52 protein-coding genes, 1 tRNA gene and 1 pseudogene (1 of these 54 running past the window's edge) are annotated in these 57671 nt (G+C 60.5%); 31 read left to right on the top strand and 23 right to left on the bottom strand.

Annotated elements, in window-relative coordinates; all coding sequences use genetic code 11:
* The 5 genes and pseudogenes from hemJ to HBN63_RS18130 all read left to right on the top strand — a co-directional run.
* Positions 1–221: the 3' portion of a protoporphyrinogen oxidase HemJ gene (gene hemJ, locus HBN63_RS18150; RefSeq protein WP_090256103.1), read on the top strand. 208 nt of this gene lie to the left of the window's left edge; only the last 221 of its 429 coding nucleotides appear in the window; its start codon lies beyond the left edge, outside the window; the stop codon is at positions 219–221.
* A 21-nt stretch (positions 222–242) separates the two neighbouring features.
* Positions 243–1205, top strand: coding sequence for a nitronate monooxygenase family protein (locus HBN63_RS18145; RefSeq protein ID WP_170050381.1), 963 nt, complete (start codon positions 243–245; stop codon positions 1203–1205).
* Positions 1202–2464: an alanine racemase gene (locus HBN63_RS18140; protein ID WP_170050380.1), complete on the top strand. Its 1263-nt coding sequence runs from the start codon at positions 1202–1204 to the stop codon at positions 2462–2464. Before HBN63_RS18145 ends, HBN63_RS18140 begins: the two co-directional genes overlap by 4 nt.
* A gap of 107 nt (positions 2465–2571) precedes the next feature.
* Positions 2572–3534, top strand: coding sequence for a DUF805 domain-containing protein (locus HBN63_RS18135; protein ID WP_170050379.1), 963 nt, complete (start codon positions 2572–2574; stop codon positions 3532–3534).
* Positions 3535–3731: 197 nt separating this feature from the next.
* A pseudogene (locus HBN63_RS18130) lies at positions 3732–4525 on the top strand (SDR family oxidoreductase).
* Here the strand turns inward: HBN63_RS18130 and HBN63_RS18125 are convergent.
* A complete protein-coding gene (locus HBN63_RS18125; protein WP_170050378.1) occupies positions 4526–6007 on the bottom strand; it encodes an AAA family ATPase in 1482 nt (493 codons plus the stop codon).
* A gap of 57 nt (positions 6008–6064) precedes the next feature.
* Between HBN63_RS18125 and HBN63_RS18120 the strand changes: the two genes are divergently transcribed.
* The 3 genes from HBN63_RS18120 (at position 6065) to coq7 (ending at position 7962) form a co-directional block, all read left to right on the top strand.
* On the top strand, positions 6065–6403 hold the full coding sequence (locus HBN63_RS18120; RefSeq protein ID WP_170050377.1) for a histidine triad nucleotide-binding protein: 339 nt from the start codon (positions 6065–6067) through the stop codon (positions 6401–6403).
* Entirely contained in the window at positions 6400–7218 is an 819-nt protein-coding gene (locus tag HBN63_RS18115) for a formylglycine-generating enzyme family protein (RefSeq protein WP_262499013.1), read from the top strand. Before HBN63_RS18120 ends, HBN63_RS18115 begins: the two co-directional genes overlap by 4 nt.
* A 96-nt stretch (positions 7219–7314) precedes the next feature.
* Positions 7315–7962, top strand: a complete 648-nt coding sequence (coq7, locus tag HBN63_RS18110; RefSeq protein WP_170050375.1) for a 2-polyprenyl-3-methyl-6-methoxy-1,4-benzoquinone monooxygenase — start codon at positions 7315–7317, stop codon at positions 7960–7962.
* A gap of 68 nt (positions 7963–8030) precedes the next feature.
* Here coq7 and HBN63_RS18105 read toward each other — a convergent pair whose 3' ends face one another.
* The gene (locus HBN63_RS18105) at positions 8031–8456 is read right to left on the bottom strand and encodes an OsmC family protein (protein ID WP_160089400.1); all 426 of its coding nucleotides are present in this window, start codon (positions 8454–8456) and stop codon (positions 8031–8033) included.
* A gap of 230 nt (positions 8457–8686) precedes the next feature.
* On the opposite strand from HBN63_RS18105, the gene crp reads away from it, so the two are divergent.
* Positions 8687–9331 carry a cAMP-activated global transcriptional regulator CRP gene (gene crp / locus HBN63_RS18100; protein ID WP_090256093.1) on the top strand — a complete coding sequence of 215 codons (645 nt, stop codon included), beginning with the start codon at positions 8687–8689 and terminating at the stop codon, positions 9329–9331.
* A 63-nt stretch (positions 9332–9394) separates the two neighbouring features.
* On the opposite strand, the gene trpC is transcribed toward crp, so the two are convergent.
* From trpC to HBN63_RS18030, 14 genes are all read right to left on the bottom strand, one after another.
* Entirely contained in the window at positions 9395–10231 is an 837-nt protein-coding gene (gene trpC / locus HBN63_RS18095) for an indole-3-glycerol phosphate synthase TrpC (RefSeq protein ID WP_170050374.1), read from the bottom strand.
* Complete coding sequence (gene trpD, locus HBN63_RS18090) at positions 10228–11277, bottom strand: anthranilate phosphoribosyltransferase (RefSeq protein WP_170050373.1); 1050 nt, start codon at positions 11275–11277, stop codon at positions 10228–10230. Before trpD ends, trpC begins: the two co-directional genes overlap by 4 nt.
* Positions 11277–11870 (bottom strand): aminodeoxychorismate/anthranilate synthase component II, encoded by a 594-nt coding sequence (locus HBN63_RS18085; protein WP_170050372.1) that lies wholly within the window; start codon positions 11868–11870, stop codon positions 11277–11279. Before HBN63_RS18085 ends, trpD begins: the two co-directional genes overlap by 1 nt.
* 11 nt (positions 11871–11881) lie before the next feature.
* The gene (gene trpE, locus HBN63_RS18080) at positions 11882–13375 is read right to left on the bottom strand and encodes an anthranilate synthase component I (protein ID WP_170050371.1); all 1494 of its coding nucleotides are present in this window, start codon (positions 13373–13375) and stop codon (positions 11882–11884) included.
* Between the two features lie 213 nt (positions 13376–13588).
* Complete coding sequence (locus tag HBN63_RS18075) at positions 13589–14308, bottom strand: phosphoglycolate phosphatase (protein WP_170050370.1); 720 nt, start codon at positions 14306–14308, stop codon at positions 13589–13591.
* Positions 14305–14979: a ribulose-phosphate 3-epimerase gene (rpe, locus tag HBN63_RS18070; protein ID WP_170050369.1), complete on the bottom strand. Its 675-nt coding sequence runs from the start codon at positions 14977–14979 to the stop codon at positions 14305–14307. The genes HBN63_RS18075 and rpe overlap by 4 nt, the downstream gene beginning before the upstream one ends.
* 179 nt (positions 14980–15158) lie before the next feature.
* On the bottom strand, positions 15159–16439 hold the full coding sequence (gene gabT / locus HBN63_RS18065) for a 4-aminobutyrate--2-oxoglutarate transaminase (RefSeq protein WP_170050368.1): 1281 nt from the start codon (positions 16437–16439) through the stop codon (positions 15159–15161).
* A 79-nt stretch (positions 16440–16518) separates the two neighbouring features.
* Positions 16519–17970, bottom strand: a complete 1452-nt coding sequence (gene gabD / locus HBN63_RS18060; protein WP_262499018.1) for an NADP-dependent succinate-semialdehyde dehydrogenase — start codon at positions 17968–17970, stop codon at positions 16519–16521.
* Between the two features lie 29 nt (positions 17971–17999).
* Complete coding sequence (locus HBN63_RS18055) at positions 18000–18827, bottom strand: ABC transporter permease (protein WP_170050366.1); 828 nt, start codon at positions 18825–18827, stop codon at positions 18000–18002.
* A gap of 107 nt (positions 18828–18934) precedes the next feature.
* Positions 18935–20182: an ABC transporter permease gene (locus HBN63_RS18050; protein ID WP_090256084.1), complete on the bottom strand. Its 1248-nt coding sequence runs from the start codon at positions 20180–20182 to the stop codon at positions 18935–18937.
* 116 nt (positions 20183–20298) lie between these two features.
* A complete protein-coding gene (locus HBN63_RS18045) occupies positions 20299–21339 on the bottom strand; it encodes an ABC transporter substrate-binding protein (RefSeq protein ID WP_170050365.1) in 1041 nt (346 codons plus the stop codon).
* Between the two features lie 55 nt (positions 21340–21394).
* Entirely contained in the window at positions 21395–22504 is a 1110-nt protein-coding gene (locus HBN63_RS18040) for an ABC transporter ATP-binding protein (RefSeq protein WP_170050364.1), read from the bottom strand.
* 233 nt (positions 22505–22737) lie between these two features.
* The gene (locus HBN63_RS18035) at positions 22738–23367 is read right to left on the bottom strand and encodes a response regulator transcription factor (protein ID WP_170050363.1); all 630 of its coding nucleotides are present in this window, start codon (positions 23365–23367) and stop codon (positions 22738–22740) included.
* On the bottom strand, positions 23364–25700 hold the full coding sequence (locus HBN63_RS18030; protein ID WP_345940497.1) for a PAS domain S-box protein: 2337 nt from the start codon (positions 25698–25700) through the stop codon (positions 23364–23366). The genes HBN63_RS18035 and HBN63_RS18030 overlap by 4 nt, the downstream gene beginning before the upstream one ends.
* A gap of 213 nt (positions 25701–25913) precedes the next feature.
* On the opposite strand from HBN63_RS18030, the gene HBN63_RS18025 reads away from it, so the two are divergent.
* On the top strand, positions 25914–26939 hold the full coding sequence (locus HBN63_RS18025; protein ID WP_170050361.1) for an alpha/beta hydrolase family protein: 1026 nt from the start codon (positions 25914–25916) through the stop codon (positions 26937–26939).
* 2 nt (positions 26940–26941) lie between these two features.
* Here HBN63_RS18025 and HBN63_RS18020 read toward each other — a convergent pair whose 3' ends face one another.
* From HBN63_RS18020 to HBN63_RS18010, 3 genes are read right to left on the bottom strand one after another with little or no spacing between them, the layout of a single operon-like run.
* Positions 26942–27703 (bottom strand): DnaJ domain-containing protein, encoded by a 762-nt coding sequence (locus tag HBN63_RS18020; protein ID WP_170050360.1) that lies wholly within the window; start codon positions 27701–27703, stop codon positions 26942–26944.
* Position 27704: 1 nt separating this feature from the next.
* Positions 27705–28376 (bottom strand): N-acetylmuramate alpha-1-phosphate uridylyltransferase MurU, encoded by a 672-nt coding sequence (gene murU, locus HBN63_RS18015; RefSeq protein WP_170050359.1) that lies wholly within the window; start codon positions 28374–28376, stop codon positions 27705–27707.
* Positions 28373–29389 (bottom strand): phosphotransferase, encoded by a 1017-nt coding sequence (locus HBN63_RS18010; RefSeq protein WP_170050358.1) that lies wholly within the window; start codon positions 29387–29389, stop codon positions 28373–28375. The genes murU and HBN63_RS18010 overlap by 4 nt, the downstream gene beginning before the upstream one ends.
* A gap of 125 nt (positions 29390–29514) precedes the next feature.
* Between HBN63_RS18010 and HBN63_RS18005 the strand changes: the two genes are divergently transcribed.
* From HBN63_RS18005 to HBN63_RS17950, 12 genes are all read left to right on the top strand, one after another.
* A complete protein-coding gene (locus HBN63_RS18005; RefSeq protein WP_170050357.1) occupies positions 29515–32307 on the top strand; it encodes an LPS-assembly protein LptD in 2793 nt (930 codons plus the stop codon).
* On the top strand, positions 32288–33580 hold the full coding sequence (locus HBN63_RS18000; protein ID WP_167354484.1) for a peptidylprolyl isomerase: 1293 nt from the start codon (positions 32288–32290) through the stop codon (positions 33578–33580). Before HBN63_RS18005 ends, HBN63_RS18000 begins: the two co-directional genes overlap by 20 nt.
* Positions 33581–33754: 174 nt before the next feature.
* A complete protein-coding gene (pdxA, locus tag HBN63_RS17995) occupies positions 33755–34756 on the top strand; it encodes a 4-hydroxythreonine-4-phosphate dehydrogenase PdxA (protein WP_170050356.1) in 1002 nt (333 codons plus the stop codon).
* A gap of 108 nt (positions 34757–34864) precedes the next feature.
* Positions 34865–35668: a 16S rRNA (adenine(1518)-N(6)/adenine(1519)-N(6))-dimethyltransferase RsmA gene (gene rsmA / locus HBN63_RS17990; protein WP_170050355.1), complete on the top strand. Its 804-nt coding sequence runs from the start codon at positions 34865–34867 to the stop codon at positions 35666–35668.
* A 41-nt stretch (positions 35669–35709) separates the two neighbouring features.
* Positions 35710–36090 carry a Co2+/Mg2+ efflux protein ApaG gene (apaG, locus tag HBN63_RS17985; RefSeq protein ID WP_090256071.1) on the top strand — a complete coding sequence of 127 codons (381 nt, stop codon included), beginning with the start codon at positions 35710–35712 and terminating at the stop codon, positions 36088–36090.
* Positions 36090–36911: a symmetrical bis(5'-nucleosyl)-tetraphosphatase gene (locus tag HBN63_RS17980; RefSeq protein ID WP_170050354.1), complete on the top strand. Its 822-nt coding sequence runs from the start codon at positions 36090–36092 to the stop codon at positions 36909–36911. Before apaG ends, HBN63_RS17980 begins: the two co-directional genes overlap by 1 nt.
* Entirely contained in the window at positions 36908–37237 is a 330-nt protein-coding gene (gene glpE / locus HBN63_RS17975) for a thiosulfate sulfurtransferase GlpE (protein ID WP_170050353.1), read from the top strand. Before HBN63_RS17980 ends, glpE begins: the two co-directional genes overlap by 4 nt.
* 275 nt (positions 37238–37512) lie before the next feature.
* Positions 37513–39435 carry a PrkA family serine protein kinase gene (locus HBN63_RS17970; RefSeq protein WP_160089444.1) on the top strand — a complete coding sequence of 641 codons (1923 nt, stop codon included), beginning with the start codon at positions 37513–37515 and terminating at the stop codon, positions 39433–39435.
* A 91-nt stretch (positions 39436–39526) separates the two neighbouring features.
* Positions 39527–40798 carry a YeaH/YhbH family protein gene (locus HBN63_RS17965; protein ID WP_170050352.1) on the top strand — a complete coding sequence of 424 codons (1272 nt, stop codon included), beginning with the start codon at positions 39527–39529 and terminating at the stop codon, positions 40796–40798.
* Positions 40795–42363, top strand: coding sequence for a SpoVR family protein (locus tag HBN63_RS17960; RefSeq protein WP_170050351.1), 1569 nt, complete (start codon positions 40795–40797; stop codon positions 42361–42363). Before HBN63_RS17965 ends, HBN63_RS17960 begins: the two co-directional genes overlap by 4 nt.
* Before the next feature lie 62 nt (positions 42364–42425).
* Positions 42426–42938 carry a DUF4136 domain-containing protein gene (locus HBN63_RS17955; RefSeq protein WP_170050350.1) on the top strand — a complete coding sequence of 171 codons (513 nt, stop codon included), beginning with the start codon at positions 42426–42428 and terminating at the stop codon, positions 42936–42938.
* 103 nt (positions 42939–43041) lie between these two features.
* The gene (locus tag HBN63_RS17950) at positions 43042–44286 is read left to right on the top strand and encodes a multifunctional CCA addition/repair protein (protein ID WP_170050386.1); all 1245 of its coding nucleotides are present in this window, start codon (positions 43042–43044) and stop codon (positions 44284–44286) included.
* Here HBN63_RS17950 and folK read toward each other — a convergent pair.
* Positions 44283–44819: a 2-amino-4-hydroxy-6-hydroxymethyldihydropteridine diphosphokinase gene (gene folK, locus HBN63_RS17945; RefSeq protein WP_170050349.1), complete on the bottom strand. Its 537-nt coding sequence runs from the start codon at positions 44817–44819 to the stop codon at positions 44283–44285. The two genes, HBN63_RS17950 and folK, sit on opposite strands and share 4 nt — an antisense overlap.
* The gene (folB, locus tag HBN63_RS17940) at positions 44810–45166 is read right to left on the bottom strand and encodes a dihydroneopterin aldolase (RefSeq protein WP_090256062.1); all 357 of its coding nucleotides are present in this window, start codon (positions 45164–45166) and stop codon (positions 44810–44812) included. Before folB ends, folK begins: the two co-directional genes overlap by 10 nt.
* 74 nt (positions 45167–45240) lie before the next feature.
* Between folB and plsY the strand changes: the two genes are divergently transcribed.
* On the top strand, positions 45241–45810 hold the full coding sequence (gene plsY, locus HBN63_RS17935; protein ID WP_170050348.1) for a glycerol-3-phosphate 1-O-acyltransferase PlsY: 570 nt from the start codon (positions 45241–45243) through the stop codon (positions 45808–45810).
* A gap of 24 nt (positions 45811–45834) precedes the next feature.
* On the opposite strand, the gene tsaD is transcribed toward plsY, so the two are convergent.
* The gene (gene tsaD, locus HBN63_RS17930) at positions 45835–46860 is read right to left on the bottom strand and encodes a tRNA (adenosine(37)-N6)-threonylcarbamoyltransferase complex transferase subunit TsaD (protein WP_170050347.1); all 1026 of its coding nucleotides are present in this window, start codon (positions 46858–46860) and stop codon (positions 45835–45837) included.
* Between the two features lie 204 nt (positions 46861–47064).
* Between tsaD and rpsU the strand changes: the two genes are divergently transcribed.
* The 6 genes from rpsU (at position 47065) to HBN63_RS17900 (ending at position 56124) form a co-directional block, all read left to right on the top strand.
* Positions 47065–47280, top strand: coding sequence for a 30S ribosomal protein S21 (gene rpsU / locus HBN63_RS17925; RefSeq protein WP_003296736.1), 216 nt, complete (start codon positions 47065–47067; stop codon positions 47278–47280).
* Positions 47281–47419: 139 nt separating this feature from the next.
* Complete coding sequence (gene dnaG / locus HBN63_RS17920) at positions 47420–49396, top strand: DNA primase (protein ID WP_170050346.1); 1977 nt, start codon at positions 47420–47422, stop codon at positions 49394–49396.
* 67 nt (positions 49397–49463) lie between these two features.
* Positions 49464–51308 (top strand): RNA polymerase sigma factor RpoD, encoded by a 1845-nt coding sequence (rpoD, locus tag HBN63_RS17915; RefSeq protein ID WP_170050345.1) that lies wholly within the window; start codon positions 49464–49466, stop codon positions 51306–51308.
* 105 nt (positions 51309–51413) lie between these two features.
* On the top strand, positions 51414–55148 hold the full coding sequence (locus HBN63_RS17910; protein WP_170050344.1) for a bifunctional diguanylate cyclase/phosphodiesterase: 3735 nt from the start codon (positions 51414–51416) through the stop codon (positions 55146–55148).
* Between the two features lie 15 nt (positions 55149–55163).
* Positions 55164–55240: transfer RNA gene (locus HBN63_RS17905), tRNA-Ile, on the top strand.
* 539 nt (positions 55241–55779) lie between these two features.
* Complete coding sequence (locus HBN63_RS17900; RefSeq protein WP_178093456.1) at positions 55780–56124, top strand: hypothetical protein; 345 nt, start codon at positions 55780–55782, stop codon at positions 56122–56124.
* Positions 56125–56146: 22 nt separating this feature from the next.
* Here HBN63_RS17900 and HBN63_RS17895 read toward each other — a convergent pair whose 3' ends face one another.
* Positions 56147–56410, bottom strand: a complete 264-nt coding sequence (locus HBN63_RS17895) for a helix-turn-helix transcriptional regulator (protein WP_170050343.1) — start codon at positions 56408–56410, stop codon at positions 56147–56149.
* A 111-nt stretch (positions 56411–56521) separates the two neighbouring features.
* Between HBN63_RS17895 and HBN63_RS17890 the strand changes: the two genes are divergently transcribed.
* Complete coding sequence (locus HBN63_RS17890; protein ID WP_170050342.1) at positions 56522–57004, top strand: hypothetical protein; 483 nt, start codon at positions 56522–56524, stop codon at positions 57002–57004.
* Positions 57005–57008: 4 nt separating this feature from the next.
* Entirely contained in the window at positions 57009–57581 is a 573-nt protein-coding gene (locus HBN63_RS17885; protein WP_262499011.1) for a phage antirepressor N-terminal domain-containing protein, read from the top strand.
* Positions 57582–57671: the final 90 nt, after the last annotated feature.

Genomic DNA, 57671 nt, shown 5'->3' with positions numbered 1-57671 from the left:
TCAGCCTTAACCCGAGCTACTACTTCAGCCAAGGCTGGATGCACGCCAAGCTGAGCCTGGTGGCGCTGCTGGTGGTCTACCAGTTCATGTGCGGCGCCCAGCTCAAAGCCTTTGCCCGTGGCGAGAACCAACGCGGCCATGTGTTCTACCGCTGGTTCAATGAAGCGCCCGTGCTGGCCCTGCTGGGCATTGTCATTCTGGTCGTGGTTCGCCCTTTCTAAATACTCCAAGAGGATTACCGCATGTCGCTTCCGGCCCTGCTCGAACAACGCCTGCGCCTGCCCGTCGTCGCGGCGCCGATGTTTCTGGTGTCCAACCCGCAACTGGTTCTGGCCTGCTGCAACAGCGGCATCGTCGGCAGCTTCCCTGCCCTGAACCAACGCGACAGCAGCGGCTTCAAGAACTGGCTGGAAGAGATCGAAGCCGGCCTGGACAGCGCCGCGGCGCCTTATGCAGTCAACCTGATCGTGCACGGCAGCAACCCGCGCCTGCAGGCGGACCTGGCCATCTGCGTTGAACAGCGCGTGCCCATCGTGATCACCAGCCTCGGCGCGGTGAAGGACGTGGTCGATGCGGTGCACAGCTATGGTGGTCTGGTGTTTCACGACGTGACCACCCGCCGGCATGCTGAGAAAGCCGCCGAAGCCGGCGTCGACGGCCTGATCGCGGTAGCCGCTGGCGCAGGCGGACATGCCGGCACCTGGAGCCCGTTTGCGCTGATCGCCGAGATCCGCCAGTTCTTCGACAAGACCCTGCTGCTGGCTGGTTGTCTCAATCAGGGCCATGAAGTGCTGGCCGCCCAGCTGCTCGGCGCCGACCTCGCCTACCTTGGCACCCGCCTGATCGCCACCCAGGAAAATGCCGCTTCCGCTGCTTACAAGCAGATGATTCTCGACGCCAAAGCCGCCGACATCATCCACACCCCGGCGGTCTCCGGGGTGCCCGCAAGCTTTATGCGCCAGAGCCTGGAGCTGGCCGGCTACGACCTCAAGCAGCTACAGAACAAAGGCGAGGTCAACTACGGCGAGAAGCTCAAGCCGATGGACGAAGAAGCCAAGGCCTGGAAAACCGTATGGTCGGCCGGCCAGGGTGTTGGCACTATCAACGACCTGCCCAGCGTCGAGCAGCTGATCGCCCGCCTTGACAGCGAATACCGGGCCGCCCTCAAGCAAAGCCTGCAGTTGCAACAACGCTGGGCGCGATGAAGCGACGCAGCCTGATCGGCATTGGGGCGTTCGGGCTGCTGGCCGGCTGGGCACTGCGCCCGGATGACCTCGGCCAGCCACACACACCTTACTTTGCGGCACTCAACCAACTGCTGCGACGCGCAGGAGCCGGGCTGCCTTTGCTGGTCGTTGACCTGGACCGGCTCGATCAGAATGCCGATCTGCTGGCAGAGCAACTCGGCAGCCAACTCCCGCTGCGCTTGGTGGCCAAATCGCTGGCCTCCACCGGCTTGCTCGACTACCTGGCGAAGAAACTCGGCACGCAGCGTTTTATGGTGTTTCACCAGCCACAGATCAATCAGCTGGCAGTCAACTTCCCCCAGTCCGACCTGCTGCTCGGCAAACCCTTGCCCAGTGCAGCGGCCCTGAGTTTCTACCAGCAACTGCCACAAGGCAGCGGCTTTGTCCCCGCAGAGCAACTGACCTGGCTGATCGACAGCCAAACCCGCCTGCAGGAATACGCCGCACTGGCCAACGCCCTCAACCAGCCGCTGCAGATTGCCTTTGAAATCGATATCGGCCTGGCCCGCGGCGGCTTTGCCACTCCCGCAGAACTTGGCGCCGCACTCACCTGGCTGCGTAATACGCCCAACCGGCTACGCGTACGCGGCTTAATGGGTTATGACGCGCACCTCGCCCATACGCCGTTCTGGACCGACCAAGCCAGCGCCTTTACCCAGAGCGCCGCACGCTACCGCGCATTTATTACCAGCGCCGCCGCATTCAGCGAGCTGTGGCCGCAACAACCGCTGCTCAATGGCGCTGGCAGCCTGACCTACGCCCTGCATGCCAAGCTCGATACGCCGTTGAATGAAGTCGCGGTCGGCTCCGCACTGCTCAAACCCAGTGATTTTGACAGCCCACTGCTCAGCGCCCAGCAAGCCGCCCTGTGGATCGCCAGCCCGGTGCTCAAAGCGTTGCCTGGGCAGCTACCGTTTCTCGACGGATCACACCAACTTCTGCAGCGCTGGAACCCCAATCGACAACAGGCTTACTACCTGTATGGCGGGCAATGGCCAGCAGCGCCGGTGTCCCCCGCCGGGCTAAGTTATGACTCCCTATATGGCCGCAGTGCCAACCAGGAACGCCTGATCGGCTCAGCCGGCACAGGCTTGCAGGTCGACGACTGGGTATTTCTCCGTCCGCAACGTTCGGAAGGTCTGTTCGAACTGTTCAACCAGCTCTACTTGTTACGCAACGGCCGCCTGGTCGGTAGCTGGTCCGCCAACAGCGCGTGAAGCACCTCAAGAACCCTGCAGATTTGCGCGCAGGCGGCTTGTTTACTGGCCTGCAGGCCGGCTAGTCTGTAGCGCAACTCTACCCTGGCACCGACAAGGACGCCGACATGACCCAAGCCCGCTTCAAGATTGTGTTTAACGGCGAGTTGATGCCTGACGTCAGCCTGGAAACAGCCAAAGAAAACCTCGCGCGCCTGTTCAAGAGCGACCTGACCCGGATCAACTCGCTGTTTAGCGGCGGCAATGTCGATATCAAGCGCGACCTCAGCGAAAACGAGGCAGACCAGTACCTCAAGGCACTGCAGAGCGCCGGGGCCAAAGTGCGCAAGGAACAGGACCTGGCCGCCAGCCTGAGCCTGGTGACAACCGACGACCACCCCACACCACAATCACCTCAAAGCACGACACAGAAAGCCGAAAGCACAAGTGGGATGACCTGCCCCAAGTGTGGTCACCAACAAGCCAAAGCCATCGAGTGCTCAGCCTGCGGCATCGTTATCGAGAAATTTATCGCCCGCCAGGCCATGCTCGCAGAAAATCCGCCAGAAGTGGTCGGCGCAGCGGCAACGCCCTATGCCACACCGAAAGCGGCGGTGGCAGAAACCCTGCCGGAGTTCGGCGAGCTGAAAGCTTTTACCACCGACGGACGAATCGGCCGCTTGCGCTACCTGGCCTGGTCGATGGTACTGATGCTGGCCTGCTTACCGTTGTTCGGCATCGCCGGTGGGTTCTTCGCCGCATCGGAAATTCTTGGCGGCCTGCTGATGGTGGTCGTGGGTATCGCCGTGGCGGTAGTCGGCATCATGTTCGGTGTGCAACGGCTGCATGACATCGGCTGGTCGGGCTGGCTGCTGCTGGTCACCCTGGTGCCGATTGTCGGCGGGGTATTCTCCCTGCTGATGTTTATCATCCCCGGCAGCACAGCCGCTAACCGCTTTGGCCCGCCGCCACCGCCGAATAGCCGCGCGGTGAAAATCCTCGCCCTGCTCTGGGTGGCCATCATCGTCATTGGTATTGTTGCGGCCATCGCCCTGCCTGCCTATATGGGCTATGCCGACGCTGGCCTGTAAGAACCTGTTCAAAGCCTGCTGCGCGTCGGCCCTGCTGTGTTAAAAACAGGCTCGGAATGCTCATGTACAAAAGTACACTCCGCTTCCTCGCCTGTTTTCGCCTTGCAGGACTCTAGCTCGCGAGCCTTTGTACAAGCTCTAAACTACGCAACCTTGCGCGGTACATGGGGTCGAAAGGCCCCATCACGGAGAACCCTATGACCCGTTACGCGCTTATTACCGGAGCCTCCAGCGGTATTGGCCTGGCTCTGGCTGAAGCCCTGGCTCGACGTGGCCGCAATCTGATTCTGGTGGCGCGCCAGCGCGATGCGCTGGAAAGCATTGCCTGCGAACTGACTCAACGCTTTTCCGTGGAAGTGCTGTTTCGCGTCTGCGACCTTAGCCAGCCACTGCAGGTCAGCGGCCTACTGCATGAGCTGGAGCAAGGCGAACGCACCATCGACCTGCTGGTAAACAACGCCGGCATCGGCACCTCTGGTGCCTACGTGGCCCAGGATTGGGCTCGCGAGCAACAGCTGATCGAACTGAATATCCTGGCACTCGCCCGCCTGTGCCACGCCATCGGCACTATCATGGCCGGCCAGGGCAGCGGACAGATTCTCAACGTCGCATCGGTCGCCGGCTTTCAGCCAGGACCAGGCATGAGCAACTACTACGCGAGCAAGGCCTATGTGCTGCACTTCTCCGAAGGCCTGCGCGAAGAGCTTAAAGCGTATGGCGTCAAAGTCTCCGTACTCTGCCCGGGACCAACCCGCAGTGCGTTTTTCCGCACTGCACAGATGGATATACAGGCCCTGCAGGGCAGCAAGCTGATGATGAATGCCGAGGAAGTGGCCCTGATCACCGTCAAGGCGCTGGAGAAGAACCGCGCGATCATCATCCCGGGCTGGCGCAATCGCCTGATTGCGCCAGCCCTAGATTAGGACCGCGCTGGCTGGTACGGCGCATCAGCGCACGGCTCAATCGCCAGTTCGGCAAGCCGGTTAGGTAGCTAGCCGGCGTTGACCGTGCGTCCGTCCGCCCAGGCACGCAGGGCCGCCAGGTCTTCAGCCATCACCACCGACAGCGGCGCGGTGCTTTGAATGCTCTGCAGCAGCAACGCCTGATTGACCGTTTGTTGCTGGGCTTGCGCGGCATACAGGGCACTGACCACCGCCTGCTCGATCTCCGCACCGGAAAAGCCATCACAAGCGGCGGCCAGCTGGCTCAGATCAAACCCCGCCACATCCAGCTCACGCCGCGCCAGGTGAATACGGAAGATGTCGGCCCGCACCTCCGCGTCCGGCAAATCGACAAAGAACAGCTCATCGAAACGGCCCTTGCGCACCAGCTCCGGTGGTAGCCGCGAGATGACGTTAGCGGTCGCCACCATAAACACCGGTGCCTTGCGCTCGGCCATCCAGGTCAACAGGGTGCCGAGTACGCGCTGGCTGACGCCACCATCGTGCTCACCACTGGCCAGGCCTTTCTCGATCTCGTCTATCCAAAGCACACAAGGCGCCATCTGCTCGGCGAGCTTCAAGGCTTCACGCAGGTTGCGCTCGGTCTCGCCGAAGAATTTGTTGTACAGGCAGGCAAAATCCAGACGCAGCAGAGGCAAGCCCCACAGACCCGCGATGGCCTTGGCGGCCAGACTCTTGCCGCCGCCCTGCACACCCACCAACAGCACGCCTTTGGGCAAATCGACGCCTTTACCTTCAAGAAAAATGCTCTGCCGGTCACCCAACCAGCGCTTGAGGTTGCTCAGCCCACCAACCTCGGCGAAACGCGCGGTGTCGTACTCGAAACTCAACACACCATCGAGATCAAGCAGCTTGAACTTGGTCTTGTTCAGTTCTGGCAGGTCTTCCTGAGTGATCGCACCGTCATCACAGATCACATTGCGCGCCAGCGCACGGGCTTCGGCATGGCTGAGACCACGGAGGTTTTTCACCACTTGCTGCAAGGTGCGGTTATCGGTGCGCACCCGGGCATTGCGGTTGCGCGCACTCCAGCCGGTGGCTTCCTCGCGCACGATGGCCAGCAACTCCTCCTCGGAAGGCAGAGACAGGCTGAAGCGTGAGGCGTATCGCTGCACCTCAGGCGGCAACTTGCAGGCATGGGACACCAGCACCAGCGTCGGCTTGCTGGGCTCCTCACTCATGGCTATTTCCTTGAGCAGGCGCACCAGTTTGGGGTTGTCGTCTAGAAACGGATGCAGATCGCACAACACATACAGCGTCGGCTGCGTGTCCGCTTTGATCAGACGCAGCGCAGTTTCCGGCTCCAGGGTGGCACTGTCGACCGGTTCCTGAATGGAATAGCCCACACGCTGCAAGCCTTCGGTCACCGACCACACCTGCAAACCAAGGCTGCGGCGCACGGCCAAGCTGGTCAGGGTTTCCAGCACACGCGGCTCATCCCAGGATTCGATCAGCACCAGTTTGGTCTTGGAGTCCAGTACCAAGCCCAAATCATGAATATCGTTTTTCACCCACGCTCCTTGTCCACTAAACTCGGGCCTCTTTAAATACCGGCCGGGAGACTGTCCATGGACTGTCTATTTTGCAAGATCGTCGCTGGTGAAATACCGGCGCGCAAGCTTTATGAAGATGATCAGGTGATTGCCTTTCACGATATCGGCCCGCAAGCACCGGTGCACTTTCTGGTTATCCCGAAAAAACACATCAGTACCCTCAATGATCTGAGCGAGGCAGACAAGCCGCTGGCTGGGCATATCCTCTTTACCGCGCAGCGCCTGGCCAAGGAGCAAGGCTGCGAGGAAGGCTTTCGCGTGGTGATGAACTGCAATGACCTGGGTGGCCAGACGGTGCACCACATCCATATGCACGTGTTGGGTAAGCGGCAGATGGCATGGCCACCGGGTTGAGTCGTTCCTTACTCGGCGCACTGACCGTGCTCGCCCTGCTGGTCATCAACACTGCGCAGGCACATATGGTTGGCAGCGTATTCAGCGACGCCTTACCCAAGGGCAAGCAAGGGCCACAGTTGGTGGTGGTGCCTGCCGGGCGCTATCTGCTCGGTGATCACAGTGGCCGCGGCAACCATAACGAACGCCCGCTGACCCCGATCGAAATTTCTCAGCCATTTGCCATCGGTCGTTATGAGGTGACGTTCAGCGACTGGCAGCAGTATGCCGAGGCCACCGCGACGCCAATGCCAGATAACGAAGGCTGGGGCCTGTCAGCGCAGCGGCCGGTAATCCATGTGTCCTGGCATCAGGCCGCGGCCTACAGCCAATGGCTCTCAAAGATCACCGGCCAGCGCTACCGGCTGCCCACCGAAGCCGAATGGGAATATGCCGCCCGCGCCGGCAGCACCAGCTATTACTGGTGGGGCGAGCAGCTCGACAGCCCAGAAAATCGGCCGCGTGCGCATTGCCGTGGCTGCGCCACCTCACGGCTGATCCAGAGCAAGACCGAACGTGTCGGCCAGTTCGCCGCCAATGCCTTCGGCCTGCATGACACTGCCGGCAATGTCTGGGAGTGGACCGCTTCGCGCTTCGCCAGCCCGTTCGATGGCAGTGAGCAACGCAGCGCCGGTTTAATGGATCAGAGCCCGCGAGCAGTTCGTGGCGGCGCCTGGAACAGTGGCCCGACCTACCTGCGCAGCAGCCAACGCGACATGAAGCAGCCCCAGCACAAGGACTACGCTCTGGGTTTTCGCGTGTTGCGCGAACTCTAATGGCGCCGACGTGCGTCAAGGCTGCGACGAAACGTCAACAGACCTTCTCCCGCGCGTGGAGTAAACTGAACGCCGTCATCATCGCCGGAGGTCCTTATGGCCAGCGAACGTCACTTCTCACCCGTTGATCGCCTGCTGCTACAAGCCGATGCCGCCCTGCGCACGTTGCTGCCCTTTAGCGGTCAACCGACGCGGCCATCGCCGGCCATCGTGCAACCGGAAAGCGAGCTGGATGAGCAGCAAGCACAACACATCGCGGGTTTGATGCGTATCAACCACACGGGCGAAGTCTGCGCTCAGGCGCTCTATCAGGGCCAGGCGCTGACTGCCAAACTGCCGCAGGTGCGCCAGGCCATGGAGCATGCGGCTGATGAAGAAATCGACCACCTGGCCTGGTGCGAACAGCGCATCCGTCAGCTGGGCAGCCAACCGAGCATCCTCAATCCGCTGTTCTACGGCCTGTCCTTCGGCGTCGGCGCTGCGGCTGGCCTGATCAGCGACCGGGTCAGCCTGGGTTTTGTCGCCGCCACCGAAGATCAGGTGGTCAAGCACCTCGACGACCACCTGCAGCAGCTGCCTGAGGAAGACCAGAAATCCCGCGCGATACTCGAACAGATGCGCGCCGATGAAGAACAACATGCCTGCAACGCTCTGGATGCCGGCGGCCTGCGCTTCCCGGCGCCGGTGAAGTTCGGCATGAGTCTGTTGGCCAAGGTGATGACCAGCACCACTTACCGCGTATAAAGCTGAATCGGCGGCACAAAAAAGGGCACTGACGTGCCCTTTTGCATTAACGGCTTTATCGCAGCGGGCTACTCGCCCAGCTCGATAATTTCGTAGTCATGGGTGATTTCAACCCCGCCGCGGCCCAGCATAATTGAAGCGGAACAGTACTTCTCGGCGGACAGTTCAACCGCACGCTTGACCTGAGCCTCCTTCAAACCGCGGCCCTTGACCACGAAATGCAGGTGAATCTTGGTAAACACCTTGGGTTCTTCGGTGGCGCGTTCAGCTTCCAGAAAGGCTTCACAGCTCTCGACCGCCTGGCGAGATTTCTTCAGGATGCTGACCACATCGAAGTTGCTGCAGCCGCCCAGGCCGATCAACACCATTTCCATCGGGCGCACGCCCAGGTTGCGTCCACCGCTCTCCGGCGGGCCATCCATCACCACCGCATGGCCGCTGCCTGACTCTCCGATAAACAGGGCTTCACCGGCCCACTGAATACGCGCTTTCATTACCCAGGCTCCGCTGTTAAAAAGGGAGGCAGCTTAGCACAGCGCTTTTACTCGCCACCCAGCAGTCAGCGTGTAAAAAGTTCCGGGCTGAATGTTAGCCAGGTCGCAAAACAGGACCTCGCTACAGAGGGTTTGTTAAGCTGGCGCCTGATTACTGGCACACTTGTACGGATAACTATTATTAGAACTAGCCGCACAACGGCTCACCTTTATAAATTCGGGATTCGGGCATGGTAGCTATTACCCTTACACCTAAAATAAAAAATCTCGACAAGCTCCTCGCACATTGCCATCGCCGTCGCTACACAGCTAAAAGCACCATCATCTATGCGGGCGACCGTTGCGAAACGCTGTTTTTCATCGTCAAAGGCTCGGTCACTATCCTGATCGAAGACGATGATGGTCGTGAAATGATCATTGCTTACCTCAACTCCGGCGACTTTTTCGGAGAAATGGGTCTGTTCGAGAAGGACGGAGCCGAGAAAGAACGCAGCGCCTGGGTGCGCGCCAAGACTGAGTGCGAGGTGGCGGAGCTGAGCTACGCCAAATTCCGCGAACTCACCCAACAAGACCCGGACATTCTCTACGCCCTGGGCAGCCAGATGGCTGAACGCCTGCGCAACACCACGCGCAAAGTGGGCGACCTGGCCTTTCTGGACGTCACCGGTCGCGTTGCTCGCACCCTGCTCGACCTGTGCAAGCAACCCGACGCCATGACTCACCCGGACGGTATGCAGATCAAAATCACCCGCCAGGAAATCGGCCGCATCGTCGGCTGCTCGCGTGAGATGGTCGGCCGCGTGCTCAAGGCTCTGGAAGAACAGGGCCTGGTCAACGTCAAAGGCAAGACCATGGTGGTGTTCGGCACGCGCTGAGTATCAACGCTGCAGCCATAAAAAAGCCGACGCATGCGTCGGCTTTTTTATGGCTTGATGGTTTCAGTCCACGTCAGGCGCCGCGATCACTCGCTTGCGCTCCGGAAAAAACAGACGCTCTAGCTCAGCCCCCGGATTGTCGGCACGCATAAACGCCTCGCCGACCAGGAAGGCAAACACCTCACTGATTTCCATCAACTCGACATCGGCACGGTTGAGGATGCCGCTCTCGGTGACCACCAGGCGGTCACGCGGAATCCGGGGCAGCAGGTCGAGGGTGTTTTCCAGGCTCAACTCGAAGGTGTGCAGGTTGCGGTTGTTGATCCCCACCAGCGGCGTATCCAGGGTTTTCAGCGCCCGCTCCAGCTCATCGCCGTCATGCACTTCCACCAGCACATCAAGATCAAAGGCTTTAGCCGTCGCGGCCAGCTCGGCCATCTGCGCGTCTTCCAGGGCCGAGACGATCAACAGCACACAGTCGGCACCCAAGGCACGGGCTTCAACGATCTGGTACGGATCAATCATGAAATCCTTGCGAATAACCGGCAGTGAACACGCCCCACGGGCTTCCTGCAGATAGCGATCCGCGCCCTGAAAGAAATCGATATCGGTCAGCACTGACAGGCAGGTGGCGCCACCGGCCTGATAACTCTCGGCAATCTCGGCTGGCACGAATTGCTCGCGCAGCACGCCCTTGCTCGGTGAGGCCTTTTTGATTTCAGCGATCACCGCCGGCTGCTTGCGCTTGGCCTGGCTGATCAGCGCCTCGGCAAAGCCGCGCACCGGATCGGCAGCACGGGCTTGCTGCTCAAGCTCGGCCAGCGAAACAACGGCGCGGCGTGCGGCGACTTCTTCAGCCTTGCGCGCGAGAATCTTCTCCAGAACGGTTGGAATACTCACCCGGCATTCTCCTCTTTGAATACAGCGGTAAAGGACACCAACTCCTGCAATTTTTCCCAGGCCAGGCCAGTGTGCAAGGCGTCATGGGCCAGCTGCACGCCTTGCTTGAGGCTGCTCGCTAGGTCCGCCGCATACAGCGCCGCACCGGCATTCAGAGCAATCATGTCGGCCGCTTTCTGCCCGGCTTCGGTCTTGCGCTTCGTCAGGGCATCACGAATCAGCGCCAGCGAGGTCTCCGGGCTTTCCACCGCCAGGCCGACCAAACTCTGGCTCTTCAGCCCGAGGTCTTCCGGCAGTACTTCGTATTCGCTGATGAGCCCATCCCTCAATTCGGCGACATGAGTCGCCGACGCCAGGCTGAATTCATCCAGGCCATCGCGCGAATGCACCACCAGGATGTGTTGGCTGCCGAGGCGCTTTAGTACCTCGGCCAGCGGCCGGCACAGCGCCTGGCTGAAAACGCCCACCACCTGATGCTTGACACCGGCCGGATTGGTCAGTGGGCCAAGCATATTGAAGAGGGTACGCAGGCCCAGCTCACGACGTGGCACGGCAGCATATTTCATCGCCGAGTGATGCACCTGGGCAAACATAAAGCCGACCCCGACGCTCTCGATACAGCGCGCCACCTGCACAGGCGTCAGACTCAGGTAGATCCCTGCAGTCTCCAGCAGATCAGCACTGCCGCTCTTGCCTGACACCGCGCGATTACCGTGCTTGGCCACCTTGCCGCCAGCTGCAGCGACAACAAAGCTCGCTGCGGTCGACACGTTGAAGATATTCGCGCCATCGCCACCGGTGCCGACCACGTCGACCACGTGGTCGAGGGTTTGCAGGTGCACATGGCTGGCCAGCTCACGCATGACCGAGACCGCGCCGACGATTTCGTCGATGGTCTCGCTCTTCATACGCATGCCCATCAGGAAGGCGCCGATCTGCGCATCGGTACATTGGCCGGTCATGATCTCGCGCATGACGCTCTGCATTTCTTCGGTCGACAGATCGAGCTGGCTGACCACCCGATTGAGGGCTTCCTTGATATTCATCAGCGCAGGCCTCCTTGTTGTTTGAGGAAGTTGGCAAACAGCTCATGGCCCTGTTCGGTCAGAATCGACTCAGGGTGGAACTGCACGCCCTCGATGTGCAGGGTCTTGTGGCGCAGGCCCATAATTTCGTCCACCGTGCCATCCTCGTGCTGAGTCCAGGCGGTGATTTCCAGGCAGTCCGGCAGGGTTTCGCGCTTGACCACCAAAGAATGGTAGCGGGTTACCGTCAGCGGGTTGTTCAGGCCGGCAAATACACCCAGGTCCTTATGGAACACCGGGCTAGTCTTGCCGTGCATCACCTGGCGCGCACGCACTACATCGCCGCCAAAGGCCTGGCCGATGCTCTGGTGGCCGAGGCACACACCGAGAATTGGTAGTTTGCCGGCGAAATTCAGGATGGCCTCGATAGACACCCCGGCTTCGGTAGGCGTGCACGGGCCGGGCGACACCACAATACGTTCGGGCTTAAGCGCTTCGATCTCGGCAATCGACAGTTCGTCATTGCGGATCACATGCACGTCTGCGCCCAGTTCGCCCAGGTACTGCACCACGTTGTAGGTAAAGGAGTCGTAGTTATCGATCATTAAAAGCATGGCGGGACTCCTCAGCGCTTGATCTGGTCGGGGACGGTTTGCTCGGCGAGCGCCACAGCACGGAACATGGCGCGACGCTTGTTCAGCGTTTCCTCCCACTCCAGGGCTGGCACCGAGTCGGCAACGATGCCGGCACCCGCTTGCACATGCAGCTCGCCATCCTTGATCACCGCGGTGCGGATGGCGATAGCGGTGTCCATATTGCCGTTCCAGGCCAGATAACCCACGGCACCGCCATAGACGCCACGTTTGACCGGCTCGAGCTCGTCGATGATTTCCATGGCGCGTATCTTCGGCGCGCCAGACAGGGTGCCCGCCGGCAGAATGGCACGCAGCGCGTCCATCGCCGTCAGGCCTTCCTTGAGCTGACCGGTGACGTTGGAAACGATATGCATGACGTTGGAATAGCGTTCGATCACCATCTTCTCGGTGAGTTTGACGCTGCCAGTGCTGGCAACCCGGCCGACGTCGTTGCGGCCCAGGTCGATCAGCATCAGGTGCTCGGCGACTTCCTTGGCGTCCGACAGCAGATCCTCTTCCAGGGCCTGATCGGCCTCTTCGGTGGCGCCGCGCGGGCGGGTGCCGGCAATCGGGCGCACCGTGACCAGGCCATCTTCCAAACGCACCAGCACTTCCGGCGAGCTGCCGACAACATGGAAGTCGCCGAAGTTGAAGAAGTACATATAAGGCGTTGGGTTGATGCAGCGCAGCGCGCGGTACAGATCAATCGGCGCCGCCTTGAACGGGATCGACATGCGCTGGGAGATCACTACCTGCATGCAGTCGCCTGCAAGGATGTACTCCTTGATCGCCTTGACCGCATTTTCGTAGTCATCGCGTTTAAAGCTGGAAATAAAATCCGGTTCGGCACCGGCCGGCGCAGCCAGATCTACGCCCAGGCGCGGGGTAATTGGCTGACGCAGCTTGTGCAGAATCTCCTGCAGGCGTGCCTGGCCCTGCTCCAGCGCATCGGCCTGGGCCGGATCGGCTAGGACGATGGCGTGCATCTTGCCGGCCAAGTTGTCGAACACCACCACCGCATCGGAAACCATCAACAGGATGTCGGGCGTGCCCAAGGCATCAGGGTTAGCGCCCTTGGCCAGTTTGGGCTCAACGTAACGCACGCTGTCATAGCCAAAGTAACCCACCAGGCCGCCGTTAAAGCGCGGCAGCCCCGGTAGGGTTGGCACCTTGTAGCGCGCCTGGAACTGCTCGACAAAGGCCAGCGGGTCTTCGCACTGATGGCGCTCGACCTCGACGCCATCGACGCTGATGATCACCTCATGGCCATAAGCACGCAGCACCGTGCGGGCCGGCAGGCCGATGATGGAGTAACGCCCCCACTTCTCGCCGCCCTGGACGGACTCGAGCAAGTAGGTATTGGCCTCGTCGGCCAGCTTCAGATAGATCGACAGTGGGGTGTCGAAATCCACCAGGGTTTCGCAGGCAACAGGAATGCGGTTATAGCCGGCAGCGGCTAAACGCAGGAATTCTTCGCGGGTCATGATCAGCCTCGTGGCTTGAGGTAATTCGGTCGAGTGCAAACGCGCCGCCTAGGCGGCCAAGATCAAGTCAGGGGCGCCAGCGCCAACGGGCCAGGGCCTTGATGATTTTCATGTCGGTGCTTGCCGACCAGCGCGTGCAGGTAACCACCACGAAGCTCTCTTATTTCAGGCGGGATTGAAGTCCGGCCACACTAGCGCAGGGCCGGACCCGAATCAACCCGCAACCCCCAGCAAAATCGGGGGCTCACCAGGGCGCAGCAAACCGCTCAGGCAATCTAGTACGTGCGCAGGATTCTCCTCGGCAATCGGGCGACCGTGGTTATAGCCGTAACTCAGCGCCACACAGGGCACGCCGGCGGCCTTGGCCGCCAGTACGTCATTGCGCGAATCACCAATAAACAGCGCCTGCGAAGCGTCCACCCTGGCCAGTTGCAGCACATGCAGCAGTGCTGCCGGGTCGGGTTTCTGCTGCGGCAGGGTGTCCCCGCCGACGATCCAGCGGAAATAACCGCCCAAGCCCTTTTCATCCAACAAGGGCGCAACAAAGCGCTCAGGCTTGTTGGTAACAATCGCCAGCTCGACCTGCTGCTCACGTAACCAGTCCAGAGTGGCTTGCACGCCGGGATACACCCGAGTCAGGGCGTGATTTGCAGCATAAAACTGCATAAACAGCTCCAGCGCCTGCTCGGCCAGTTGATTCTCGACATGCGTATGTTCCAGCCCGCCCGCCAACGCTCGGCGCACCAGCACCCGCGCACCATTGCCGACCCAGTTACGCACCTGCTCTATGCCGGCGGCAGGCAGGCCCAACTCACGCAGGGTATTGTCGACAGCGGCGGCCAGATCCGGCACTGAGTCCACCAACGTGCCGTCCAGGTCAAACATCACCAGGCGCGGTAACTCACCCTTGAACAGCTCGCGCAGCAGACTCATCCGCGCGCCTGGGCCAGCTCAGCGCGCATGGCGTCGATCACCGCCTTGTAGTCGGGCTGGTTGAAGATCGCCGAGCCGGCGACAAAGGTATCGGCCCCTGCCGCTGCGATTTCGCGAATGTTCTGCACATTCACCCCGCCGTCGATTTCCAGACGAATCTCACGACCGGAAGCATCGATCAGCGCGCGCGCCTCTTTGAGCTTTTCCAGGGTATGGGGAATAAACTTCTGCCCACCGAAGCCAGGGTTAACACTCATCAGCAGGATCATGTCGACCTTGTCCATGACGTGCTTAAGCACCTCCAGCGGCGTCGCCGGGTTAAACACCAAACCGGCCTTGCAGCCGCCATCGCGAATCAGCTGCAGGGAGCGATCGATATGCTCGCTGGCCTCAGGGTGAAAGGTGATGTAGCTCGCGCCGGCCTCGATAAAGTCACCGATGATGCGATCCACAGGCTTGACCATCAGGTGCGCGTCAATCGGCGCGGTGATGCCGTACTTACGCAGCGCCGCACAGACCATCGGGCCGATAGTCAGGTTGGGCACATAGTGATTGTCCATCACATCGAAGTGCACGATGTCGGCACCGGCGGCGAGCACCTTGTCGACTTCTTCACCCAGGCGGGCGAAATCAGCGGAGAGAATCGACGGGGCAATGGCGAAGGGTTGCATAACGCACCTCGGTGGCATTCACGAAAGGCGCGCATTGTACCCGAGCGGATTCTCAGGCGTCGCTGGGACGATGGTCGGCAGGTGGCGCGGAGGGTGGATGGCGCCTTTTCATCCACCCTACGATAACGCAGATAAGGAAAGACCCGCCGAAGCGGGTCTTTTGTATGAGCGCTGCGGGCTTACGCCAGTTCGTCGAAGCACTCGGCGATGATCGCCAGGCCACGGTCGAGCAGGGCATCTTCCGCGGTCAACGGCACCAGCACGCGCAAGACGTTGCCGTAAGTACCACACGACAGCAGGATTAAACCCTTCTCACGCGCCTTGGCAACAATCTGCCCGGTCAGCACGGCGTTGGGTTTGTGCACGTCGCCGCCTTCGCACAGCTCCATGGCAATCATGGCGCCCAGGGCGCGCACTTCGCCGATGCTGTTGTGCTTGGCCTGAATGGCTTTGAGGCTAGTAACCAGACGCTCGCCGACGGCCTTGCAGCGATCCAGCAGCTGCTCTTCCTCGAACACTTCCATCACAGCCAGGGCCGCGGCGCAGGCAATCGGGCTGCCTGCGTAGGTGCCACCCAAACCGCCCGGGGCGATGGCGTCCATGTATTCCGCCTTGCCGCACACGCCCGCCACCGGGAAACCGCCGGCGATGGATTTGGCAAAGGTTGTCAGGTCGGCGGCAACGCCCATCTGTTCCATGGCGAAGAATGTGCCGGTACGCCCGGCACCGGTCTGAACTTCGTCAGCGATCAGCAGGATGCCGTGCTGATCACACAAGGCGCGCAGGCGCAGCATGAAGTCTTTCGGCGCGACGTAGAAACCGCCCTCGCCCTGCACTGGCTCGATGATGATCGCGGCGATGTCGCGCGGCTCAGCATCGTTCTTGAAGATGCGCTCGATGCTGGCGATCGCGTCATCGGTGCTCACGCCGTGCAGTTCACACGGGTACTGGGCGCGGAAGATGCCGCCCGGCATCAAACCCATGCCGGCCGAGTACGGTACGACCTTGCCGGTCAGGCCCAGGGTCATCATGGTGCGGCCGTGGTAGCCGCCGGTGAAGGCGATCACGCCAGCACGACCGGTGGCAGCGCGGGCGATTTTGATCGAGTTTTCCACGGCTTCGGAGCCGGTGGTGACCAGCAGGGTCTTCTTGGCGAAGTCGCCTGGCACGCGTGCGTTAACTTTCTCGCACAGTTCAACGTACGGCTCGTACGCCAGCACCTGGAAGCAGGTGTGGGTCAGTTTGGTCAGCTGCTCTTGTACCGCCGCCACCACTTTCGGGTGCAGGTGGCCGGTGTTGAGCACGGCGATGCCGCCAGCGAAGTCGATAAACTCGCGGCCTTCAACGTCGGTTACGGTGGCGTTCTTTGCCGATTCAGCAAAGATCGGGTGGATCTGGCCCACGCCGCGTGGAACGGCAGCGGTGCGGCGTTGCATCAAAGATTCGTTGGTCTTGCTCATGCGGTCCTCGTTAGGAGTGCAGGTTGTTCAGGAGGTGGAAGACGCGTGCGGTCTTCCACCTTATGGATTCAGGCCACGCTTAGATTCCGAGGCACAGGTATTTGATCTCCAGGTACTCATCCAGGCCGTACTTGGAGCCTTCACGGCCCAGGCCGGAGGACTTCATCCCGCCAAACGGCGCGACCTCGGTCGAGATCACCCCGGTGTTGATGCCGACCATGCCGTACTCCAGCGCCTCGGCCACACGGAATACACGGCCCAGATCACGGGCATAGAAGTAGGCGGCCAGACCAAACTCGGTGTCGTTGGCTTGGCGAATCACTTCAGCTTCATCGCTAAAGCGAAACAGCGGGGCCAGCGGACCGAAGGTTTCTTCACGGGCCACGGCCATCTCGGCGGTCACGCCAGAGACAATGGTCGGCTCAAAGAAATTACCGCCCAAACTGTTGCCGCCCGCCAGCAGGGTCGCGCCCTTTTCCAGCGCATCATGCAGGTGGCGCTGCACCTTGATCACGGCGTCGGCGTTGATCAGCGGGCCGGTGGTGATGCCCTCGTCCATGCCGTTGCCGACCTTGAGCTTGGCCACTGCGGCTTGCAGCTTGGCGGCGAAGGCGTCATACACACCGTCCTGAATGTACAGGCGGTTGGCGCATACGCACGTCTGCCCGGCGTTACGGTACTTGGAGATGATCGCCCCTTCCACGGCGGCATCCAGGTCGGCGTCGTCGAAGACGATAAACGGCGCGTTGCCGCCCAGCTCCAGTGAGAGTTTCTTCAAGGTCGGCGCGCACTGCTGCATCAGTTTGATGCCCACGCCGGTGGAGCCGGTGAAGCTCAGCTTGCGCACGATGGGGTTGTCGCATAACTCCGCGCCGACGTCGCGGCTGGCGTCCACGTCCGCTGGGATCACGCTGAGCAAGCCAGCCGGAATGCCTGCTTGCTCGGCCAGTGCTGCCAGCGCCAGCGCGGAGAACGGCGTTTGCGGTGCAGGTTTGAGCACCATCGCACAGCCCACGGCCAGCGCCGGGCCGGCTTTGCGGGTGATCATCGCGCTGGGGAAATTCCACGGGGTGATAGCTGCCGTCACGCCCACGGGTTCTTTTTGCACCAGGATGCGCTTATCGCCGGCATGGGCGGGAATCACATCGCCATAGGCGCGCTTGGCTTCCTCGGCAAACCATTCGATAAACGAGGCCGCGTAGGCAATCTCGCCACGGGCCTCGACCAAGGGTTTGCCTTGCTCGGCAGTCATGATCCGCGCCAGATCTTCCTGGTTAGCCATGATCAGGTTGAACCATTGGCGCAGGCGATTGGCCCGCTCCTTGGCCGTCAGGGCACGCCAAGCCGGTTGCGCGACTTGCGCAGCGTCAATGGCGCGGCGGGTTTCGGCGCCGCCCATGTTCGGCACGCTGCCGATCACCTCATCGGTCGCCGGGTTGCGGATCTCGGTTCGTGCACCGTTGTCGGCCTCACACCACTGGCCGTTCACGTAAGCCTGCTGGCGCAGCAGGCTGGGGTTATTTAATTGCAGGCTCATAGGGCTCTCTTGTTCTGGGTGGCTCAGGACGGTTGCTGGGTGCGCAGTTTCTCGCTGCGTCCGCGCAGCCATTCCAGGGTCAGCAGCAGCAGGATGGAGAAACCGATCAGCAGGGTCGCGGCGGCGGCAATGGTGGGCGACAGGTTCTCGCGAATGCCGCTGAACATCTGCCGTGGCAGGGTGGCCTGTTCGGGGCCGGCGAGAAACAGGGTCACCACCACCTCATCGAACGAGGTGGCGAAGGCGAACAATGCGCCACTGATTACCCCGGGTGCGATCAGCGGCAAGGTCACCCGGCGAAAGGCGGTCAGCGGCGAAGCACCCAGGCTGGCGGCGGCGCGTACCAGGTTGTAGTTGAAGCCTTGCAGTGTCGCCGACACGGTGATGATGACGAACGGCACGCCGAGCACCGCATGCACCAGGATCAGCCCCAAGTAGCTGTTGCCCAACCCCATGGGGGCGAAGAACAGGTAGCTGGCCACCCCGACTATGACCACTGGCGCCACCATCGGCGAGATGACCAGGCTCATCACCAGGGCCTTACCACGAAACTCGCCACGGGTCAGGCCAATCGCGGCCAACGTGCCGAACACCATCGCCAGCAGCGTGGCGGCGGGAGCAATGATCAGGCTGTTTTTCAGCGAACGCATCCACTCAGCGGAGGTGAAGAAGTCTTCGTACCAGCGCAGCGAGAAGCCCTGCAACGGGTACACCAGAAAACTGCCGGAGTTGAACGACAGCGGAATGATCACCAGAACAGGCAGGATCAGGAACAGCAGCACCAGCGCACACAGGCTGCGGTGGGTCCAGAACCAGGCACGTTCGATCGGCGATTTATAGGGGCTCAGCATCTGCATTCTCCAATCATTCTCTAGCGGGGCAACGCCCCTCTCCCGCCCTGCGGGCACACTCGCCCGGAGGAGCGAGGGTCATCAGCTGGCCTGCTGCGCAGGCCTTTTTATCCCAGACGCAGGCGGCTCGCGCCCACCAACCAGCTGTACACCACATAGAGCAGCATGGTGGCCAGCAACAGCAGGCCGCCGAGGGCTGTGGCCATGCCCCAGTTGATGGTGGTGTTGGTGTAGAAGGCGACGAAGTAGCTGATCATCTGGTCGCTCGGGCTGCCCAGCAGGGCCGGGGTAATGTAGTAGCCAATGGACAGGATGAACACCAACAAACAGCCGGCACCGACGCCAGCCAGGGTCTGCGGGAAGTACACCCGCCAGAAGCTGGCGAAGGGATGACAGCCAAGGGAAATCGCCGCACGCATATAGCTCGGTGAGATGCCCTTCATCACGCTGTAGATCGGCAGAATCATAAACGGCAGCATGATGTGCACCATCGCCACATAGACCCCGGTGCGGTTGAACACCAGCTGCAGCGGCTGGTCGATAATGCCCATGGCCATCAGCGCGCTGTTGATCAGCCCGCCCGACTGCAGCAGTACGATCCACGCCGCCACCCGCACCAGGATCGAAGTCCAGAACGGCAGCAACACCAGGATCATCAACAGGTTGCTGGTGCGGGTCGGCAGGGTGGCCAGCAGGTAGGCCAGCGGATAGGCCAGCACCAGGCAGAGGGCAGTGATCACCAGGCCCATCCAGAAGGTACGGGCGAAAATGTCCAGGTAGATAGCCTGATCCGGGGTAGCCGTGGCCAGTTCGCCAAGGTCGTCAATGCGGTGGTCGAGGGCCGCCAGCAAGTAGTAAGAGGTGAAAGCGCTGTCGTTACGGCGGATCACCTGCCAGTAGGCCGGGTCGCCCCAGCGCTCGTCGAGGCTCTCCAGGGCATTCTTGTAGGAGGCCGGTTCCTGCTTGAACGGCAGCGCACGCCCGGTCTTGGCCATCAGGCTGCGGTAACCGGCCAACTCCATGTTCAGGCGCTTGGACAGATCACCAATGGTCTGCTGCTTGCGCGCCTCGGCCAGGTCGAGGCTGAGAGCCTTGTAGGCCGCCTCTTCCGGCAGGCCACGGCCATCCCAGGTGGCAATCGCCGCAACGGTACGCGGCAGGCTGCTCACCACCTCGGGGTTTTCCACGCTTTTATAGAGAAGAATGCCAATCGGCAGGATGAACACCACCACGAGGAACACCAACAGCGGCAGGATCAGGCCCTGCGCCTTGAGGCGGTTGATCCGCTCGGCACGCGCCAATTTCTGCTTCAGGGTGAGCCCGGCGAATTCGCTGAGGGGGACGGTTTCAGCCATTGCTAGCTCCGCTAAATCTGGCCGCGCGAGGCGGCAGGAAAAAAGAGACAAGGGGGCGCCCACGGCGCCAGCCCCATCCCCAGACCCTCTCCCGTAGGAGAGGGGGTGTTAGCAACTTACTTGGCTGCCCAGGCGTTGAAGCGCTGTTCCAGCTGTTCGCCGAAATCGGCCCAGAACTCCACGTTCATGGCGACCTGGCCGGCGATGTTTTCCGGGGTGGTCGGCATGTCTGCCAGCAGGCCCTTGTCGAGCAGCGCGACGGCGTTCTTATTGGCCGGGCCGTAGGCGATATTCGACGAGTAGACCTTCTGCTGATCAGGCTGCACGGTGAAGGCAGCGAAGGCCTTGGCCGCATCAAGGTCCTTGGCACCTTTCGGGATAGCCCAGGAGTCGAAGTCGTAGACGCCGCCGTTCCACACCACTTTCAGGTTGCTCTCCTTCTGCACGGCAGCAATGCGGCCGTTATAGGCGGAGCTCATGACCACGTCACCGGAAGCGAGGAACTGCGGCGGCTGAGCGCCGGCCTCCCACCACTGGATGTGCGGTTTGATCTGATCGAGCTTTTTGAAGGCACGATCCTGGCCTTCCTGGGTAGCGAGCACGCCATACACGTCTTTCGCTGCCACGCCGTCAGCCATCAGGGCGAACTCCAGGGTGTACTTAGCACCCTTGCGCAGACCGCGCTTACCGGGGAATTTGGCTACGTTCCAGAAATCGGCCCAGCCGGTTGGGGCGCTGGCCAGCTTGTCGGCGTTGTAGGCGAGCACTGTCGACCAGACGAAGAAGCCCACGCCGCATGGCTGCACGGCACCGTCGATAAAGTTGGCGGCATCGCCGAACAGGGCCGGGTCGAGTTCCTCAAACAGACCTTCGTCGCAGCCGCGCGCCAGCTCCGGCGACTCCACTTCCACCAGACTCCACGACACGCTGTTGGTATCGACCATAGCTTTGACCTTGGCCATCTCACCGTTGTATTCACCGGCGATCACCTTACCTTTACCGGCCGCTTCCCACGGCTGGTAGAAGGCCTTGGTCTGCGCCTCCTTGTTGGCACCACCGAAGGAAATCACCGTCAGATCGGCGGCGGCCGCTTGGCCGGCGCAGGCCAGGCCGAGAGCCAGGGCGCCGAGGCGCAGGTTGCTGTGCAGTTTGCTCATTGTTGTTCTCTCCACTGTGCAGGGTTGTTAAACAGGCTCTGGGGTACTAAAACACTCACTCCGCCAGCAGCGGGTCGAGGGCGCGAACGTGCTCCACATGCCAGCCAAGCGGCACCACATCGCCCACCCCCATGGTGGGTTCGAGCTCGGCGATCGGCTGCTTGACGAAGAAATCGGGCTTGCCGCACACCTCCATACGGATGCGCACGTGGTCGCCCAGGTAGATGAATTCCGCCACGCGCCCGGAGAAGCGGTTGGCGCACTGCTCGCTGGCACCGTTCAGGCGCACGCGCTCGGGGCGAATCGACAGGGTCACCGGCTCACCCAGCCCACCAACGTTCACCGCCAGCGCCTCGACCTGCTCGCCACGAGGCAGGCCAATCACGCAACGCTCGCCGTCGTGGCTGATCAACTGGCCGCTGAGACGGTTGTTTTCGCCGATAAAGTTGGCGACGAAGGTGTTCTTCGGCGACTCGTAGAGGTCACGAGGCGGGGCGATCTGCTGGATCTCGCCCTGGTGGAACACCGCCACGCGGTCGGACATGGTCAGCGCTTCGCCCTGGTCGTGGGTGACGTAGACCACAGTCACGCCCAGACGCTGGTGGATATGTTTGATTTCCATCTGCATATGCTCGCGCAGCTGCTTGTCCAGCGCGCCAAGCGGCTCGTCCATCAGCACCAGCTGCGGTTCGAACACCAGGGCACGGGCCAGGGCCACGCGCTGCTGCTGCCCGCCGGAGAGCTGCGCCGGATAGCGATTACGGAAGCTGTCGAGCTGGACCATGGACAGGGCTTTTTTCACCCGCTCGGTGCTGTCGGTACGCGACATGCCGCGCACACTCAGAGGGAAGGCCAGGTTCTCGGCCACGGTCATGTGCGGAAATAGCGCGTAGTTCTGGAACACCATGCCGATGTCACGCTTGTGCGGCGGCAGGCGGTTGAGCGAGCGACCGTCGAGCAGAATCTCGCCGGCAGTGGGAGTTTCGAAACCGGCCAGCATCATCAGGCTGGTGGTTTTACCCGAACCGGACGGCCCCAGCAGGGTGAGAAATTCGCCCTTGCGGATATCCAGATTGAGATCTTTGACGATCAGGTTTTCGCCGTCGTAGCTTTTTTGCACACCACGAAAGCTCACCAGTACATCGTTTGCCTGAGACCCGCTCATCGCCACACCCTTGTTGTTGTCTGCACGCTGATGGCACAAGACTAGGGGGGTTAAAGCGGGGGCATAATCGGGCTGGATGACAACCTGCTGTCAGGCGGCAGGAGAACCTTCTGTAGGGATTGCCCTACAAAAACCAGCCCTCACTCAGCGCGCACAGAAGTCGTGCGCACGCCACGCCGGCCGGGCCTTGCAGGCCGGGCAAGAACACATCAAAGCATCCTTAAAGCACCGTTTTAGAGCAGTTTATGCTCCATGGCATAGCGCACCAGATCTGCCACCGAGTGCAGCCCGAGCTTCTGCATCAGCCGCGCTTTGTGGGTGCTGACGGTCTTGTTGCTGACGGCCAGGTGCAGGGCAATGTCATTGACCCCTTCACCGCGCACCAGCCGCTCGAACACTGAAAACTCACGCTCGGACAGCTGCACATGGGGTGGGCGTGAATCCGTCAGGCCCACCTCAAAGACCATGCGGTCGGCCAGTTCCGGGTCAATGTAACGGCCGCCACTGGCCACCTTGCGGATGGCGGCGATCAGCAGCGCCGGATCGCTGTCCTTGGTGGCGTAACCGGCCGCGCCGATCTTCAGCGCACGCGCCGCCATCTGCGCTTCATCGTGCATGGACAGCACCAGAATTGCCGGCGGACGCAGCAGCGCCCGGATCCGCGGAATGGCCTCAAGGCCATTGACGCCGGGCATGGAAATATCCAGCAGCACCACATCACACTCAACCTTGCGTAAGGCCTCCAGCAACTGCTCACCATTGCTCGCCTCCCCCACCACCTCAAGGTCGCGCGCCATACCAATCAGCTGCTTGATGCCTTCACGCACGATGGCGTGGTCTTCTGCCACCAATACCCGAATCACGTCAGTGCCTCCTCATCCAGCGCCACATGCGCCAGCAGCGTAGTGCCCTCGCCTGGCTGGCTGTCAATCTGTAAACGCCCGCCCAGCATTAATACCCGTTCCTGCATACCGACCAGGCCGAACGATTGCCCGGCTTTGCGGGGCGCCTGCGCAAAGCCCTTACCGTCGTCAATCACACACAGGCACAGCTCGCCCTGCTCCACGCGCAAGTACACCTGCACGCTGTGCGCACCGGCGTGGCGCATCACGTTGGTCAGCGCCTCCTGCAAGATGCGGAACAGGCCAATGGCCTTGGCATCGCTGAGTGGCGGCAGGTGGTCGGGCACCTCCACCAGGCAGGGAATCTGGGTGCGCGCTTCAAAGCGGCGCACCTGCCATTCGATGGCCGAGGCAATGCCTGCATCCAGGATCGGCGGGCGCAACGCCGTGGCCACATCGCGGACCAACTGGAACAGATTAGCGATCAGCTTTTTCATGCTGGTCAGACGCTCATCCAGGCCCGCGACCTGACCGGCAAAGGCCAGCTCACACATGGCGGTTTCCAGCTTGAGCACGGTCAGCACCTGGCCGAGCTCGTCGTGCACCTCGCGGGCAATCCGGGCTTTTTCTTCCTCGCGGACGCTTTCCAGGTGGGCCGCCAGTTCGCGCAGGTGGGCACGGGACTCAGCCAACGCCAGCTCCACCTGCTTGTTCTCGGTGATGTCCCAGACGATGCCATCCCACACCACCCGCCCTTCGCCCAAGCTACGCGCTGTGGCCTTGATGTCCGCCCAGCGCAGCTCGCCGTCGCGAGTCAGAATGCGGCCCTGCCATTGCCAATCGCAGTCGCCCAGCAGCGCTGCATCCTGGGTCTGGTGATAGCGCGCTTGATCTTCAGGGTGGACCAGGCTGCGGATGCCACGGTCCTCGCGCTGCAACTCGGCCGCTGGATAGCCCACCAACTCCAGGCTGGCTTCGCTGATGTAGGCAAACTCCACCGGTTGCTCGGCGCTAGCCCGCTCCAGCCGGAACACCAGCCCAGGCACGTTGCCAGCAATGCCTTTGAGGCGCGCTTCGCTCTCCTGCAAGGCGGCCTGTGCGCGGCGCCGTTCGGTGACATCAGTGATAAAAACCACGAGGTATTCCGATTGGTCAAAGCGCAAAAAGCTCAATGACACATCCACCGGCAAGCGGCTGCCATCGGCGCGCTGACAGTCGATCTCAAAGCCAGGCAAAGGCTCCTGGCTGCCACGGGCCTGCCGCCAGAGAGTCAACCAACGGTCCATGCTCAACGCAGGTTCCAGTTGCACCAGCGGCATGTCGACCAACGCGTCGCGGCCATAGCCCAGCATGCGTTCAGCCGCCAGGTTGGCATAACGCACATGGCTGTCCCAATTGACCCAGAGGATGCCCACGGTGCTGTTATCAATCGAGAACTGGCTCAGCCGCAGCGCCTGCTCGGCAGCCTCGCGCTGGCTGAGCACTGCGCGGGCGTCCAGCAACTGACGCTCCAGGCTGCGGCGCTGCAGCAACAGGTAGCGGACAATCGCGGCCAGCGTCAGCAGGATGAGACCGAGAAACACACTGACGCCTTTCCAGAACGCCAGTGGGTTGCCCAGCTGACGCGTTGACAGGGGAAACCAGCGCGCTTGCAGCTGCTCAAGCTCTCCACCGGGCAGCGCTTGCAAGGTGCGCTGGAGAATATCGGCGAGCAGCGGTGCATCGCGGCGACTGCCAATGCGCAGCAACTGCGGCAAGCCAATGTCACCGATGATGCTCAACCCGGCAAACTGGGTTTCACGCAGCAATAAGCTCAGCCGCGCCTCATCCACCACCGCGTAACTGACTTCTTGGCGCAACAACAGATCCAGCGCCTCGCGCTCATTGCCCACCGGCTGCAACTGCACATTGCTATGCGTCACGCGCAGGTATTCCTGTACGGCACTGGGCGCACGCACGGCGACTTTTTCATCGCGGCCGATTCGGTCAAGGTCCACCGCACTGCTGCCGCGCCGCTCACCCACGACCAGATGCGGCACGCGCAAGTACGGATCAGAAAAGCGCCAACGCCGCAGGCCTTGCGGGGTTTGTTGCAGACCGGGGGCCAGGTCAACTTCACCGCGCTGCAGGGCGGCTTCCAGTGCGTCCTGATCGGCAAAGCGTAGCCACTGCCCTTGCACACCCATGCCTTGCAGCAGGCGATTCATCAGGTCCACGTTGGCACCTGATAGGCGCTGCTGGCGGCGATCAAATTGCGCCCAGGGCGCCTGCATCACCAGACCAACCCGCAGGGTTTGGTGATCGCTCAGCCACGCACGCTGCTCGGCGCTAAAGGCCGGCCTCAGGGGCAACACATTACTCTCGGCCGCGCACAGCAGCGCCGGCCACAGTAAAAGAACAATCAACAGGCGCTTCAACGCAACCACACTCCACAGGGGGGAAACGACCGAGCAGGATCCAGCAACCCTTACCTTACTCCAGTCCTGAAGGGCTTAGAGCTATTCAGCCCTGACAAAGGCACGCCCAGGTATTAGGCTTCAGTGGCCTGCCCCGAGAAGGAATGCCTGATGCGCCGCTTTAGCCCCACATGGCCCACCCTGTTCAGCCTGCTATTAGCACTGCTGCTGGTTCACCCCCTGCAGGCTGAGGAGAGCGACAGCGCCACCCCTGAAGCCAGCCCAGAGACTCCCGCCGAGACACCTCGCGCGCCCCTGCCCGAACGCAGCGAAGTGGACGCAACGGCGCTGGAGCAACGGGTGGAGCAGAAGGAGCAGCAACAGCTGAAAGCGGGCGAGGAACCCTTTCTGGCACTCTGGCTGCCAGCCAACGTGGCCGAGCCCAGCGGCGCGGTGATTATTGTCCCGGGCGATGATGAAAGTGCCGACTGGCCACAAGGCGTCGGCCCCCTGCGCAGCAAATTACCCAATGGTGGCTGGCACAGCTTAAGCCTGACCCTGCCCGACCCCAACAGTGATGCACCGCCAGTGCGCATCGCCGAACCAGCGCCCACCGAAGAGCCCGCCGACGCCGCGCCAACGCCAGCAGAGAACGCGGCCGAAAACAGCCCTGCGGCAGATGAAGCCGCTGCGCAAACCACTGACAGCCCGCTCGACAGCGCCGAAACAGCGGAAACTAAACTGAAAGCCATTGAGGAACAGCGCAAGGCGCATGCCGAGCGCGTTTTGGCACGTATCGAGGCGGCTATCGGCTTTGCCGAACAACAACAAGCCAAGCGCATTGTGTTGCTCGGTCATGGCAGTGGCGCTTACTGGGCTGCACGCTACTTGGCAGAGCGCAAGCCTGATCAAATCAAAAACTTGCTGCTGGTCGCAGCACAGCTGCCTGCTGGCTACACCCCGCCGCTTGATGAGTTGATCCCACAACTGCAACTGGCCACTGGCGACTTCTACTACAAGGACCTCGCCACCGACCGACAAGCCGCACTCAAACGCTCGCAAGCCAGCAAACGCCAGAAACACCCCAGCTACATACAGATCGCCATGAAAGCGTTGCCGGGCAACCGCGAAGCCGAACAAGAGCAGCTCTACCGTCGTATTCGGGGCTGGCTGACGCTGAAACTGGAGGCAAAGTAGCCTCAGCGAAAACCGTGGCGCTGGCGAATCAAATCATAGGCTTGGTGCAATTCACGGGTGCGCTCAGTGGCTTCGCGCACACGCTCAGGCGTGGCGCCGCTGCCCGCCAGCTTGTCCGGGTGGTGGCGGCTCAATAAACGCCGGTACGCCTGCTTGATCTGCGCAGGCTCGGCATCGGCAGTTACATTCAATAACGTAAGGGCACGCTGATAGGCGTTGCTGGCCGTCGACACCAGCGGGCCTTGTTGCGGTGCATAAGCATCACTCAGCTGCGTTTGGGTTGCCGAGGACACCTGCAACCATTTGCCCCAGAGCATGATGAGCTCACGCTCGGCCTGGCTGACCTGGCCATCCACCCAGGCCATCCGCCAGCAGGCACGCAGTAATGCTTCACGACGTGCACGCTGGCGCCGCAGTGGCGCTCGCAGGCTGTCACGGCCCACCTTGCCCTGCGCGAAGGCCGCTATCGCCTGACGCTGCCCCTCGGTGTCCAGCCCAAGACGCGTCATTTCTGCCCGCGCTTGCTGAATATGCACGGGCAGAACACGGCCGCCACTCTTGGCCAAACGCCCCAGCAAGACGAAAAGTAGCCACTCATCACGCGACTCTGCGCGACCACCTAAGCGTTCACGCAAGGCTGCCCACGACTCTAGGCGCAGACGCCGATCCAGTACCTGCCCGAGCAAACCGCCGAGCATGGCGCCCGGAATACTGGCCACTGCCAGCCCCGCAACCGTCCCCAGCAGGGTCGCAGGCCAAAGCATCTCAGCGCCGCGCCTCTAGCAACTGCTCGACCTGGGCCAAACGTTCATGGGTTCCCACATCCACCCAGCAACCATCAAACCGCTCACCGGTTACCTGTCCGGTTGCCATCGCGGCACGCAACAGCGGTGCCAGCGAAAAGACGCCCGGCTGACAATCACTGAACAGCGCGGGGGATAACACCGCCATGCCGCTATAGGTCAGGCTGTCCTGGCCTGCTTGCGCATCCGTAACCTGTCCTTTCTGCAAACAGAAGTCGCCCTTGACGTTATGGCCAGGGTTCTCGATCAGCACCAGGTGCGCCAGGCCGGATAACGGACGGCGCAACTCGGCAAAGGGGTAGTCAGTAAAAATATCGCCATTGATCAGCACAAACGGCTGATCGCCTAGCAAAGGCAAGGCCTGAAAGATCCCGCCGCCGGTTTCCAACGGCTCACCCTCAGCGGAATAGGCAATGCTGACGCCGAAGCGCGATCCATCACCCAGGTAATCCTCGATCTGCTGTCCCAGCCAGGCATGATTGATCACCAGCTCGGTGAACCCGGCCGACGCCAACGCACGCACGTGGTACTCGATCAAGGGCACGCCGGCCGCACGCACCAATGGCTTGGGTGTATGCAGGGTCAGCGGGCGCAGCCGCTCACCTTTACCGGCGGCCAGAATCATCGCCTTCATACAGACTCCTGTCGCAGGCTACCAAGCAACTCTGCCAGTTCGGCCAGCTCCGGCCGACGCGCCAATACCGCCTCTATATAAGAGAAGAATCGCGGCACATCCCCCAGGTACTTGGGCTTGCCATCGCGATGGCAAATGCGCGCGAAGATGCCTATGACCTTGAGGTGGCGTTGCACCCCCATCAGGTCGCTGGCTCGCAGAAAATCATCCAGCACCGGCTGAACCGGCACACCTGTCTCAAGCGCCTGCTGCCAGTACTGCTCCAACCAGCTGCTTACGCGCACCTCGGGCCAACTGAGGAAGGCATCCTTGAAGAGACAAGTGACGTCATACGTCACCGGGCCATAGACGGCATCCTGAAAATCCAGCACACCCGGATTCGGCTCGCTGAGCATCAAGTTGCGCGGCATGTAGTCACGGTGCACCAGCACCTTGGGCTGGGCCAGCGCGCTGTCGATCAACAACTGACTGGCACGTTGCCAGAGAGCCTGCTGCTGCTCGCTGAACTCGACACCCAGGTGGCGCTGTACATACCACTCGGGGAAGAGCTGCAGTTCACGACGCAGCAAAGCGTCATCATAGTGGGGGAGTGGCGTGGTCATCGGCAGTCGCTGAAACGCCAATAGCGCTTGCAGCGCATCAGCAAACAACTCATCAGCATTGTCTTCGTTGATCACATCCAGGTAGGTCTGCCGGCCCAAATCGTTGAGCAATAGAAAGCCTCGCTCAAGGTCAGCAGCGAGAATCTGCGGCACATTGAGGCGTGCTTCAGCCAGCAAATGCGCCACTTTAACAAAGGGCGCGCAGTCTTCCTGCGGCGGTGGCGCATCCATCACGATCAGGCTGCGCCCTGCGCCTTGCCAGCGAAAATAGCGACGAAAACTCGCGTCACTGCTGGCAGAGGTAAGCGTGGCGGCGGGTACAGCGCCCCAACCCTGTTTAGCAAACAGCCCAGGTAGCTGCTGATCCAGCCAGTTTTCGAGAAGTTTTAAGCGTACATCTTCATCAGGCATTACAAGGTCTCCGACGGCGCTAGCCGTTGCGCGGGTCATGCTTTATTATCCAGCATCTTTTCAAGCCCATCGAGAGGCGTGCGGCCTCAGGGCCAATGGCGCGCAGGAAGCCCGGAAAAAATAAGATGGCAGTAAAATACCCCGCGTTTCGTAAAAAATTCCCTCTACTGGTCACTGGCAGCCTTCTGGCGCTACAACCTTTAGCCGTTCCTTTTGCTATCGCTGATGAGCAGTATGATTGCCAGGTTTCCGCCACCGGCGGCTGGGCATGTGCCCCGAAAGCCAGCAATGCTGCACTGCCTGCACGGCCAGTACAACGTGATTCGGTCGCCAGCAGCAACGCTGGTGAAGGCAGCACCGAAGCAGCTGCAGGGAAAACCGCGCAAGCGACCCTGGTGACTGAAAGTCGTGGCAAAGGCCTCGTGTCGCGCAGCGCCGACTACAGCCACCTGGACTGGGTGCCGCGCGAAAACCTCAGCGCTGCTCAGTTGGCTGAAGCCGGCCCTTACTGCGCAGGCGCGTATGTAGAGCCGACGCGCCCGGGCATGGACGACAAAACGCCGATGGACGAGGCACCGATGTTCGTATCGGCCAAAGCCTCGCGTTATGAGCAAGAAGAGCAAGTCGCCACCCTCGCCGGTGATGTGGTTCTGCGCCAAGCGGGCATGCAAGTCGAAGCGGATGAAGCCAACCTGCGCCAGGCGGAAAACCGCGGCGAGCTGATCGGCAATGTGCGCCTGCGTGATCAGGGCATGCTGGTAGTGGGTGACCGCGCCGAGCTGCAGCTGGACAATGGTGAAGCCAAAGTCGACAACGCCGAATACGTCCTGCACAAGAGCCATATCCGCGGCAACGCGCTCTACGCCAAGCGCGAAGAAAGCGCGATTATCCGTCTGAAAGACGGCACCTATACCAGCTGTGAGCCCGGCAGTAACGCTTGGCACCTGAAGGGCAACAACATCACCCTGAACCCGGCCACCGGTTTCGGCACCGCGACCAACGTCACTCTGCGGGTGAAGAATATTCCGGTGTTCTACACACCTTATATCTACTTCCCGATTGATGACCGTCGCCAGTCCGGCTTCCTGCCGCCGAGCATCGGCAGCTCAAGCGATAATGGCCTGACCCTGCAAACGCCGTACTACTTCAACCTTGCGCCAAACTATGACGCAACGCTGTACCCGACCTATATGAGCGATCGCGGCTTGATGATGGAAGGCGAATTCCGCTACCTCACCAAGAACAGCGAAGGTCAGGTTGGCGGCGCGTACCTCGACGACAGTAACGATGATCGTAAGCTGCAGTCGGATTACGAAGATCAGCGCTGGATGTACAGCTGGCAACACAAGACAGGCCTGACTTCGCGCCTGCTGGCGGAAGTTGATTACACCGACATCAGCGACCCTTACTACTTCCAGGACCTGGATACTGACCTGGGTGTAAGCGCAACGGGTTATGTCAATCAGCGCGGCACATTGACCTATCGTGGCGACAGTTACACAGCCCGCCTGAATGCTCATGCTTATGAGCTGGCCAACATTACTGACATCACCCCGTATAACCGCCTGCCACAACTGACTCTGGACGGCGTACTGCCATTTAAACCCGCAGGCGTTAACTTCAGTTATGGCACGGAATATGTGCGTTTCGACCGTAGCCTGCGCAAAGGCAACTTTATTGATGAAGACGGCGGCCCGCTCAACGCCGATGGAAGCATCGGCACGCCGTGGTACGACACCGTCGTCAAAGGCCTGGCTCGCGCCAACGGCGATCGCCTGCATGTCGAGCCAGGCGTCAGCCTGCCGCTCAACTGGAGCTGGGGCTATATCAAACCGCAGGTCAAGTATCTGCAGACCAACTACGATCTGACACTTGATCAGCAAGGCAAGAATTCGCTGCTGGCAGAACAGGAATACAAAAGCAGTCAAAGCCGTGGCGTCGGTATGTTCAGCCTGGACAGCGGCCTGTACTTTGACCGCAACACTCAATGGTTCGGCAAGTCCTACCGCCAGTCCCTTGAGCCTCGCCTGTTCTACCTCTATGTACCCGAGGAAGACCAGACAGACATTCCGGTCTTTGACACCGGCGAAAGCAACTTCAGCTACTCCTCGCTGTGGCGTGAAAACCGCTTCTCCGGCAAGGATCGTATCGGCGACGAGAACAAACTCTCTCTGGGTGTGACCAATCGCTGGATTGAGCCAAATGGTTTTGAGCGTCAGCGCTTCAGCATTGGCCAAGCGTTCTACTTTGAAGATCGCCAGGTCCAATTGCCAGGCATTGATTACCGCACTCGCGGTGATGCAACTGCATCGGTATCGCCTTACGCGCTTGAGTACCTGTATCGCTTTAACCGCGACTGGCGCTTCTCGTCGGACTTCAACTGGGATCCAGACAGTGGCAGCACCCGCTCGGGCAGCGCCATGTTCCACTACCAGCCAGAAGACAATCCGAACAAGGTGGTCAACGCCGGTTACCGTTACCGCAATGATACTGTGCGCTATGACGAAGCCAGTGGTAACTGGGTAGTAGGCGGTGGCGACTACGGTACCCCGGGCAGCCCGAACTACATCAAGGACTACTACAAGATCAGCCAGCACGACTTCTCGGTCATCTGGCCAATCGTGCCGCAGTGGAGCGTGATCTCTCGCTGGCAGTATGACTACGGCCGCGACCGTACGCTGGAGGCCTTCGCAGGCTTCGAGTACGACAGCTGCTGCTGGAAACTGCGTCTGATCAACCGTTACTGGATTGACTACGACGAAGTCAGCTTGAACCCGTCACTGAACGACCAGGCTGATCGCGGCATCTTCTTGCAGATCGTACTCAAAGGTCTGGGTGGCGTAGTCGGCAATAAAGTTGAGACTTTCCTCGACCAAGGCATTCAAGGTTATCGTGAACGTGAAGATCAAGCTTTCTGATTGCGTGCGCCCCCTGCTGTTGGGCGCGCTGTTTCTGGGTACCGCAGCAAATGCTGCGGTTCAACCACTCAACCGCGTTGTAGCGATTGTCGACAATGATGTAGTGATGCAAAGCCAGCTCGACTCACGCTTGCGTGAAGTGCAGCAAACCATCACCCAGCGCGGTGCAGCCCTGCCGCCGGAGCACGTGCTCAGCCAGCAAGTGCTTGAGCGCCTGATCATCGAGAACATCCAGCTACAGATTGGCGAACGCTCTGGCATTCGCATCACTGATGAAGAGCTGAACCAGGCCATTGGCACCATCGCCCAGCGTAATGGCATGAGCATCGAGCAGTTCCGCGCCGCCTTGGCGGCAGATGGCCTCTCGTACACCGATGCCCGTGACCAAGTTCGCCGCGAGATGATCATCAGCCGTGTGCGCCAACGCCGCGTGGCTGAGCGCATCCAGGTAACCGATCAGGAAGTGCAAAACTTCCTCGCCTCAGACATGGGCAAGATGCAGCTGTCGGAAGAATTCCGCCTGGCTAACATCCTGATCCCGGTCACCGAAGCTGCATCTCCGGAAGATATTCAGGCAGCCGAGCGTCAAGCTCGTGAGCTGTACCAGCAGCTTCAACAGGGTGCCGACTTCGCCCAGCTGGCCATTGCCCGCTCGGCCAGCGAAACCGCGCTGGAAGGTGGCGAAATGGGCTGGCGTAAAGCCGGGCAGTTGCCACCGCCTTTCGACAGCATGCTTAGCGCCTTGTCGGTTGGCCAGGTGACAGAGCCGATGCGGACTCCCGGCGGCTTTATCATGATCAAGCTGCTGGAAAAGCGCGGCGGTGACAGCCAGGTACGCGATGAAGTGAACGTTCGCCACATCCTGATCAAACCCAGCGAAATCCGTAGCGAAGCTGAAACCAAACGCCTGGTTGAACGTCTGTACCAGCGGATCCTGGCCGGGGAAGATTTCGCCGAACTGGCGAAGAACTTCTCCGAAGACCCAGGCTCGGCGCTGAACGGCGGCACCCTGAGCTGGATCGACCCGAATGTACTGGTGCCTGAATTCCGCGAAGTGATGAACAACACGCCAGCTGGCGAGCTGTCCAAACCCTTCAAGAGTCCTTACGGCTGGCATGTTCTCGAAGTCATGGGCCGCCGCGCCACGGACAGCAGCGCACAGTACCGCGAGCAGCAGGCCATGACCGTACTGCGTAACCGCAAGTACGATGAAGAGCTGCAAGCGTGGCTACGCCAGATCCGCGACGAGGCCTACGTCGAAACCAAACTCTGACAGGCGCATCGCGCTCGCGCAGACAACCGAAAAGCCTGGCTGATGCATCTGCAGAGCCAGGCTTTTTTGTGGCCGCTCAAACCTGGCAGCTACTCGCCAGGGCGACGCATAATGCCTCACCGCCCTCGCCACCTGATGGGCTAACCCTTATGGCACAGACGTGAGAGCCCCTCCATGAACACCGCCCGTCTTTTTGCGCTAACACCTGGCGAACCAGCCGGCATAGGCCCCGACCTCTGCCTGCTGCTGGCGCGTCACGCACAGCAGCACGCGCTGATTGCCATCGCCAGTCGCGACTTGTTAGCTGAGCGCGCCCAGCTGCTTGGGTTAAGCATTGACCTGATCAACGTCAGCCCCGGTGCCTGGCCAAGCCAGGCTGCGGCGGCAGGTAGTCTGTACGTCTGGGATACACCACTCGCCGCGGCCGTGGTTGCTGGCCAGCTGAACGCACGTAACGCGCCCTACGTACTGGAAACACTGACCCGCGCCGGCCAGGGCTGCCTCGACGGCCACTTCGCGGGCATGATTACCGCCCCCGTGCACAAGGGCGTGATCAACGAAGGCGGGATTGCCTTCTCCGGGCACACCGAGTTTCTCGCCGAACTGACCCACACCGAGCAGGTGGTGATGATGCTCGCTACCCACGGCCTGCGTGTGGCGTTGGTGACAACACATTTGCCACTCAAGGATGTAGCCGCAGCCATCACCCCAGGGCGTCTCAGTCGCGTCACACGTATTCTCGACCATGACCTGCGCACGAAATTCGGCATCACTGCCCCGCGTATTCTGGTTTGCGGTCTCAACCCGCACGCCGGTGAAGGCGGCCATTTGGGCATGGAAGAAATCGAGGTGATAGAGCCCACCCTGCAGCAGTTACGCAGCGAAGGTATCAACCTGATCGGCCCACTACCCGCCGACACGCTGTTCACTCCCAAACACCTTGAGCACTGCGATGCGGTGCTGGCGATGTACCACGACCAGGGCTTGCCGGTGCTCAAATACAAAGGCTTTGGCGCTGCGGTGAACATCACCTTGGGTCTACCGATTATCCGCACCTCGGTCGATCACGGCACGGCGCTGGACCTGGCGGGTAGCGGCAAAATCGACAGCGGCAGCCTACAGGTCGCCCTGCAAACGGCCTATGAAATGGCCGCCAGCCAGGTGAAAAGCGCCTGACTGCAACGCCCGGCACGGGGCGTACTCCGCCAATGCTGTTAAACTGTCCGGCTTTCTACCCGCGTTAAATTCGCTTCAAGCCGATGCTTTGAAGCCTGGAGCTGCTGCATGTCCGAATACCAACACCGCGCGCGCAAGCGTTTCGGCCAAAACTTCCTGCATGACGCCGGGGTGATTCACCGCATTCTGCGCGCCATCTTCGCCCGCGAAGGTGAACACATGCTGGAAATCGGCCCAGGCCAGGGCGCATTGACCGAAGGGTTACTGAGCAGCGGCGCGCAGCTCGACGTGATTGAACTCGACCGCGACTTAGTACCGATCCTGCAACACCAGTTCGGCAGCAACCCGCGCTTTCGCCTGAACCAGGGCGACGCCCTCAAATTCGACTTCAACCAGCTACAGGCTGCACCACGCAGCCTGCGTGTGGTCGGCAACCTGCCCTACAACATCTCCACGCCACTGATCTTCCACCTGCTGAGCAATGCCGCATTGATTCGCGACATGCACTTTATGCTGCAGAAGGAAGTGGTTGAGCGCATGGCAGCAGTGCCCGGCGGCGGCGACTGGGGCCGGTTGTCCATCATGGTGCAGTACCACTGCCGTGTGGAGCACCTGTTTAATGTCGGTCCTGGCGCGTTCAATCCGCCGCCAAAGATTGATTCAGCGATCGTCCGCCTGGTGCCACACGAGGTGCTGCCGCACCCGGCCAAGGACCACCACCTGCTTGAGCGTGTGGTGCGCGAAGCCTTTAACCAACGGCGTAAGACCCTGCGCAACACCTTGAAGAACTTACTGCCGGCCGATGCCATCGAAGCGGCGGGCGTCGATGGCAGCCTGCGCCCTGAACAACTGGACCTGGCTGCGTTTGTACGCCTGGCGGACAAACTGGCTGAACACTCCATCGCCGACTGACAGCGGCTAGACTGGGTTTCTGCCCACCGAGTTAATTACGCATGAGCGATTCGCGTTACAACATCGACGTCAGCGTCGTAACCCGCTACCTGCCGGAGCAATCCCAGCCGGAGCAGAACCGTTTTGCGTTCGCCTACACCGTCACGGTGAGCAACAAGGGTGAACTGCCGGCCAAACTGCTCTCGCGCCACTGGGTGATCACCGACGGTGACGGCCGTGTGCAGGAAGTGCGCGGCGCCGGCGTCATCGGCCAACAGCCGCTGATCGAGGCTGGCGCCAGCCACACCTACAGCAGCGGCACGGTGATGGCCACCCGCGTCGGAATCATGCAGGGCAGCTATCAGATGCTCGCCGAAGACGGTAAACGCTTTGACGCACTGATCGCGCCCTTCCGTCTTGCGGTGCCGGGCTCGCTGCACTGATGGCCACCTACGCTGTCGGCGACCTGCAAGGCTGCCTGAAACCGTTGGAATGCCTGCTTGAACGCGTGGCCTTTGATCCAGCGAAGGACAAGCTATGGCTGGTCGGTGATCTGGTTAACCGCGGCCCTGAATCCCTGGCAACGCTGCGTTTCCTCTACAGCATCCGCGATGCATTGACCTGCGTATTGGGTAACCACGACCTGCACTTGCTGGCCGTAGCGCACAATATCGAGCGACTGAAGAGAGGCGATACCCTGCGCGAAATCATCGACGCGCCGGAAGCGGCTGACCTGCTCGACTGGCTGCGCCAGCAGAAACTCCTGCATTACGATGAAGCCCGCGATACCGCCCTGGTGCACGCGGGCATCCCTCCGCAGTGGAACATGGACAAAGCCCTCCGCCGCGCGGCCGAAGTGGAAGAAGCCCTGCGTGATGACGCGCGCCTGCCGCTGTTTCTCGACGGCATGTACGGCAACGAACCAGCCAAGTGGGACGGCGACCTGCACGGTGTTACGCGCCTGCGGGTCATCACCAACTACTTCACCCGCATGCGCTTCTGCAAAGCCGACGGCACCCTCGACCTGAAAAGCAAGGAAGGCGTCGGCTCAGCACCACCGGGCTACGCCCCCTGGTTCAGCTACAAACAGCGCAAGACCCGTGGCCAACGGATCATCTTCGGCCACTGGGCAGCGCTCGAAGGGCAATCGACTGAACCCGACGTGATCGCCCTGGATACCGGCTGCGTATGGGGCGCGAGCATGACCCTGATGAATATCGATAGCGGCGAAAAATACAGCTGCGACTGTAAGGAGCAAGCATGAGCGAATTCAAACGCATCCCCCCAGAGCAGGCTCAGGCCCTGCGCCAGCAAGGCGCCGTAGTGGTCGACATCCGTGACCCGCAGAGCTTCGCCGCCGGCCACATCAGCGGCTCGCAACACCTCGACAACCACTCGCTGCATGTCTTTATCACTCAGGCTGATCTCGATGCCCCGCTGATCGTCACCTGCTACCACGGCAACTCCAGCCAAAGCGCAGCGGCCTATCTGGTCGGCCAAGGCTTCAGTGATGTCTACAGCCTTGATGGTGGTTTCGAGCTGTGGCGTGCGACCTTCCCCAGCGACACCGCACAAGCCGCCGAAGAATAATTTTTTTCACCGCACAGGCCGCACCAGCAGCGGCCTGCCGGCCTCCACTGACCAACGGTAATATCCTGTTATCGTTCCCCGCCACTTGACCCCGCCGATTCCGAACTATCCTTTAGCCTAGGCCATCCAAAACAAGGTAGAGCCGGCCAAACGGCATCGGGCCATCGGTATGACTATTTGGTGTTCTGGGGGTTTTACCCGGCTGCATCCGCACCGGAGCTGCCAAGCACCTGACCGACCCCGCACCGGCTCTGCGCATCGAGCGAGGTGAAGTCATGAGCATTTTCAGCCACTTCCAACAACGTTTCGAAGCGACTCGCCAGGAGGAGTTCACCCTCCAGGAGTACCTCGAGCTGTGCAAACAGGATCGCAGCGCCTACGCCTCGGCAGCCGAACGCCTGTTGCTGGCCATTGGCGAGCCTGAACTGCTCGACACCTCGACCGACCCACGGCTGTCGCGCATTTTCTCCAACAAGGTGATCCGCCGTTACCCGGCTTTTGCTGACTTCCACGGCATGGAAGAGTGCATCGACCAGATCGTGTCCTACTTCCGCCATGCAGCCCAAGGCCTCGAAGAGAAGAAACAGATCCTCTACTTACTTGGCCCAGTGGGCGGCGGTAAATCCTCGCTGGCGGAGAAGCTCAAGCACCTCATCGAGAAAGTGCCGTTCTATGCGATCAAGGGTTCCCCGGTGTTCGAGTCACCGCTGGGCCTGTTCAGCGACGCCGAAGACGGCGCCATCCTCGAAGAGGACTACGGCATTCCCCGGCGCTACCTGAATAGCATCATGTCGCCCTGGGCCACCAAGCGCCTGCAGGAATTCGGCGGCGACATCAGCCAGTTCCGCGTGGTCAAACTCTACCCCTCGATCCTTAACCAGATCGCCGTCGCCAAAACCGAACCAGGCGATGAGAACAATCAGGACATTTCCGCCCTAGTCGGCAAGGTGGACATCCGCAAGCTTGAGGAATACCCACAGAACGACGCCGACGCCTACAGCTATTCAGGCGCACTGTGCCGGGCCAACCAGGGCCTGATGGAATTCGTCGAGATGTTCAAGGCACCGATCAAGGTGCTGCACCCACTGCTCACCGCAACTCAGGAAGGCAACTACAACAGCACCGAAGGCCTCGGCGCGATTCCCTACAGCGGCATCCTGCTGGCCCACTCCAACGAGTCCGAGTGGCACAGTTTCCGCAACAACAAGAACAACGAAGCCTTCATAGACCGTATCTACATCGTCAAGGTGCCGTACTGCCTGCGCGTGAGTGACGAGATCAAAATTTACGACAAGCTCCTGTTCAACAGCTCGTTGGCCAAAGCGCATTGCGCACCGGACACGCTGAAGATGCTCGCGCAGTTCTCCACCCTCAGCCGCCTGAAGGAGCCGGAAAACTCCAACGTCTATTCGAAGATGCGCGTCTACGACGGCGAAAACCTCAAGGACACCGACCCTAAGGCCAAGTCGATTCAGGAGTACCGCGATACGGCGGGCGTGGATGAGGGGATGAACGGCCTGTCCACCCGCTTCGCCTTCAAGATCCTGTCCAAGGTGTTCAACTTCGACCCCCATGAAGTGGCCGCCAACCCGGTGCACCTGCTCTATGTGCTGGAGCAGCAGATCGAGCAGGAACAGTTCCCGGCAGAAACGCGTGAGCGCTACCTGCGCTTTATCAAGGAGTACCTGGCGCCGCGCTACATCGAGTTTATAGGCAAGGAAATCCAAACGGCCTACCTGGAGTCCTACAGCGAGTACGGGCAAAACATCTTCGACCGCTACGTGCTGTACGCCGATTTCTGGATTCAGGATCAGGAATACCGCGATCCGGAGACCGGCGAGATTCTCAACCGTGTAGCCCTCAATGAAGAGCTGGAAAAGATCGAAAAACCAGCCGGTATCAGCAACCCGAAGGATTTCCGCAACGAGATCGTCAACTTCGTGCTGCGCGCCCGTGCCAACAACAATGGCAAGAACCCGACTTGGCTGAGCTACGAAAAACTGCGGGTAGTGATCGAGAAGAAGATGTTCTCCAACACCGAGGACCTGCTGCCGGTCATCAGCTTCAACGCCAAAGCAAGCAAGGAGGATCAACAGAAGCACAACGACTTCGTCACCCGCATGGTCGAGCGCGGTTACACCGACAAGCAGGTACGCCTGCTCTCCGAGTGGTATCTGCGGGTTCGTAAATCGCAATAGAGCGGCCTGACGCAACAGACCACGCAGCAGCGCGCGGCACAGTGCCCTGCCCGCGTTTGTGCCTGATGCCTGCAGTGCACGGAGGGCAGTTATGAGCCATGTGATCGACCGACGCCTGAACGGTAAGAACAAGAGCACGGTGAACCGCCAGCGCTTCCTGCGGCGTTACCGTGACCACATCAAAAAGGCCGTGGAAGAGGCGGTTAGCCGCCGTTCCATTACCGACATGGAGCACGGTGAACAGATCAGCATTCCCGGCCGCGATATCGACGAGCCGGTGCTGCACCATGGTCGCGGCGGCCGCCAGACCACCGTGCACCCGGGCAACCGTGAATTCACCACCGGCGAGAAGATTGCCCGCCCGCAAGGTGGAGGCAGCGGTCAGGGCGCCGGCAAAGCAAGCAACTCCGGCGAAGGCATGGATGAGTTCGTCTTCCAGATCACCCAGGAAGAATTCCTCGATTTCATGTTCGAGGACCTGGAACTGCCCAACCTGATCAAACGCCACCTGACCGGCAGCGACACCTTCAAGAGCGTACGCGCCGGCATCAGCAATGAAGGCAACCCGTCGCGCATCAATATCGTCCGCACCCTGCGCTCGGCCCACGCGCGGCGTATTGCCCTGTCCGGCAGCAGCCGCAACAAACTCAAGAGTGCTCAGGCCGAACTGGAACGCCTGAAGCTGGAGCAGCCGGATAACCTCGGCGATATCCACGCACTTGAAGAAGAAGTCAGCAAACTGCGCGCGCGGATCAAGCGGATTCCCTTCCTCGACACCTTCGACCTCAAGTACAACCTACTGGTCAAACAGCCCAACCCCAGCTCCAAGGCGGTGATGTTCTGCCTGATGGATGTATCCGGGTCCATGACCCAGTCGACCAAGGACATTGCCAAACGCTTCTTCATTCTCCTGTACCTGTTCCTCAAGCGGAACTACGACAAGATCGAGGTGGTGTTTATCCGCCACCACACCAGTGCCAAAGAGGTCGACGAGGAGGAGTTTTTCTATTCACGGGAAACCGGCGGCACCATCGTCTCCAGCGCGCTGAAACTGATGCAGGAGATCATGGTCGAGCGCTACCCGATCAACGAATGGAATATCTACGCCGCCCAGGCGTCGGATGGTGACAACTGGAATGATGACTCGCCGATCTGCAGGGACATATTGATCAACCAGATCATGCCGTTCGTGCAGTACTTCACTTACGTCGAGATCACCCCGCGCGAGCATCAGGCGCTGTGGTTTGAGTATGAGCACGTGAGTGAGGCATTCGCCGACACCTTTGCCCAGCAGCAGCTGGTGGCGGCCGGTGACATTTACCCGGTATTCCGCGACCTGTTCCAGCGGAGGCTAGCCACATGAGCACGAGCAAAGACAAGCGCCGCCAGCCGATCTCCACGGGTTCGGAGTGGACCTTCGAGCTGATCCGCCAGTACGACCGCGAAATCGGCCGCATCGCCGAACGCTATGCGCTGGACACCTACCCCAACCAGATCGAGGTGATCACCGCCGAGCAGATGATGGACGCCTACGCCTCGGTCGGCATGCCGCTGGGTTACCACCACTGGTCCTACGGCAAGCACTTCCTCAGCACCGAAAAGGGCTACAAGCGCGGGCAGATGGGCCTGGCCTATGAGATCGTGATCAACTCCGACCCGTGCATCGCCTACCTGATGGAAGAAAACACCATCTGCATGCAGGCCCTGGTAATCGCCCATGCCTGCTACGGCCACAACAGTTTCTTCAAGGGCAACTACCTGTTCCGCACTTGGACCGACGCAAGCTCGATCATCGACTACCTGGTGTTCGCCAAGCAGTACATCATGCAGTGCGAGGAGCGCCACGGCATCGACGCAGTGGAAGACCTGCTCGACTCCTGCCACGCCCTGATGAACTACGGCGTCGACCGCTACAAACGCCCCTACCCGATTTCCGCCGAGGAAGAACGGCGGCGTATGAAAGACCGTGAAGAACACCTGCAGAAGCAGATCAACGACCTCTGGCGCACCATCCCGAAAAGCGCCAGCAAAGGCGACGGCAAAGACAACAAACGCTTCCCTGCCGAGCCACAGGAAAACATCCTCTACTTCTTGGAAAAACACGCCCCGCTGCTCGAGCCCTGGCAGCGCGAGATCATTCGCATCGTGCGCAAGATTGCCCAGTACTTCTACCCACAACGCCAAACGCAGGTGATGAACGAAGGCTGGGCGACCTTCTGGCACTACACTCTGATGAACGATCTGTACGACGAAGGCCTGGTGACCGAAGGCTTTATGATGGAGTTCCTGCAGTCGCACACCAGCGTGGTCTATCAGCCACCATTCGACAGCCCCTATTACAGCGGCATTAACCCCTATGCGCTGGGCTTTGCCATGTACCGCGATATTCGCCGCATCTGCGAAGCGCCTAATGAGGAAGATCGCCGCTGGTTCCCCGACATTGCCGGCAGCGACTGGCTCACGACCCTAAAATTCGCCATGAACAGCTTCAAGGACGAGAGCTTTATCCTGCAGTACCTGTCACCCAAAGTGATCCGCGACCTCAAGCTGTTCAGCATTCTTGATGACGACCAGAAAGACGAGCTGGTTGTACCCGCGATCCATGACGAACCCGGCTACCAACAGATTCGGGAAACCCTGGCCGCGCAATACAACCTGGGCAACCGCGAACCCAATGTGCAGATCTGGAGTATCGACCGCCGCGGCGACCGCTCGCTCACCCTGCGCCATCAGCAGCACGACCGCAAACCGCTGGGCAACTCCACCGAGGAAGTGCTGAAACATCTGCACCGCCTGTGGGGTTTCAATATCCACTTGGAGATGTACCAAGGCGAACAACTGATCGGCACCCAGCATGTACCGCCCAAGCATGAAACCGAACATGACAGCGACTACCCGCGCCTCGACCTGATGATCCCGCCCATTTGATCGGTTGCGCGCCCACGATGCCAAGCACCAGCATGCGCAGCAGACCAACCGGGAATCTGCTGATGCGCCTGTTTATCGTATTACTGCTGTGCCTAGCACTGGCCACCTGCAGCAGCCAGCTGCCGCGCGCCCAGGTACTGACACCCGCCAGCGCCGAACTGACCGGCAGACACAGCTTCAGCCTGATCGCCGCCGAACAGGCCGTAGACGGCGATGTGCCCTTTTCCGAGCGCTATACACAGCTTGAACAGTTATTGCGCGAGGGCTTGAGTGCCCGTGGTTACCGGGCTAACCCGCAAGCAGAGATTCAGGTGTATTACTGGCTGGCAGTGCAGGACAGCCCACTGGACTTCAAGGTCGAGGCCGCCCCACCTACCCCGCTTGGCCCCTACCAGGCGATCCACCGCCTGCGCGATGAAACCGGCACCTTGCGCGTCCGCCTGACCACTCCGGCGCAGCACATCCTTTGGGAAGGCTTGGTCAATACCGGCCTGAGCCCCGCCAAAGATAGCGCTGAACTGCTCGAACGCGCCACCCAAGCACTCTTGCAGCAAATCCCCCTAGCCAGCCAGTAGTCCGGATGCAATCCGGGAATACGCTGAACCACTCAGAACTGCATCCAGGCTACCCCTCGTCAGTGGCCAGCCGCTATCCTCCGCACTCAGCGGAGGAACCATGATGCAGATTTACAAAGTCGGCGGCGCAGTACGTGATCGCCTGTTGGGTCGTGAAGTCAGCGAGATCGACTGGGTCGTCGTCGGCGCCAGCGCCGAACAGATGCTTGAGTTGGGCTATCGCCCAGTGGGCGCGGACTTTCCGGTATTTCTGCACCCGCAGACCGGCGAGGAATACGCCCTGGCCCGCACCGAGCGCAAAAGTGGGCGCGGTTACGGCGGTTTCACCTTCTTCGCCAGCCCAGAAGTGACCCTGGAAGAAGACCTGATCCGCCGCGACCTGACCGTCAACGCCATGGCCGAGGACGATCACGGCACGTTGATTGACCCCTACGGCGGTCAGCGCGACCTCAACGCCCGACTGCTGCGCCATGTTTCCCCGGCCTTCGCCGAAGACCCGCTGCGCGTGCTGCGCGTCGCCCGCTTTGCCGCCCGTTACGCGCCACTGGGTTTCAGCGTAGCGCCTGAAACCCTGGTGCTGATGCGCGAACTGAGCGAGTCCGGCGAACTCAACGCCCTGACACCGGAGCGCAGCTGGAAAGAAATCTCCCGCGCCCTGATGGAGCCGCGCCCGGATGTATTTATCCAGGTGCTGCGCGACTGCGGCGCCCTGCGCGAACTGCTGCCCGAGGTCGACGCGCTGTTCGGTGTGCCACAACCCGCCGCCCATCATCCGGAGATCGACACCGGCGAGCATGTACTCAGCGTGCTGCGCCAGTGTGCCGAGCACCAACAACCGCTAACCGTGCGCTGGGCCTGCTTGCTGCACGATGTCGGCAAAGGTCTGACGCCGGAGGCCGAATGGCCCCGGCATATCGCCCATGAACACACCGGACTGAAGCTGATCCGCGCGATCAACCAGCGCTGCAAGGCGCCCAAGGATTGTCAGGAACTGGCTTTGCAGGTCGGCGAATTCCACACCCACGGCCACCGCGCTCTGGAGCTGAAGGCTTCGACCCTGCTCAAACTGCTGCAAGGCTTCGACGTATTCCGCCGCCCGCAACGCTTCGAAGAATTTATCGCGGCCTGTGAAATGGACGCCCGCGGCCGCCTCGGCCTGGAACAACGCGCCTACCCACAGGCTGACTACCTGCGGGCCGCCATGCACGCCGCACGCGCCGTGGCTGTGCAACCCCTACTGGCGCAAGGTTTGAAAGGCGCCGAGTTAGGTGAAGCACTCAACAAAGAGCGCCTGAAGGCACTGACAACATTCAAAGCTGCCGCTTCCGCCCGCCCCGCTCCGGACTAAGAAGCCGGGTTAGCGGCTATCAGTTCAGTCGGGGTGAGCGCTTGCTCACGCCAGCTGAATGCAACCGGCCACAGCTGCTGGTCAATCTGCGCCGCATGCCAGAGCTCGGCAAAGCTGCGCTGCTGCGCAGGATGCAGAACATCCGGCACCAACAGGGCCAGGGGCCAAAGGACGAAGGCGTTCTTGAGGATTTCTGCACGCGGCAGAATCAAGCCGTCGAAGTTGCCGACCCGGTCGCCATACAACAGAACATCGATATCCAGCGGCAGTCCCTTGCGCTCAGGCGCATAGCGACCATTGTCGGCCTCTATAAACTTCAGCCGACGGTCCAGCTCACCTAACGGCAAGTCGCTATAGCCGGCCACCACCAGATTGAAAAACGGCCCGCTCTTGATGCCCACCGCCTGGCTTTCGAATACCGGCGAGCAGCGCATCTCACTGAGCAGACCATCAAGCGCATCGAGGCCGGCACACAGGTGTGCTTCGCGGCCGATATTGCTGCCCAGACCGAGTAGTACGGGAGTTAGCGACATCCGCGCTCGATCTCCACGCCTACCCCACCACTGGCCGCCGGCACGGCACCGGGCTTGGTCAGCTTGAGCCGCACCCAAGGGATTTGAAACTCAGCCATCAGCAACTCGACCAACCGCTCGGCAAAGGTTTCCACCAGGATAAACTGCGACTCGCTGGCAAATGCCTGAATCCGCTGCGAAACCTTGGCGTAATCCAACGCCTTGTCCAGCTCGTCACCGGCAGCAGCGGGACGATTATCCCAGCCCAGGTACAGGTCCAGGCGCAAACACTGGCGAATGGTACGCTCCCAGTCGTAGGCACCAATCACCGTATCGACTTCCAGGCCCTCGATAAAAACTGTGTCCAAGCACGCTCTCCGTGGCACGACAAGGCTGTCGCACCTAGTTAGAATCAGGGCTCCCTTGCCCCGGAATGGATACCATGTTTTGGCTGTTGGCGTCCTTCGCCTACCTGCTCGGCTCGTTGTCCTTCGCCATCCTGCTCAGCCGCCTAAGCGGCGGGCCGGACCCGCGCGCCAGCGGCTCGGGCAACCCCGGCGCCACCAACATGCTTCGGGTCGCCGGTAAACGCCTGGCTGTCCTCACGCTGATCGGCGACCTGCTCAAGGGCTTGCTGCCGGTGCTGATCGCCAGCCTGCTCAACTTCAATCTGCAACAACAAGCGTGGGTTGGCATGGCCGCCGTTGTCGGCCACCTGTACCCGCTGTACTTCAACTTCCGTGGCGGCAAAGGTGTCGCCACGGCCGCTGGCATGCTCTTGGGGCTTTACCCGCCAGCCGCTTTACTGGCCGTTGGCGCCTGGTTACTGACCTTTGTTCTGACTCGCACCAGCTCGCTGGCTGCACTGATCGCTACACCGCTAACCCTGCCGCTGCTGGCGTGGCAACAACCCGACGCCCTGCTGCCGGTCTGCGCGCTGACCGGACTGATCGTCTGGCGCCACCGCAGCAATTTACGCGATCTGTTCGCCGGCCGTGAGCGGCATTTCTAAAGCGAATGAACGAACCCAGCCAGCTTACAGCGCCGGCAGTTGCTCCATCGGCCAGCGTGCCTGCACCTTGATGCTCAAATCCTCATGCTGCCCCGCCAGTAAACGCTGGCAGCCGGCATAGGCGATCATCGCACCGTTATCGGTGCAGAACGCTGGACGAGCGTAGAACACGCCGCCATTAAGCTCAGCGAGCATCTTCTCCAGCGACTGCCGCAGCGCCTGGTTGGCACTCACACCGCCGGCGATCACCAGGTTGTTCAACCCGGTTTGCTTGAGGGCACGCTTGCATTTGATAGTGAGGGTGTCGATCACCGCCTGCTGGAACGCCAGGGCGATGTCGCAGCGAGTCTGCTCGGATTTGTCGCCAGCCGCCTGACACTGCTGCCAGGTATTCAGGGTAAAGGTCTTCAGGCCGCTGAAGCTGAACTCCAGCCCCGGGCGATCAGTCATTGGCCGAGGAAACTTGAATCGCCCAGGCGTACCGCTCAGCGCCAGACGGGCAATCTCCGGACCACCGGGATACTGCAGCCCCATCAACTTGGCGGTCTTGTCGAATGCCTCGCCTGCGGCATCATCCAGAGACTCGCCGAGCAGCTGGTACTGACCGATGCCATCGACCCGAACCAACTGGGTATGCCCGCCCGACACCAACAAAGCGACGAACGGAAAAGCCGGCGGCTGTTCTTCCAGCATCGGCGCCAGCAAATGGCCTTCCATATGGTGCACACCGAGCGCTGGGATATCCCAGGCAAACGCCAGTGCTTGGGCACAGGACGCCCCCACGAGGAGCGCACCGACAAGGCCGGGGCCGGCGGTATAGGCGATGGCGTCGATGTCAGTCGCAACGCAGCCGGCTTCGCTCAACACCTGACGGATCAACGGCAGCATGCGCTTGACGTGATCGCGCGAAGCCAGCTCCGGCACTACGCCACCATACGCACGGTGCAGATCAATCTGGCTGAAGAGCGCATCGGCCAGCAGGCCGCGCTCGCTGTCATAAAGCGCGACACCGGTTTCGTCGCAGGAGGTTTCCAATCCCAGAACCAGCATGGGCAGTGCCTTGTAGTAATGTGTGCAACTTCGAAGGCGCGCATGATAATGGCCGCTGGCGCGAGCCGGCCAGCGCTTTTCGATCAGAGGCTTTGCATTCCTCGCGATGAGGCGGTAACATCCGCAACCCTTAAAAACCTACGTTCTCCAGCGCCATCTGCCAGGAGTAACGTTACCCCCGGTAATAAAGAAGGTAAGCCCTGGATGCCAGCCGTCAAAGTTAAAGAGAACGAACCCTTCGACGTAGCTCTGCGTCGTTTCAAGCGCTCCTGCGAAAAAGCCGGTGTTCTGGCTGAAGTTCGCAGCCGTGAATTCTACGAAAAGCCGACTTCCGAGCGTAAGCGTAAAGCAGCAGCCGCTGTTAAGCGTCACGCCAAGAAAGTGCAGCGCGAGCAGCGCCGCAGCGTTCGCCTGTACTAATCAGTACAAGCAACGCCTGACACCCGGCCTGGCCGGGTTTCGCTTTTAGACTCCGCGCCACCCTCGGGTGACGATCGGAGTCTTTTAGTTTTTGCCCCACCCTGTTCTGCCCCAGCGCATGACAGTATTCTGAGCGCCTATGGCCGGCCTGATCCCACAGTCTTTTATCGATGACCTGCTCAACCGCACCGACATCGTCGACGTGGTCGCCTCGCGCATCCAGCTGAAAAAAGCCGGCAAAAACTACACCGCCTGCTGCCCCTTCCATAAAGAAAAAACCCCCTCGTTCAGCGTCAGCCCGGACAAACAGTTCTATTACTGCTTTGGCTGCGGCGCCGGCGGCAACGCACTGGGTTTTATCATGGACCACGACCAACTGGACTTCCCCCAGGCAATCGAGGACCTGGCCAAGCGCGCCGGCATGGAAGTGCCCCGCGAGGAAGGCGGACGCAACAACAAACCGCGCCAACCTACGGACTCGCCGCTTTACCCGCTACTGACCGCTGCCGCCGAGTTCTACAAACAGGCACTGAAAAGTCATCCGCAGCGCAAAGCCGCGATTGAGTACCTCAAGGGCCGCGGCCTGTCCGGCGAGATCGCCCGCGACTTCGGCATGGGCTTCGCCCCGCCCGGCTGGGACAACCTGCTCAAGCACCTGGCCAGCGACAGCCTGCAACAGAAGGCGATGATTGACGCCGGCCTGCTGGTGGAGAATGCCGAAAGCGGCAAACGTTATGACCGCTTCCGCGACCGCATCATGTTCCCGATCCGCGACAGCCGCGGCCGAGTGATTGCCTTCGGCGGCCGGGTGCTGGGTGACGAAAAACCGAAATACCTGAACTCCCCGGAAACCCCGGTATTCCACAAAGGCCAAGAGCTTTACGGCCTGTTCGAGGCACGCAAGCACAATCGCGACCTCGACGAGATTATGGTGGTCGAGGGTTATATGGACGTGATTGCACTGGCCCAGCAAGGCCTGCGCAACGCCGTCGCCACCCTCGGCACCGCCACCAGCGAAGAACACCTCAAGCGTCTGTTTCGCGTCGTGCCGAGCGTATTGTTCTGCTTCGATGGCGACGCAGCCGGCCGCAACGCCGCCTGGCGCGCCCTGGAGGCGACCTTGTCGAGCCTGCAGGACGGCCGCCGCGCGCGCTTTCTGTTTCTGCCCGACGGCGAAGACCCGGACACCCTGGTACGCAGCGAAGGCACTGACGCCTTCCGCGCACGGATCAACCAACACGCCCAACCGCTGGCCGACTACTTCTTCCAACAGCTGAGCGAAGAGGCCGATCCGCGCTCACTGGAAGGCAAGGCGCACCTGATGACCCTGGCCGCGCCACTGATCGACAAGATCCCCGGCAACAACCTGCGCGCCCTGATGCGCCAGCGCCTGAGCGAAATTACCGGCTTGTCCGGCGAAGCCCTGCAGCAAATGGCGCCAACCGCCCGCAGCAGCCAATCGAGCCAGAGCAGCGCGCCATCAAGTGACTACCCGGATTACCCCGAGATTCCCGACAGCGCCTATTACGATGCTGAGCCAAGCCGCAACGAATACGAAAACCCCAGCCCTGCGCCGGAATTTGAACGCAATAAAGGCAAGGGCAACTGGAAGAAAGATGGCGGCAAGTGGAGCAAGAAGGGCCAGGGTGAGTTCGCGCCACGCGCACCACGCACTGCCGTCAGCGTCGAATCGCCGCACCTGAGCGCCCTGCGCACCCTGCTGCATCACCCGCAACTGGCGCAGAAAGTCGAAGATGTCAGCCACTTCGCCGCCGAAGACGACACTTACGCCCAGCTGCTGGTCGCCCTGCTTGGAGCCCTGCAGAAAAGCCCCAACCTGCGATCACTGCAACTGATCGCACGCTGGCACGGCACCGAACAGGGCCGCCTATTGCGCGCCTTGGCAGAAAAGGAGTGGCTGATTTCAGCCGACAACCTTGAACAACAGTTTTTCGACACTATAACTAGTCTAGTAGCCCGCCAACGCGAGCGCAGCCTGGAACATTTGCTGCGCAAAGCCCGTCAAAGTGAGTTGAGCGCAGAAGAGAAAGACCAGCTGCGCAGCTTGCTGAGCCGTAATGCATCACCGGTAATCCCGAGCTCAACTGGCGCTTAGGGGTGTTACTCGGGTATAATCCGCGGCTTGTTTTTTGCCCGCCAAGACCTTCAGTGGATAGGGTGTTATGTCCGGAAAAGCGCAACAGCAGTCTCGTATCAAAGAGTTGATCACCCTGGGTCGTGAGCAGAAGTATCTGACTTACGCAGAGGTCAACGACCACCTACCGGAAGATATTTCTGATCCGGAGCAGGTGGAAGACATCATCCGCATGATTAACGACATGGGGATCCCCGTACACGAGAGTGCTCCGGATGCGGACGCCCTTATGTTGGCCGACGCCGATACCGACGAGGCAGCTGCTGAAGAAGCAGCTGCAGCGCTGGCAGCGGTGGAGACCGATATCGGCCGCACGACGGACCCAGTGCGCATGTACATGCGTGAAATGGGCACCGTGGAACTGCTGACCCGCGAAGGCGAGATCGAAATCGCCAAACGCATCGAGGAAGGCATCCGTGAAGTGATGGGCGCTATCGCCCATTTCCCCGGCACTGTCGACAGCATTCTGGCCGAATACAACCGTGTCACCACCGATGGTGGTCGCCTGGTTGAAGTCCTCAGCGGCTATATCGATCCGGATGACGGCATTGTCCCCGCTGAAGCGGCTGCGCCTGTTCCAGTTAAAGACGGCGATGCCGCCGAAGAGACTGACGACGACGACGCCGAAGCCAGCGATGACGAGGAAGAAGAAGGCGACGGCGGCCCGGATCCTGAAGAGGCTCTGCGCCGCTTCACCGCGATCGGTGACGCCCTGGAACTCGCCAAGAAAGCCCTGAAAAAGCATGGCCGTAACAGCAAGCAAGGCACTGCCGCGCTGAAAGAAATGGCCGAGCTGTTCATGCCGATCAAGCTGGTACCTAAACAGTACGACGCGCTGGTTGTCCGCGTACGCAGCTCCCTGGAGCGCCTGCGCGCTCAGGAACGCGCCATCATGCAACTCTGCGTGCGTGATGCACGTATGCCGCGCGCCGATTTCCTCAAGCTGTTCCCTGGCAATGAAATCGATGCCGAGTGGTCCGTTGGCCTGGCCAAAGGCAAGGCTAAATACGCTGAAGCCATTGGCAATGTGCAAGCTGACATTCAGCGCTGCCAGCAGAAGCTGACTGCACTGGAAGCCGAGTGCGAACTGACCCTGGCTGAAATCAAGGACATCAACCGTCGCATGTCGATCGGCGAGGCCAAGGCCCGTCGCGCGAAGAAAGAGATGGTTGAAGCCAACCTGCGTTTGGTGATCTCGATCGCCAAGAAGTACACCAACCGTGGCTTGCAATTCCTCGACCTGATTCAGGAAGGCAACATCGGCCTGATGAAAGCGGTGGATAAGTTCGAATACCGTCGCGGTTACAAGTTCTCGACTTACGCCACCTGGTGGATTCGCCAGGCGATCACCCGCTCGATTGCTGACCAGGCGCGAACCATCCGCATCCCGGTGCACATGATCGAGACTATCAACAAGCTCAACCGTATTTCCCGGCAGATGTTGCAGGAAATGGGTCGCGAACCGACCCCGGAAGAGCTGGGTGAACGCATGGAAATGCCTGAGGACAAGATCCGCAAGGTACTGAAGATCGCTAAAGAGCCGATCTCCATGGAAACCCCAATTGGTGATGACGAAGACTCTCATCTGGGTGACTTCATCGAAGACTCGACCATGCAGTCGCCAATCGATGTCGCCACCGTTGAGAGCCTTAAAGAAGCGACCCGCGAAGTACTCTCCGGCCTCACCGCGCGTGAAGCCAAAGTACTGCGCATGCGCTTCGGCATCGACATGAATACCGATCACACCCTTGAGGAAGTCGGTAAGCAGTTTGATGTAACCCGTGAGCGGATTCGTCAGATCGAAGCCAAGGCGCTACGCAAGCTGCGCCACCCGACGAGAAGCGAGCATCTGCGCTCCTTCCTCGACGAGTAACACCAAACCCCCCGGCCCTGCCGGGGGTTTTGCATTCTGGGCAACTACCAAGGCTTGCCAGGCAGGTCTACACTTTTGCTTATTGCCTAGCGAACGAGCCCACCCATGCCGCGTGTTGCAGCCACCCTCCTGTTGTGTTTGGCATGCTGGGCTGCGCCCGTCCTCAGCCTTGAACTGACGCCCACAGAACAGGCCTGGCTAGCCGAAAACCCGCAACTGAGCTTGGGCGTGGACCGTGACTGGCCACCGTACGAGTTCATCGACGGTGACGAACAGTACCAGGGACTCGCCGCCGACTATGTTCGGCTGATCGAACAGCGCCTGCCGGTCACCATGCGCCCGGCTCCCGCGCAGAACTGGAGCGAAGTGCTGGCCGATGCCCGAACCGGCAAGCTGCACCTGCTGCCCAGCCTGATGGCCACCCCCGAGCGCGAGCAGTATCTGACGTTCACACGCCCCTACCTCGACTTCCCGATTGTCATCCTGAGTCAGGAACAAGGTCCGCAACCCAGCAAAATCCGCGACCTACGGGGACTGCGTGTGGCCGTGGTCGACAGCTACGCCACCCACGAACTGCTGCGCGACAAACACCCCGAACTGCGCCTCTGGCCGCGCCCCAGCGTAGCTGCTGCCTTACAAGCACTGGCCTCCGGACAGGCCGATGCCATGGTCGGCGACCTCGCTTCCAGCATCTGGCACCTGCGCCAACTCAAGCTCGACGGCATAGTCATCAGCGGCCAAACCCCATTCCGCTACCAACTGGCCATGGCCGTGCCCAAGGATCAAGCCATCCTGGCCGGGATACTCGACAAACTCCTGGCCGAACTCACACCCAGTGAAATCGCCGAAATTCAGCAGCGCTGGGTGAGTGACCCGCTCGACTCACGACCATTCTGGCGCAGCCTACTGCTGTTTGGCCTTCCCGGCCTGCTGGCAGCCCTGCTGATCATCTTCAGCATCCTGCGTATCAACCATCGGTTGCGCAGTGAAATGCACAACCGCGAACAGCTGGAAAACGAACTGCGCAACAGCGAGCGACATTACCGTGGCTTAGTAGAAAGCCTCAACGCAGTCGCCTGGCAGATGGACCCTAGCAACCTTCGTTACACCTACGTTGCCCCCCAGGCGGAAAAGCTCCTCGGCTATCCCGCGCACGATTGGCTAACGCTTGGTTTTGTCGAGCGCGTCTTGCACCCCGACGATGCACGCTGCGCCATCGACTATTGCCGCAGCGAAACCCAAGCTGGGCGCGACCACAGCATGGATTACCGCATGCTCGCTGCCGACGGCCGTGAAGTTTGGGTACGCGACATTGTCACGCTGTCACCCCTAGATGGCAGCCAGACGCTGCGTGGCCTGCTGATCGACATCACGGAAACCAAACGCACCGAGCAGGCCCTGGCCCTCTCGGAGCAGAAGTTTGCCTCAGTCTTCCACAACTGCCCGGACATCATCGCCCTGCTCAATCAGCACGACGGCCGCCTGCTCGCCGTCAACAAAACCTTCGAACAACAGTTCGGTATCAGCGCCGCCGAGGCCATCGGCCATACAAGTTCGGAGCTCGATCTGTGGAGCGAGCAAGGCATCGGCCCGCGCATTCTGGACATGCTGCGCCAAGGCAACGTGCACAACATCGAGAGCGCCTTTCGCCGTCGCAACGGCAGCCAGTTCACTGCACTCATCTCCGCGCAACCGGTCACCGTGGATGACACCACCACGCTGGTCGTGGCCGTACGCGACATCAGCGAACTGAAAGACACCCAACAGCGTCTGAAACTCTCCGAAGACAAATTCGCCAAAGCCTTCCATGCCTCACCAGATGGTCTGTTGATCACCCGCTTAAGCGACGGCCAGTTGCTCGATGTCAACGAAGGCTTCAGCCGCATCACCGGCTACAGCGTGAACGAGGCAACCGACAGCTCGACCCTGCAACTGGGCATTTGGGACAACCCGGATGACCGCACACGGATGTTCGAGCACGTGCAACAGCACGGCTCGGTCCGCGACTTCCGCGCGCTTATTCGCACCCGCAACGGCTCGCTGCGCACCTGCGAGATGTCGGTTCAGCCGATTCCCATTGAAGGCGATACCTGCATGCTGACCATCGCGCGCGACATCACCGAGCGCGAGCAGATGCAGGAAAACCTCAAGCAGGCCGCTACGGTTTTCGAAAGCACGGCCGAAGGCGTGATGATCACCGACCTGCAGCAACGCATTACTGCGGTCAATCGCGCTTTCACCACCATTACCGGCTACAGCGAGGCCGAAGCCCTCGGCCAGTCGCCGCGCCTGCTCGCCTCCGGCAACCACGACAGCGCCTTCTACGCCGCCATGTGGCACAACCTCAGCGCCTCTGGGCATTGGCAGGGTGAAATCTGGAATAAACGCAAGAATGGTGAGCTCTTCCCCGAGTGGCTGACCATCAGCGCGGTACGCGACAGCAATGAGCACATCACCCACTTTGTCGGCGTCTTCGCCGACATCAGTTCACTCAAACATGCCCAGGCCAGCCTCGACCACCAGGCCCACCATGACCCGCTGACCGACCTGCCCAACCGCATGCTGTTCGAAGCGCGCCTACGCGCCGCCCTTGAAGATGCCCGCGTCGACAAACGCATGGGCGCAGTGCTGTTTATTGACCTCGACCGCTTCAAAAACATCAACGACAGCCTTGGCCACCCGGTCGGCGACCAACTGCTCAGGAGCATTGCCGAACGCTTGAAAACCCACCTGCGTGATATCGATACGGTGGCTCGCCTGGGCGGTGATGAATTCATCATCCTGCTGCCGGGCCTGCAGCACGCAGAGGACGCCGAGCGGGTCGCGCACAAGCTACTCGAGTGCTTCAGCCTGCCCTTCCGGTTCGACGAACAGGAGCTGTTTATCAGCGCCAGTATTGGCATCAGCCGCTACCCGGACGACGGCGACGATGTCGCCACCCTGGTGAAAAATGCCGACGCCGCCATGTACCGCTCCAAGGCGCGCGGCCGCAACCGCGTGGAGCGCTACACACGCGACCTGACCGTCCAGGCCACCGAACGCATGGCCCTTGAACGCGAACTACGCCGTGCCATCGAACTGGAACAACTGCAGCTTTACTACCAGCCTAAACGTAGCCTGAGTACCAACCGCCTGATCGGCGCCGAAGCCTTGCTGCGCTGGCATCACCCGATCTTTGGTGAAATCCCGCCGGACCGCTTTATACCCCTGGCCGAAGAAACCGGCCTGATCATCGCCCTCGGTGACTGGGTACTGCGCCGGGCCTGCTGGCAAATGCAGCAATGGCAACAACATCACGCACCGTTCGGCCCGCTGTCGGTCAACCTAACTGGCGTTCAACTGCGCCAACCACACCTGCTGACACGCATCTCTAGCCTACTGGAAGACCACAACCTGGCCCCCGAACTGCTGCAACTAGAAATCACCGAAAGCTTCATCATGAACCAAGCCGAAGAAGCGCTGAACCTGCTGCATCAGCTGAAAAGCCTGGGCATCCAGCTGGCCATCGACGACTTCGGCACCGGCTACTCCTCGCTCAGCTACCTAAAGCGCCTGCCGGTCGACACCCTGAAAATCGACCAATCCTTCGTGCGCGGCCTGCCCAACGACAGCAATGACGTTGCCATCGTGCGCGCCATCATGGCACTGGGCCGTAGCATGCAACTGACCGTGATCGCCGAAGGAGTTGAAACCAAAGCCCAGGAACTGTTCCTCGCTGCCGAAGGGTGCGAGCAAATCCAAGGTTTCGTTGTAAGCCGCGCGATCCATGCGGACGCCTTCGCACAAAACTTCCTCACCCCGCGCCATTCGGTTGGCGCTGCAGAGAAGGCACCGGTATAATCCGCCCGCCTCTGAGGGCCCATAGCTCAGTTGGTTAGAGCAGAGGACTCATAATCCTTTGGTCCACGGTTCGAGTCCGTGTGGGCCCACCATATGAAACAACGACTTAGGTCAGCCATCGTGCTGGCCTTTTTCTTTTCTACCTTCGAAAAATATTTTTGGTCACCGTATTGGTCACCACTTCGAAAGGCCTGCCATCTTCACGCCATCCCGCTTCAAAGGGCCGCCGCATTAGTAGATGGGCTGAGCACAGGGTCATAAGCGTCAGCGGATGCAGCACTAGCACTGAAACCAACGCATCGCGCCGGCCTTTCGTCGTTTATGGGCTCGATTATAAGTCGGCGTACCGTTTTATTTTTCTGCACCAGAGAGCGGCGAACGCTGTCGCTTGCAGATTGACACTCAGGCAGCACTCCAATAGGTTTGTGCTCCCCGAAAGGGGACGGGATTGGCGTTCCGGTCTGAGACAGGGCTAAGCAGGATTTAGCCCTGAGCATGGCTGTGTCTTTATGGGCGGGCCGTGCGGGGCATCTTCGGATGCGCCGGCCCTCAGACCGGTACGCCAACCCGTACGGTCTGCTCACCCAATTGGCGTTGGGTGGCAGAACTATTCCGTTCTGAGGATCACACCATGAATGAAACCATCACTTCGCAAACCGAAGCCGACCAAGCCGCCTTCGATAGCCACCATGCCGATAGCGGCACAAAAAATGGCTTCACCCCATTCCATCACGATGACCCTCACTGCGTTATCGGCTACCCCAGCGACGCATTCGCACCCGATCTTTACGATGCTGCAACGCTTCGTCAGTCCGCCCTCCTCGGGGTGCTTTGTGCGCTCAGCACTGCTCAGAACCTGCACGAGCTGAGCACTTCAAACTTGCAGAACTGCATCCAAGCAATTCGCATACTCAGCGAAGATGCAGCAGCCCTCTATGCCGGGGCCTGGCAAGCATTGCAGAACGGGCGCCACTAGTCCCTTGCGGAGGGAGCAGGTATTACTCACCTGCCCCTTTTGATAACGCCAGTTCATCTTCAAATCGCTGAACAAACTCGACAAGGCCGATGTTCAGTGCAGTGCAGATATCGCGCAGCTGAACAAGATCAAGACGACGCAGACCGCGCTCGATATCGCTCGCGAAAGACTGCGGGCGCTCAAGTACCTGAGCAAAATGCGCCTGGGTCAACCCAGCTTCCACCCTGCACTGCTTCAGCAGCCTGAGCAGCACCAGATTTTCTTCTCGATACACCGACTTCTCCAACGGGGACCACCTCACAGCTTGACAGCCAAGGAGGGTATATCTAATCTACAGATATCTGATTTACAGATATTCAGATTGTTTTGATTATCCCTTTTCCAAGGAAGCCCCTCGATGAACACCACAGCACAACCCTCTTCCCCAAGTCCCAAGCTTCAGCTGACGCTGAACAAGCAAACGCTAGAAATCCAAATGGAGCTGAATGCTCTACTCACCTCCTTCGGCGCACCAACTGACTTGGCCCAGATTGCCGCTACGGCATGGGAAAGCGACCTACTGATCGAGGATGACGCTGAATCCACTTTGTACTACCTGCCGATCCGGCTGATTCCAGCGTTCATTGATCAGATCCTCGATCAACTGAGTGTTGAGAGTAGCGCGGAAGCAATCCAGTTCAGGGATGGTTTTCGTGCAGTGGGGGCAAGCACCAGCAAACTCATCACGCTGACACAGGCAAACAGGCCCGAAGTGCTCGACCTCATGCAGCAATGGATGAAAAAGGCCCCGGCCAGCTATGCACTGCACGAACTCATCGCTGCGCAATTTAAGCGCTCGACAGCCGTTGCCCCGAACCCAGCCACCCAAGGGGGCCTGTAATCCGATGCGCACATCCAAAATCAAAATTCAGGGGCTGACCATTCCTTATCTGATCGGCAGCGACAGTGAGCGCTACTGGCCAATGCGGCCAATATGCGAAGCAATGGGTCTGAACTGGCACTCTCAAGCAGCCAAGATGCATCCCCCCCGATACAGCCCTTCGGAGCATGATGTATCCCTGCCAGGCCAGCCTCTGATGAAACGGGCGCTGTGCCTGCCGCAGTCAGAGTTCGAGTTCTGGCTGAAAAGCTTGAGCTCGCGCAAGGTGTCCCCAGTCGTTCGGCGACACCTTGACCAGCTGCGCACTCACTTTTTTGGCGGAACAAAAACTGTGGAGGAACAGCCGCCAGTGCCCGCAACAGCTGCTGCGCCAGCAGTCCTGAACCGAATTCTGAACTGGCGGGCACAACAGGCAGATCCTGCCCATCGTCCGGAGCTGCTCAAGCAGATTACCAACCAATTCCTAGGGGCGAACGGGTTTGGAATTGCCGAGGCCCAAGACCACCAATTACGTGCAGCTGTCGCTTCTCTCAGCTCGATTGCGGATTTCGGTGAACGTGACCGCTCATTTCGCTAACAACGTGACCGGTGCCTCCACCCGATTGCGCGGGGTTTAAATTCTAACCGCATCGGTCACGATGCGGCTTCTTCCTCCGTGTTTTTCCGC

The sequence above is a fragment of the Pseudomonas sp. WS 5011 genome, assembly GCF_012985775.1.
Lineage (GTDB): Bacteria > Pseudomonadota > Gammaproteobacteria > Pseudomonadales > Pseudomonadaceae > Aquipseudomonas > Aquipseudomonas peli.
This window is presented reverse-complemented; position numbering and strand designations above follow the sequence as displayed.

Bases quoted from the DNA above. Each gene is read 5' to 3' on its own strand.
- HBN63_RS18145 (WP_170050381.1), top strand. From the start codon at position 243: ATGTCGCTTCCGGCCCTGCTCGAACAACGCCTGCGCCTGCCCGTCGTC.
- HBN63_RS18140 (WP_170050380.1), top strand. From the start codon at position 1,202: ATGAAGCGACGCAGCCTGATCGGCATTGGGGCGTTCGGGCTGCTGGCC.
- HBN63_RS18135 (WP_170050379.1), top strand. From the start codon at position 2,572: ATGACCCAAGCCCGCTTCAAGATTGTGTTTAACGGCGAGTTGATGCCT.
- HBN63_RS18120 (WP_170050377.1), top strand. From the start codon at position 6,065: ATGGACTGTCTATTTTGCAAGATCGTCGCTGGTGAAATACCGGCGCGC.
- coq7 (WP_170050375.1), top strand. From the start codon at position 7,315: ATGGCCAGCGAACGTCACTTCTCACCCGTTGATCGCCTGCTGCTACAA.
- HBN63_RS18105 (WP_160089400.1), bottom strand. From the start codon at position 8,456: ATGAAAGCGCGTATTCAGTGGGCCGGTGAAGCCCTGTTTATCGGAGAG.
- crp (WP_090256093.1), top strand. From the start codon at position 8,687: ATGGTAGCTATTACCCTTACACCTAAAATAAAAAATCTCGACAAGCTC.
- trpD (WP_170050373.1), bottom strand. From the start codon at position 11,277: ATGAATATCAAGGAAGCCCTCAATCGGGTGGTCAGCCAGCTCGATCTG.
- HBN63_RS18085 (WP_170050372.1), bottom strand. From the start codon at position 11,870: ATGCTTTTAATGATCGATAACTACGACTCCTTTACCTACAACGTGGTG.
- trpE (WP_170050371.1), bottom strand. From the start codon at position 13,375: ATGACCCGCGAAGAATTCCTGCGTTTAGCCGCTGCCGGCTATAACCGC.
- HBN63_RS18075 (WP_170050370.1), bottom strand. From the start codon at position 14,308: ATGAGTCTGCTGCGCGAGCTGTTCAAGGGTGAGTTACCGCGCCTGGTG.
- rpe (WP_170050369.1), bottom strand. From the start codon at position 14,979: ATGCAACCCTTCGCCATTGCCCCGTCGATTCTCTCCGCTGATTTCGCC.
- gabT (WP_170050368.1), bottom strand. From the start codon at position 16,439: ATGAGCAAGACCAACGAATCTTTGATGCAACGCCGCACCGCTGCCGTT.
- HBN63_RS18055 (WP_170050366.1), bottom strand. From the start codon at position 18,827: ATGCTGAGCCCCTATAAATCGCCGATCGAACGTGCCTGGTTCTGGACC.
- HBN63_RS18050 (WP_090256084.1), bottom strand. From the start codon at position 20,182: ATGGCTGAAACCGTCCCCCTCAGCGAATTCGCCGGGCTCACCCTGAAG.
- HBN63_RS18045 (WP_170050365.1), bottom strand. From the start codon at position 21,339: ATGAGCAAACTGCACAGCAACCTGCGCCTCGGCGCCCTGGCTCTCGGC.
- HBN63_RS18040 (WP_170050364.1), bottom strand. From the start codon at position 22,504: ATGAGCGGGTCTCAGGCAAACGATGTACTGGTGAGCTTTCGTGGTGTG.
- HBN63_RS18025 (WP_170050361.1), top strand. From the start codon at position 25,914: ATGCGCCGCTTTAGCCCCACATGGCCCACCCTGTTCAGCCTGCTATTA.
- HBN63_RS18020 (WP_170050360.1), bottom strand. From the start codon at position 27,703: ATGCTTTGGCCTGCGACCCTGCTGGGGACGGTTGCGGGGCTGGCAGTG.
- murU (WP_170050359.1), bottom strand. From the start codon at position 28,376: ATGAAGGCGATGATTCTGGCCGCCGGTAAAGGTGAGCGGCTGCGCCCG.
- HBN63_RS18010 (WP_170050358.1), bottom strand. From the start codon at position 29,389: ATGCCTGATGAAGATGTACGCTTAAAACTTCTCGAAAACTGGCTGGAT.
- HBN63_RS18005 (WP_170050357.1), top strand. From the start codon at position 29,515: ATGGCAGTAAAATACCCCGCGTTTCGTAAAAAATTCCCTCTACTGGTC.
- pdxA (WP_170050356.1), top strand. From the start codon at position 33,755: ATGAACACCGCCCGTCTTTTTGCGCTAACACCTGGCGAACCAGCCGGC.
- rsmA (WP_170050355.1), top strand. From the start codon at position 34,865: ATGTCCGAATACCAACACCGCGCGCGCAAGCGTTTCGGCCAAAACTTC.
- apaG (WP_090256071.1), top strand. From the start codon at position 35,710: ATGAGCGATTCGCGTTACAACATCGACGTCAGCGTCGTAACCCGCTAC.
- HBN63_RS17980 (WP_170050354.1), top strand. From the start codon at position 36,090: ATGGCCACCTACGCTGTCGGCGACCTGCAAGGCTGCCTGAAACCGTTG.
- glpE (WP_170050353.1), top strand. From the start codon at position 36,908: ATGAGCGAATTCAAACGCATCCCCCCAGAGCAGGCTCAGGCCCTGCGC.
- HBN63_RS17970 (WP_160089444.1), top strand. From the start codon at position 37,513: ATGAGCATTTTCAGCCACTTCCAACAACGTTTCGAAGCGACTCGCCAG.
- HBN63_RS17965 (WP_170050352.1), top strand. From the start codon at position 39,527: ATGAGCCATGTGATCGACCGACGCCTGAACGGTAAGAACAAGAGCACG.
- HBN63_RS17960 (WP_170050351.1), top strand. From the start codon at position 40,795: ATGAGCACGAGCAAAGACAAGCGCCGCCAGCCGATCTCCACGGGTTCG.
- HBN63_RS17955 (WP_170050350.1), top strand. From the start codon at position 42,426: ATGCGCCTGTTTATCGTATTACTGCTGTGCCTAGCACTGGCCACCTGC.
- HBN63_RS17950 (WP_170050386.1), top strand. From the start codon at position 43,042: ATGCAGATTTACAAAGTCGGCGGCGCAGTACGTGATCGCCTGTTGGGT.
- folK (WP_170050349.1), bottom strand. From the start codon at position 44,819: ATGTCGCTAACTCCCGTACTACTCGGTCTGGGCAGCAATATCGGCCGC.
- plsY (WP_170050348.1), top strand. From the start codon at position 45,241: ATGTTTTGGCTGTTGGCGTCCTTCGCCTACCTGCTCGGCTCGTTGTCC.
- tsaD (WP_170050347.1), bottom strand. From the start codon at position 46,860: ATGCTGGTTCTGGGATTGGAAACCTCCTGCGACGAAACCGGTGTCGCG.
- rpsU (WP_003296736.1), top strand. From the start codon at position 47,065: ATGCCAGCCGTCAAAGTTAAAGAGAACGAACCCTTCGACGTAGCTCTG.
- dnaG (WP_170050346.1), top strand. From the start codon at position 47,420: ATGGCCGGCCTGATCCCACAGTCTTTTATCGATGACCTGCTCAACCGC.
- rpoD (WP_170050345.1), top strand. From the start codon at position 49,464: ATGTCCGGAAAAGCGCAACAGCAGTCTCGTATCAAAGAGTTGATCACC.
- HBN63_RS17910 (WP_170050344.1), top strand. From the start codon at position 51,414: ATGCCGCGTGTTGCAGCCACCCTCCTGTTGTGTTTGGCATGCTGGGCT.
- HBN63_RS17900 (WP_178093456.1), top strand. From the start codon at position 55,780: ATGAATGAAACCATCACTTCGCAAACCGAAGCCGACCAAGCCGCCTTC.
- HBN63_RS17890 (WP_170050342.1), top strand. From the start codon at position 56,522: ATGAACACCACAGCACAACCCTCTTCCCCAAGTCCCAAGCTTCAGCTG.
- HBN63_RS17885 (WP_262499011.1), top strand. From the start codon at position 57,009: ATGCGCACATCCAAAATCAAAATTCAGGGGCTGACCATTCCTTATCTG.